Origin of the sequence: Paenibacillus sp. FSL W7-1279 (genome assembly GCF_037969845.1) — a bacterium.
GTDB lineage: Bacteria > Bacillota > Bacilli > Paenibacillales > Paenibacillaceae > Paenibacillus_AQ.
The window spans coordinates 1,501,201-1,558,871 of sequence record NZ_CP150215.1; the positions used below are offsets into that span (position 1 = coordinate 1,501,201).

The following is a 57,671-nucleotide window of genomic DNA, read 5'->3' on the forward strand; positions in this document are numbered from 1 at the left end:
TATATCTTCTTTGCCGTCACCAATTCCTTGCTGGCTTCACTGCGAAGCGTGGAAACGGTAAAAATCGGCTTTGTGGTATCATTATCGACCTTGATAATCAACATCTGCCTGAACTATATCCTCATCTACGGGTATTTGGGTTTCCCTGAACTGGGCGTGGCCGGATCGGCAATCGCTACCCTGACGGCAAGAATCATTGAATGTGTGATCGTCATCGTTTATATTAAGCGGTTCGACCGTAAAATCTTGTTAAAAATGCAGGATTTCCTGCAGTTCGATATGGAGCTCTTCAAACAGTACATTCGCGTTGGCTCCCCGATTCTGATGTCCAACACGATATGGGGGCTTGCCATGGCGGCACAAACCGCCATCCTGGGGCATATGGGAGAATCGGCGATCGCCGCCAACAGCATTGCCACAACGATTTTCCAGATGGTGACAGTCATCGTATACGCTTCGGCCAGCGCAACGGCTGTGCTGATTGGGAAGACCATCGGAGAAGGTTTGATGGACAAAATCATATCCTATGCCAAAACGCTGCAGATTCTGTATATCCTTCTTGGCTTGCTGACGGGCGCCGTGCTGTTTGTGATTAAGGATTTCGTGCTGGGCTTCTACTCCATTTCCGATGAGGCGAAGACACTCGCGCTGCATTTCATGACGGTGTTGTCGATCACCGTCGTCGGAACGGCTTATCAGATGCCGGCATTGACGGGCATTGTGCGAAGCGGGGGAGACACCCGCTTTGTGCTCTACAATGATTTGATTTTTATGTGGCTGATCGTGCTGCCCTCATCGGCATTATGCGCGTTTGTATTCCACTTACCACCGCTTGCCATATTCATTTGCTTGAAGTCCGACCAGATTCTGAAGTGTTTTGTGGCGATCGTGAAGGTCAACCGATTCAAATGGATACGATCCTTCAGTTCATGATGGGTAGACGGCAGTCATAAGATAAGGAAATCCATAGAGTAAAAAAACCTCGGGAATGCGTATCCCGGGGTTGAGTGCAATGAATGAGATGGAATCAGCTGCTGTCCTTTCATCTTTCAAAGACCGTGAAGATCTGTCCCGCGGTTGAAGCGGCAGAGCTGATCGATTGATCGCCAAACAAAGACTCTTTAATAATGGAGGAAGGTTCGAGAAGCATCTCATATGTTGCTTGCTTCATCTAAATAGAAATCAAGTTTTTAAAAGGGCGCCATCAGGCATCCTTTTTTTTGGAGGTATGTTTGTAGGATACCGAGAATTTGAAAATAATGCGTTTTCATCCTGATCCCTGTCGAAAACGTTTGATCAAATGTTGGCAAATTCCGAACATTATCGACATTTGGATAAGGTAATGTTCTGTGATATCCGCAGTTTTCCACCAAATTTTTGCTAAAAAACACATTAAACTACATAAAACGCTAAAATTTTTGTTTTGACATCTGCTTGTCTATACCATAGGATAATAGTATAAAAAGTGCTCACTTAGGAGGATAAGGTCAGGAAATGAAAAAGACATGGTCAATTCTATTAACACTCGTATTATCCGTTGGATTGCTTGCAGGTTGCGGCAATGATGATAAGTCTACTGACAGTGGTGCAGCTAATGGCGGTTCTGAAGGATCTCAAGATAAGAAACGCATTGCACTTGTTCTCCCCGAGAAGATCGGCGTGAATCCTTTCTTTGCATTGATGGACGAAGGATTGCAGAAGGCTGCTGCCGATTTCAATGTCGAAGTGAAGACGATTGAATCGACAGACCCGGCTTCGATTGAGCAAAACCTGCGTACGGCGGTTGCCGAAAAATATGATTTGATTATTACATCCACCTTCCAGATGGAAGATGCACTGAAGAAGGTTGCACCGGAGAATCCGGACGTGCCTTTTGCCATTATCGATACGGTAGTGGATTTGCCGAATGTCCGCAGCGTCGTATTCCGTGAACATGAAGCAGCTTACCTGCTTGGTGCAGCAGCTGGATTGGCTACGAAGACCAACAAGGTTGGCAACGTGGTTGCAGACGACATTCCTATTATGCATAAATATATGACCGGCTTTGCAGAAGGTGCAAAATCGGTAAACCCTAACGTTGAAATTTTCGTTAACTACGTCGGCGGTTTCACAGATCCGGCTAAAGCGAAGGAACTCGCGCTCCTGCAGAACTCCAAAGGTGCCGATTTCGTTGCAGGCCTTTCCGCTGTTGGTGATTTGGGCGTATTCGAAGCCGCGAAAGAGAAAGGCTTCTACGCTTCAGGACAAGACACGGATAACACGGGCACGGATCCCGAGCACGTTGTGCTCGCTCAATTGAAAGGTACAGACGCTGTTGTCTACGAAACGGTTAAAGACTTTGCAGAAGACAAATACTCATTCGATATTCGTGATTACGGACTGAAAGAAGGCGGCGTGGGTCTTACTTACGTTACGCATGAGAGCAAAACACCGCTTAACCCATTCATTGGACAAGACATCGTGGATCAGCTTAAGGTGATTTCCGACGATATTATCGCCGGAAAGATTAAAGTAACCAACGCATTGGAACAAAATTAGTTCTCACCTGGACCGGCTGCACATGAGCAGTCGGTCTTTCATTCAGAAGCGAAAGGAAGGCATGACTCGATGCTACTCCAGATGGACAATATTACGAAAAAGTATGGCGAGTTCAGCGCAAACCGCGGCATTGATTTTTCGCTGCGCGCGGGTGAGGTTCATGCGATTGTCGGGGAGAATGGTGCAGGCAAAACGACGCTGATGCGGATATTGTACGGGATGGAGCAGCCAACCTCGGGTACGATTCGGCTGAATGGCAAGGAAGTTTCGTTTGCAAGCCCGCTTGACGCGATTAAAGGCGGAATCGGCATGGTGCACCAGCACTTCATGCTGTTTCCTACGTTTACGATCGCCGAGAACATCGTGATCGGCAATGAGCCGGGCTCAGGTGCAGGCTTTGACCGCAATCAAGCCGTAAAGATCGTGGAAGGACTCTGCGAAAAATACGGCATGAAAGTGGACCCGCGCGCCACCGTTAGCAGCAGCGCCCCCGGCGTGCAGCAGCGGGTTGAAATACTGAAGGTGCTGTATCAGGGCGCCGAGATCATTATATTGGATGAGCCAACGGGCGTGTTGACGCCGCTTGAGGTTCAGGAGCTTCTGGATGCCATTAAACAGCTCTCCAAACAGGGAAAGAGCTTTATTCTGATCAGCCATAAGCTGAACGAGGTCCTTGATGTGGCCGATCGCATCACGGTGCTCCGTGACGGCTCCGTCACAGGTGTAGTGGAGAAGGGGAATACCGATGCCCATGAGCTTTCCCGTCTCATGGTCGGCCGTGAGCTTATGGAGCTGGATCGTAAGCCGGTCACGCCGGGCGAGAAGGTGCTGGAAGTATCGGATGTTTCAATCCGCGGTACGAAAGGAAAGCCGGTTCTGGACGGCGTCAATATGGACGTCCGTGCGGGGGAGGTTGTCGGGATTGCCGGTATTTCCGGCAACGGGCAGTCCGAACTGCTTCAGGTGATCTCCGGTCTGGCTCAGCCGGACAGCGGGCGAATTGCCGTTTCGGGCAAGGACGTAACCGGCATGTCGACAAGAGAAATACGGGAGCACGGATTAGCTCATATTCCCGAGGATCGGTATGTGTGGGGGGCGAATCGCATTGCAACCGTTATGGATACCGGGCTTATGGGTCACCATCGCCGCTTGCAGAAGGGCGGCTTCCTCAATCTGAAGGACATTCGTAAGCTGGTTTCCGGATGGGTTCAGAAGTTCTCGATCAAGACGGGCTCCCTGGAGACCAGCACGCAGTATTTATCCGGCGGCAATCTGCAGAAGCTGATCGTCGCACGGGAACTGGAGCAGGGAACTCCGTTCCTTATCGCAGCCGAACCGACGCGCGGCGTTGACATCGGGGCCATGGAGACGATTCATAGCGAACTGCTCAAGCGGCGCGAAGAGGGCACGGGAATTTTGCTCGTATCGTCGGAATTAACGGAAATCTTGAAGCTGTCCGACCGCATTCTGGTTATGTTTGAAGGCCGGATCGTGGGCGAGCTGTCGGCGAAGGAAGCGACAGAGGAGAAATTGGGACTGCTGATGGCGGGAGGAACCTTGTAATGAATAAATGGACAAAATTTACGCTTCCGCTGCTCCAGCCGATCGCCGCCATCATTGTGGGGCTGCTCGCCGGTGCCATTGCCATCATGATTGCCGGCGGCGATATCCTGCAGACTTACGCGGAGATGTGGAAGGGTGCCTTCGGCGGCATGTATTTCTTCACGAATACGCTATCCCGGGCGACCCCGATCATTCTGATCGGTCTGGGTGCGGCGTTTGCCTTCCGTGCAGGTTTCTTTAACCTTGGCGCGGAAGGTCAGATGGTGTTTGGCGCACTCGCTGCCGCATTGGTCGGATTGTACATGCCGGGTCCCGGCTGGCTGGTGTGCATCGTTGCGATTCTTGCCGGTGTTATCGCAGGTGGATTATGGTCGGTGATGGCCGGTTATTTTGATGCCCGGTTCCGGGTGAACCTGCTGATCTCCACGCTGCTGCTGAACTATGTGGCGGTATTGTTTGCAGGCTATCTGGTTGCCTATCCGCTGAAAGACCGTTCGGGCTCGGCTGCGATGGCGCAATCCGAAATGCTGGATAACAGCGTGTGGCTGCCAAAGCTGATTTCCGGCATGCCGCTGCATGTAGGATTTGTGCTCGCGGTGCTGGCTGCGTTGATTATATTCGTTCTGCTGAAGCGCTCCGTGATTGGTTACGAGGTGCGGATGCTTGGCGGCAACCCGCTGTTTGCCCTGTTTGGGGGCGTTAAACGCGGTCCCATGATGCTTGGGGCCATGTTCTTCAGCGGCGGCTTGGCCGGACTTGGCGGCGCCGTTGAAATTCTGGGCTCCCAGTATCGTTATATCGATGGTGCATTATCTACGGCCGACTATGCCTGGACGGGCATTATGGCTGCATTGTTGGCAGGATCGCATCCGATCGGCACGCTGATTGCATCGATCTTTTTGGCCGCGCTGCAGACAGGCGGTATGGGCGTGGAACGGAATACGGAAGTGCCGCTTGAGGTAGGAGCGATCATCCAAGCCGTGCTGATTCTCTTTATATCCGCCCGATTCACATACAGCTTCCTGAAGCGCAGAAAGGGGAACAAATCCGATGGAACAGCTGTTTGATCTTGCTTTAATCAACTCGGCCCTCCGCGTGCTCACTCCGATCTTGCTTGCGGCCCTCGGCGGTGCCCTGTGTTCGCGCGTCGGATTGTTGAACGTCGGTCTGGAAGGCTTTATGCTGCTCGGGGCTTTCTCTGCCGTGGTGGGGAACCACTTCTTCGGCAACGTCTTTTATGCGATATTGTTCGCGATTGCAATCGTTTCGATTTTCTCTTTTATATTTGCTTATCTCAGCATCAATCTGCAGGCGAACGTCATTGTGGTCGGTATCGCGATGAATGCGTTGGCGGCGGGATTGACCACGTTTAGTTTACGGGCTATTTTTGATGTTAAAGGTGCATTTTATGATAATACGATGGTCGGGCTGCCGAAATGGAACATTCCGATTATCGAGGATATACCGGTGCTCGGTCCCATTCTGGCCGGCCTGACGCCGCTTGTCTATCTGTCGTTTTTGATTGCGGGCCTCATGTGGTATTATTTCTATCGCACGAAGAACGGCTTCCGGTTCTTGGCTGCCGGCGAAAATCCGCTCGCTGCCAAAAGCGTGGGCATCCGTGTAAGACGGTATCAGTATGGAGCCGTACTGGCGAGCGGCGTGTTATGTGCCCTTGCCGGCGCGCAGCTGTCGCTTGGACAAGTGACGATGTTTACGGAAGGCATGACGGCCGGACGCGGCTTTATCGCGCTCGTTGCCACGATGCTGGGCCAATCGGGTCCGCTTGGGGTAACGGCGGCAAGTCTGCTGTTTGGCTTTATGGATGCACTCAGCATCCGGTTCCAGGGGCTGGCGCTGCCGACGCATTTTACGCAGATGCTGCCGTATGTCGTGACGATTCTGGCGATGTTCTTCTTTAAGGACAAAAGCTTCCAGCAGGATGCGCTGAAGCAGGGATCCAGCTCCAGATAGGCGCGTATGCCGCGCCGCGACGACCTGTGATTGAAGTCATCCAAACGATAAGCGGATGCAACAGCGATCAAGCGTAAAGGAGATGAACTTGGTGCACAAAAAGGCAGAACGATTGAAAAAAATGAAGCCGGTGGCGGTGAGCAACCTGACCGAGGAGCAGCGTGCCAAACTGCCGCCGGGGCAGACGCTGACCGAGAAATTCCCCATTTTGCACGAGGGGGAGGTTCCACATTACGACATGTCGGAGTGGACGCTCAAGGTGTTCGGGGAAGTCGAAGAGGAACGGACGTTTTCTTATGAAGATATATTGGCGATGCCAACGGTGACCGTGAACGCGGACATCCACTGCGTTACCCGCTGGTCCAAGTTCGATACGGTATGGGAGGGAATCCTGTTCCGGGATTTCCTGGCGGGGCTGAAGATCAAGCCGGATGCCAAATACGTCATGTTTCATGCCGATCCCGATTACGATACGAATGTACCCATCGAGGATCTGCTTAAGGACGATGTGCTGCTGGCCTATCGCTTTAACGGCGAGCCGCTGACGGACAAGCATGGATGGCCGCTGCGTACGGTTGTGCCGCATCGCTATTTCTGGAAGAGCGCCAAATGGCTGCGCGGCATCGAGTTTATGAAGGAAGACCGTCCGGGCTTCTGGGAACGCAACGGCTTCCACAATGAAGCCGACCCGTTCAAGGAAGAGCGGTTTAGTGGCGAGGCGCTGGATATACCTGAAGATGAATGGACACATAAGGAGTTTGACTAATATGTTGATGCCTATTTTGCAAGTGAACTCAGAGGATATACCTGAATTTGTGATCGTCTGCGGCGATCCCAAGCGTGCGGAGACCATTTCCCGCAAGCTTACAAACGCGCGCGAGCTCGCGTTCAGCCGCGAGTACCGCACCTTCGTGGGAACGTATGAAGGCGTTGAAATCGCGGTAACCAGCCACGGCGTTGGATGTCCGGGAGCTGCGGTTTGTTTCGAGGAGCTGATCCGCGCGGGGGCGAAGACATTGATTCGCGTCGGCACGGCCGGATCCTATCGGGCGGATACCCCCGCGGGAAGCCTTGTGGTCAGCACGGCTGCGATCCGTACGGATGGCCTGACGAAACAGCTCGTGCCGGACGGCTTTCCAGCGGTTGCAGACAGCCAGGTAGCGGAAGCGCTGTACGAATCCGCGGTTTCAATTGGCGAAGGCGTGGTGCGCAAGGGGATTACTGTAACCCTGGACGTGTTCTTTAACGGCGTTGAAGAAGTACCGCACCAGAAGTATAAAGCAGCGGGAGCGCTCGGTGTTGAGATGGAAATTGCGGCACTGTACGTCGTTGCGGCGATCCGCGGCGTTCGCGCAGGCGCAATTGTCGCTATGGACGGTTTTGCCGACGCAGACCTCGCGGCCGAGTACGACCCGAACACGAATGTGGTTGCCGACGCGGTGGAACGCGAGATTAACACGGCCTTGCAGGCTGTGGTGAAGCTGGCGAAGCAGGGTTAGTAAGGGGGAAGAAAGCCGGGTTTCCTAAAGCGTAAGCTGCAGGAGACCCGGCTTTTTATTTTGCGTGAGATGAATTCGGGGGAGTATCAGGAACTTGCAGCTGAAAATCCAGTCATACCCATCTTTACTGTTTGGGCGGCTGAACCGTGAAGAAGGGAACCTTCTCAATACCCACAGCTCGAACATAAGTGAATAGTTGCCCTTTATGGTGGATTTCGTGGTCGACCATGTTGCTCAGCCACACTTTTCCTGGGGCAACGAACCCGTTAAAGTCCAGCGGCTGCTCCAGCAGGATGTCGGACAATTCATTAAAAACCGCCGTAGACGATTCGGTCGAAGCTTGCACGATATTTCTAATGTCATCGATGGTTTCGAATTCGGTGGAAATAGAGGGTGGAGAGAACGAGCCTTTTACAATGGAACGCAGGAACATGTCTGAGGACGCCGCAATATGAACTGCTAATGCGCCCAAGGTATAGGCATTCTCCCACGGTTTATAATCCAAATGCTCGTTCTGAACGTCCTGCAGCAGATGAAGCAAGACCGTACGGTGTTTATGCCATCGTTCGAATAGCTGTTGACCTTCATGACTCATGATTTGTCCTCCTTGATCGATCACAGAATAAATTTCTTGGATGATGCGGTTTAATTTGCGGTTCATAAAACAGTTCGATAAGAAATAGCGGATTCCTTCCCTACGCGTTAAGCTATAGCCAGATGTTGAATTTAATAATTTTGGAAAAAGCAGTTGCAAAAATAAAGCGTACCGTATATACTTTGTTTAATTAGTGATTGGTCAATCAATAATGGATCGAAATGAATGAAAGGAGGGGGAAGAAATGGCTAGAGCGTCAACCTCTGCGAATCGGCGCAATGACATCGTGGCGGCAGCCATCGAAGTGTTTGCAGAAATCGGGTATTATCGCGCGACCACGGCTCAGGTTGCCGAACGGGCAGCGATATCCCAGCCTTACGTCTATCGGTTCTTTACCAAGGAGTCGCTGCTTGTGGAATCGCTGGCTGTTTCCTGGGAGCGCATTGTGAAGGCATTCCAAGCGGTGATCGAATCCGCTTCTTCAGAGAATCTGGAGTTGGGTTTGATTCAGGCATACGAAGGGATTGTGCAATCGCATCGCAGCGAGATCCTGCTCCAGATGCAGGCGCAGACGATTCAGGAAGCGCCCATCCGCGAAGCGATGCAGCAGGGAATGAATGAGGTGAAGGATCTCGTGGAGAATGCCTTTGTGCGAGCGGGATTTGAGGATGCCGACAAGAAAACCTCCGATTTTCTGGCCCGGGGCATGCTGTGCAATGTAGCTATGGCGATGGATATGCCGAATATGATGCCCATAAGATAGAGTACGCCCAGGCGCGCTCTGAAGTGCCGCACCGCGCACCTCAAGACTGGTGCGCGGTGGGATAAGGGCACTTTTTTATAAATAATTGTGATTGATCAATCAATAATGAATTGCTCAAGTGGTTGACTCTTTAAAGGAGGTGAATCCAATTTGGCTAAACTTCAGCTCAAATTTATGGACGGTTTCTTGGTAGCGGTTATGCTGGTAAGTGTGCTTAGCTGGTGGGACTGAGCCATCAGGGAAGATGAATGATCAGGTTAAATGAAAACAATAAGGAGGAATGAAGTATGAAGGAAGAAATACGTTCGATATGGTTTTCTAGGCACACGGTCTTGCTCGGTGTAACAGCCACTCTGCTGGTGTTGTTCTCCATGTGGGATTAATTATAGGTAAACACGCTGACTGCGTAGACGGTTGGCGTGTTTTTTTATGGGCACGAAAAAAATTTCAAGACTATCCATCAGTTTCTTTTGCCCAAACGTTATATTAACAGAAAAGACAAAACGAAAAGTGAGAGGTTGGCTAATGCAAGTATGTGATCTTTATGAAAACCTGAAGGACGATGTCCAGCGTTATGCCAGATCCATCGCCAAGCATGCTTACGAAGCGGATGATCTGGTCCAGGATGCCTTTATGAAAGCCATCAAGGAGCCGAACCTGGCAGCGCTGCCCCTTCACAAGCAAAAGGCCTGGTTCTTCAGAGTCGTCAAAAATCGCATGATCGATATTAGCCGCCGGGAGAAGCGGCTCGTATCGTGGGAGGATGATCTGGACATCGCCGAGCTCCCCGTTTCAAGCCGCAATATCGAAATGACGGAATGGCTCGCCCGTTTGCCGCAATCGCAGAGCGATATCGTGTTCAAGCGCTTTTGGCTCGGGATGTCCAGCCAGGAAATCGGTGAACAGCTGGGCATGCCGGCAGCCACGGTTCGGTACAAATTGCAAACCGCCATCAAAAAATTGAGAAAACTATGGGAGGAAGATATGAAATGAGCAGAATCATCGAGAATGTAGGGATGTTGGATCTTACGCAGGCAACGGAGGAAACCGTAACAAGCATCGAACGGATCGGAAACGTGGGCCTTGTGATATACCGGGCAGAGACGGCACACCTCCTCACGCTGTTAAAAAACGCAGGCAATATCGGCAAGACGATTGAAATCCCCGAGGGACACCGTTATTACAGCGGCACCCTGCGGCTGGACGAGGAATACTTTCAGCTCTTGGAGCAGCCGGACCGCGTATTCGTTAACGGCACGGTCATCATCGATAAGGGAGTATCCCTTGAAGCATTCCAGAACGGCACGCTGCACCTGGTGGTCAACGGCGAGGTCTATGCTCCCCGGCATCTGGCCGCTGCCGTTACCTCTGCACTCCTCAAAGTGGGAGGCGCCAGCGCGGAGATTCACGCTTACGAATACGAACCAAGGTTCGAGTCCGGGAAAGTGCAGCTGAACAATGCATATCTGGCCTCCGGCAGCGAGCCTATGGAGCTGGTTCTGAACGGCATGGTTCATCTGGATAAGGAGCTCGATATGGAGCAGTTCTCGGCCCGGATTGAAAAGATCCAAGTCAACGGCAAGGCGATTATCCATGAACATCAATCCCCTTATTTCTACGATAAATTGAAAAAGATCAACGGCTTGGTCGAGGTGATCCCGGCAGGATTCGAGCATGTAACCAAACCGCTACGGCTAAACGCAAGAAGCGTACGGCGCTTTAAAAGCCATAAGCTCTACACGAGTAAGCCGCTCATTCTCGAGGCGGACGTGACCCGGGACGCCTTCAGCCAGGCCGTGTCGGAGATACATTCCAGTTCGTTCATCATTTGCGGCGAAGAGATCGAAGATCTGGTCTGGGAGCGCTGTCCCAACCTGAATACGGAAATCGTAAGTTATGAGCGGCTGTTTGTGTTCATCAGCGGCGAGGAGACCTGGTCGAAGGATCAGCTGGCGGCTTTGGGCCAGCCGGCGAGCTTCATTGTTGACGGGACGCTGACCTTTGACGATGACGTCACCGAGGAAGATATTAGGGCTTCGATGTCCTCCCTGGATCTTTTCGGCGAAGTCGTTGTAGGGGAAAAAAGAATTAAAGGCATTTTGTACCCTTACCTTCGGGCAAACAATGGAAGTATTATAGTGAAGGGGACGGAAGAGGAGCTTGCAGGTATTGGTAATGTCGGAATGTTGTCGCTATAAAAGAAAAGAGGAATGAAACATGAATATTAATAATGAAGATATTGCCAAACAGCATGTTCGCGATCTCCGTCAGGAACTGGAACGATGCCGGATGGCAACGAAATTGCGCTCTAAACGCAATGAAGCGGCCCACGCCGCAGCGGCTGTACGTACAGTCGAGGGAAAATGGAAGTCACTGTTAAAAACCATCATGATGATGGGAAGAAGAATGCTTTAATCAGTTGAGCCGGTTAAGCTACAAATCCTAATTATTATGAATCGTCGATGCGATAAGCATCGGCGATTTTTAGTTTTTTGCCTACCGGTAGTTAAAAAATATTGACATCCATCATCCTCCGTCTTAAAATTCTACCTATCGGTAGGTAAAAAAGGAGCGGATGACAGCGTGAAAAAGAAGGATTTAACCTCACAGCAAATCGTCGAGGCTGCCATCGGATTGTTTGCGACACATGGCATCGAGAAGACCAGCCTGGCGATGATTGCCGGCGAAGTGGGCATTACGAAACCGTCGATCTACTATCATTTTGCGTCCAAGGATGAACTGGTGGAGCGGGTCTTTGAATACATGTTCAGCGATTACCATTTCGATCATTATTTCTCCCTGACCGAAATGAACGAGCGTAACTTCGCGGAGAAGCTGTATCAAGGGGGATTGCGCATGTTTCCGGAAGAGGAAGAGGCTTTCGTGCCGGTGATGCGCTTATTGAGCGAGTTCATGCTGACCGCAAGCCGGAGTGCCAATTACGGCCAGCGGGTGGTCGCCATGCAGCAATCGTTCCTGGACGGCTTTCGGGAACTGATGCGGTTAGGCGCAGATTTCGGGATCATTGAGCGGCAACATGCAGATTCCAAGGCGTATGTGCTGGCACTGGTCATCGATAATATCACGAGTTATATCATGATGGATATTCGATTGGATTACCAAGCGATATGGAGGGAAGCGGTGAACAGTGTCCTCAGGAAAGGAGCGGATACTATTGAATAACGGGATGGAATACAGTGAACTCGGATTATCGTGGGCAGACCGAATGCTGGTCTGGGCGGTGCCGCCTTTATTAGGCGCGGTGGTCGGCTGGTTTCTGCCTGCGATTGCGGATTGGGCAACGGGCCTAGCTTGGGTGCCTTTTCAAGGACCGCTGGAATTAATCGCAACCATACAGGGACCTTGGATCGTCATCGTAACCGCTGTTCTGGGCCTGCTTGCGGGTATGGTGCTCTCCCACATTGCAATTAAAGAAAGTCTTGCCGTTCGCCTGTCGGATAAGGAGATTACACTCCGCATTCATGAAGCTGAAAGAACCTTTGCGAGAGAAGAAGTTTCCGCTGCCTTTATGGACGGCAAGCAGCTGGTGCTGCTGGGCAACGAGGGGGAGGAGCTCTATCGCGAGAAACCGGAAGCCAAGCGGGAAACGGTGGCCGAAGCCTTCATGCGTCACGGTTATTCCTGGAGAGACCGCGATCCGTTCGCCGATCATTACGTCAGATGGGTTGCCGACACGCCGGGGCTTACGCCCAGCATGAATGCGTTATTCCTGGCGCGGGAAAAGGCCATCGAGAACGACGATCAAGAGGACGCGGCCGATCTGCGCCGGGAGCTCTCGAAGCTGGGCATCACCGTGCGCGATGACGGAAAAAGACAATATTGGCGTCAGCACGGGCAGAAGCCATAACGCCTGAGCGACTATAGCAGACGAAGCCATCATAGCGACATAATGGCTCACTAAATACCGAATCGCATAATTCCGGCTGAACGACAAGCGGTTCATTCAGATGGCAGTAGTCGCCCAGCAAAACCAGATGATCGCCATTGTCATAAGCTGATGATGCGGTCATCTTCGTTTTTATAGAAGTTTCGCGTCGCTGTGGTTTGCCATAACATTTGTCCCCCTTCTTATCGAACAAAATGGCACCTCTCCCGCTCAGTCGAACCTCCGGCAAACAATATCCCTCTATCGGCAAGACATCCGGCAGTCCTCTCTTCCCATGAGAAGTTTTACAATGAAAGCGATACCTCAGCGAAGGAGATGTCCTATGAATTTTGATCTGAATATCGTACCTTTCAGCCGTAGAGAGTCCTTCTTGGCAATTTCCCTTCTGCCCGCGGCAAAGGACCGCAGACCAGGACTTTACCTGCGAACCGTCCGCGGAGGGGATGACAAGTTTGGCGAGGCGTTTCTGATAGAGCTGCTAAACCGGCAGAACGAGCCGGTTTCCTTTGAACCTGTAGCATCACCCGACAAAATCAGGCTAACGGCCTTCGATTCGGAAGGCCACGCGGACATTTGTTTATCGGACTCCCGGACCGTCCGGTTCCGCGCGGAAGGTTGCGGCATAAGGCTTACCTTTTCCCCCGCAGCGTATGACTACGCCTACGAGACAAATCCGGACAGCTGGGAAGTGAACAGCTTCACGCACGGCTGCCGCTTCATGCTGACCCGGCTTGTTGGCCAGATGAGCATGGAGGTCGAATGGAACGAGATCAAGAGCTCGCGTGTGACCGCCGACTTCTCCGTGGACACTGCAACCGATACGGCTGAATTCGCCGTAGAAGAGTTCATGACCGTCATGACGCCGCGTACCGACTGGGAGTCCTTCGACGATGCGGTTGAAAGCGTTCGCGAGGATTATGCCAATTGGTTGAACAATACCCTGACCGTCTCTGAACGGTGGCAGGAAGCAAGGGAGCTCGCTGCCTATATTACCTGGTCCTGCGTAGTTCCGGCCGAAGGCTGTTTAACCCGCCCAGCCATGTATATGTCCAAGAATTGGATGACCAACATCTGGAGCTGGGACAACTGCTTTAACGCGATGGCCCTCGTGCGGCATCAGCCGGAGCTGGCTTGGGATCAGTTCATGATCTTTTTTGACCGGCAGGATGAGAGCGGCCTGATCCCCGACTTCGTGAACGATAAATACGAGCTTTGGAATTGCAACAAACCGCCGATTCACGGCTGGACGCTGGCCTGGATGATGCGCCGGACGGATTACATCAAGGAGGCCCAGCTGCGCGAGGTCTATGGTCCTCTAGCGAAATGGACACAGTGGTGGTTCACACACCGGGATCATGACGGCGACGGCATTCCCCAATATAACCACGGCAATGACTCGGGCTGGGACAACAGTACGGCGTTCAATAACGGCATCCCCGTTGAGAGCCCTGACCTTGCCGCTTATTTGATTATCCAGATGGAGACGCTGGCTGAAATCGCGGGTTTGCTGGGCCTGACCGAGGAATCGAGTCAATGGAGACGGAGTGCGGATGATACGCTGGATCGCATGCTCCGGCATTTCTGGAGAGACGGTCGATTCACCGCCTGCCGTTCGGGAACGCATGAGGTATCCGAGGGAGACAGCCTGCTGCTGTTCGTTCCGATTCTGCTGGGAAAACGCCTTCCCGAGTTTATCCGCACGGCTCTATTGGAAGGACTTCGAGAGGAAGGCCGATTCTTGACGAGCAACGGCTGGGCGACCGAGAGCGTAAACAGCCGTTACTATAAGGCGGACGGATATTGGCGCGGGCCGATCTGGGCCCCTTCCACGATGCTGCTGGTCGAAGGGGTGGCGGCCGCCGGCGATATGGAGCTGGCGATGGAGATTGCGCAGCGGTACTGCCGGATGGTCAGTCTCAGCGGGATGGCCGAGAATTTTGATGCCCTGACCGGAGCGGGGCTGCGCGACCGGGCGTTCACCTGGACTTCCAGCGTATTTTTGATTCTTGGACATGAATACACGTTATAACTGTCACGGACTAACACTTCTTCCCGGGCTTTTGGCCTTGAGGGGGAGGTGCTTTTTCCGTTTTCTCTCATTTTCCATTTGCCGCCTAATTACAAGCTCTTTGTTCGGGTTTATAATGAAAGCGGTATCACGAACGTGTTCACAGTCCTGCCTCATAGCGAACGAGTGGATGTAAGTTTCACGATACGATACGACAATAGGGAGAGTAACCATGAATCTTCAGGGGATCAAAGATCGAGTGGGCCGGCTGTTCACCGGCACCTATAACAGTATACGAACCAAGCTGCTTACTTGTTTTTTAATCGTCACCCTGATTCCGCTGTTCTCGCTTGGCGGACTTTCTTATGTTCAATCCGCTAAAGTGATTAATTCCCAGTTCGGCAAATACGGCGATAATGCCGTAGCGCAGCTGGAGCAGCAGACCAGTTCGGCATTGGAGCGGATGAAGCAGACGGCGGAGACGATCTATTCCTATTTACTGGATCCGAGCCACTCGGGAATCGGAGCCGGGACGCCATCCACATACGGCGACATTATGGAGAAGAACGACTTCGAATCGTTGTTGAAGTCGCTTCGGACGCAGCTGACAGCAGGAATTTACATCATAACGTCCTCCGGCTATTACTATGGGGAGAACAATCTGGATATGAATAAACTCGGCAATATCCCGCTGTGGAACACGAGGCCGAAGGCATATGCCGGGACTTATTGGCTCGGTTTTTATAAACAGGATCATTCCATCAAGAGCAGCGATAGCGACAATGTGCCCGTCCTTGGATTGGCGGTGCCGATCCATCACCCCGAAAAGGCTCAGGACGGCAGCATCATTCTGATCGAGGAGAACGCCGAGGAGCTGCTGCGCAGTTATGCCAAGTTCGAGGCCGACACGCATGCCCACCTGCTTATTACATCGCCGGACGGCACAATTGTGTATGAGACGGATGCTCCGTATACGCCCCGTGACAACGATGTGACCTGGTCGCGGACGCTTGACGTCAACCAATGGAGCATGGAAGCCAGAATTCCCGCCAAGGCGTTCTATCAATCCTCGGGCATTATCCGGGCGAACACGATGGTTGTTGCCATCGTCTCCTGCTTGCTCGCTTTTGGCATCGCCTATCTGTTCTCCTCCCGGTTCACCTCCCGAATCCGGACCTTGAAGGACTCGATGCAGAAGGTAAGCTTCGGCAAGCTGGATACCCGGACGCCAATCGAGGGCAGGGATGAGCTGGGCAGCCTCGATATGAGTTTTAACCGGATGGTAACGGGCGTGCAGACCCTGATTGGCGAGGTGGAGCAGAGCGAGCGGCTGAAAAAAGAGGCCGAGCTGCGCGCTTTCCATTATCAGATCAATCCTCATCTGCTGTTTAACACACTCAACTCCATCCAGTGGAAAGCCAGGCTGGAAGGCGCGGAAGACATCCGTCAGATGCTGTATCATCTGACGATGGTGCTGGAGGGGAATTTGGATATTTCGCAGGAGCTCGTCACGCTGAACAGGGAGCTGCGCATGATCGGTCACTTTCTGAAAATCCAGGAGATCCGGTACGGCGAGGTGTTCCGTTATGCGCTGGATTGCGATGAGGCGCTGCTGCCTTATTTGATTCCGCGGATGACGCTTCAGCCGCTGTTCGAGAATATTTTTTTCCATGCTTTCACCGATGGTCAGGGAGAGATCCATGTCAAGGTCGAGGAGGATCATGACGAGCTGGTGCTTACGCTTCGCGATAATGGAGCCGGCATCAAGGAGGAGACACTCGCACAGTTATTCTCGCCGGAGATGAAGCGGAAGGGACGCGGCGGGCTTGGCGTGCGGAACGCCGATCAGAAATTCAAGCTGCATTTTGGCCCTCTATACGGACTCAAGGTGCATTCGGTTAAGGGAGAAGGAACAACGATTACCATACGATGGCCGAAAAAGGAGGAGTCTTGCGATGATGAAAGCAGGGAACATTAAGGTGATGATTGCCGACGATGAGAGCATTGTGCGGAAGGGACTCCGCTCCACGGTCCCGTGGGACCGGTTCGGAATGGAGGTTGTGGCAGACAGCCCCAACGGTCAGGCGGCCTGGGAGGCTTTTCTGGAGTTTCGCCCGCAGGTGGTCATTACGGATATTGTCATGCCGGAGATGGATGGGATCGAGCTGTCGCGCAAGGTGAAGGAGGTTGCACCGGAAACCCGGATCATTCTGCTCAGCTGTCACCGGGATTTTGAATATGCCCAAGAGGGGATACGGCTCGGCGCTTCGGGATATCTGCTGAAAACCGCCTTTGAGGACGAAGAGCTCGAAGCGATGCTGGGAAAATTCCAGCGTGAGCTGTCCGATACGCCGGCCCACGGGTACGAGTTGGAAGAACAGGTTTCTGCTCACCTGTTTGCTTGGCTTAACGGGCACAGTGACCGTTTCCCTGGAGAACTCCGAAAGCTTTGCAGCCGCGTCGGGCTTGGAGAGGGCAAGCCCATCTCGCTGTATCTGATCAAAACGGCGGGCTGCAGCAGCAATTGGGAGCACCTGCTGCAGGAGCAGGGCACCGATGAGCCGGGTTTACGCAGCAGCAAGCTGATTCCTTACGGCGCGGACAGCTGTTATTGGGCCGTACCGGAGGAGTTTAAGGGAGCGGCAGATAGCCTGCTGGTGGAGATCAAGAGCCGGTGCGGGAAGCTCACCTGGAATTCGCGGGAATGTCTTCACGGTTTAATGGATGTGCAGGCAGCCTTTCAATCCTTGCACAAGGAAGCCGAGCTGGAACGGGTGTACGGTCTGAGCGGCGAGCATTGGCCGGAGCCGATCTTGCAGGCGGTTCATCTGCTGCACGAACATCCCGCGGACGAGTGGTCGGCAGCGGAGCTGGCCCAGCAGGTAGGGCTGAGCCGCAGCCATTTTTCGATCCTGTTCAAGAAAACGGTTGGCGACAGCTTCATCACATTCCAATATAAGCGCAAGCTCCGTCTCGCCTATGGTCTGCTGCGCGAAACCTCCTTAACGATGCAGGAGATCGCCGAGAAGACCGGGCTTGGCGACAGCAAATATTTCAGCAAATGGTTCAAGCGCTGCACGGGTCAAACGCCAAGCCAATACCGTGCCGAACAAAAAGGGGAATCATTGTAAACAAATGAACACCCGTCTATGCAAGTTCGAACAAAAATACGATCATCTGCGAATCAGCGCACGTTTTGAACCGCTTTCATCCGAGTTATGATGAAAGCGGTTCAATTCATATCAACTCAATACTTTAGGGGAGCTGACAATATGAAAAAGAAAATGTCATGGATCGCGTTGGTTTCGGTGATGACGTTAATGGCATCCTTGCTGGCCGCATGCGGCGGCAGCGGCGGGACTGGAGCATCGAAGCAGCCGGACGGCGATTCATCGGGCGCGGCAACGACGCTTCGCTTCGCGACCTGGGATACGGGAGATGCGCTGAAGATTGAACAAGAGATCGCCAAGAAGTTCGAGGAGTCGCATCCCGGAACCAAGGTACAGGTGGAGGCCTACGCCGACGGATTCGATCAGAAGCTGGCCGCCGGATTTGGCGCAGCCAATCCGCCGGATGTGATGTACATGTGGGATTTTCCGACGTATCACCAGTCCCTGGAGCCGCTGGATTCCTACGCGTCCAAGGATGAGGACTTGAATATCGATGATTTTTACCAAGGATTGTTTAACTACGGCAAGATTGATAATCAGCTGTATGGAATCCCGGCGGGCTTTACGACCCGGGTGGTGTACTACAACAAGAAGATGTTCGACGATGCGGGCATTCCCTACCCGAGCGATGGATGGACATGGACGGAATTCCAGGAACTCGCTCAGAAGCTGACGGATAAATCCAAGAAGCAGTACGGCTTCGGCGTTCGGGCAGAGAATGATACGTATGACCTTCAAGGGTTCGTATGGAGCAACGGCGGTTCCTTTATTTCGGAGGACGGGACAACGATTGAAGGGTACATGAACAGCAAGGAAACGGCGGAAGCCATTCAGATGCTGGGCGATATGCTGAAGAACGGCTCAGCCGTCCTGACCGGAGGCAAAGGGCAGCAGAGCGGTGAGGATATTTTCAAGGCCGGCAAAATTGCCATGTGGGAGAGCGGTATCTGGCCGCTGGAATCCTTCAGGGAAGCCGGAATCGATGTGGGTACGGTGGAGATGCCGGCCTTCGAGGGCAAACCTGTGAAGGGCGTGTTGGCCGAATCCGCGCTATCCATAGCGAAGGATTCCAAGAACAAGGATCTGGCGTGGGAGTTCATTAAGTTCTACGTATCGGATGAAGCGATCAAAATGCGCGTGGCCGATCTGCCGGTCCGGGTCAGCGTGGTCAACGAACTGAAGAAGGACCAGGATCCGCTCTACAAGCCGTATTACACGATGCTGGAGCGTTCGGACAATACGCCGGCCTTCCTGCTGAATCCGAAATGGAACGAAGTCAACCGCCAGCTGTCGGCAGCCGTGGAATCCGTCATGTTCGGCAGCGATGCCCAGGAGGTTCTGAACCAGGCGGTGAAGGATAGCGAACGCTATTTGAAATAAACGAAGAAAGAAGGTTCGCGAAAATGGCCCACACTCATGCACCTTACTCACAACAGCAGACAGCGGCCCCGAAGCGACTTGGACCAAAACGATGGGGTGGGGCCGTGCCCTACCTCTTCATTTTTCCATGGATATTCGGATTCCTGGTTTTTACGCTTGGTCCGCTGCTGTTTTCCCTCGTCATTTCGTTTTTTGATTGGCCGATCGTTGGCCAGGTGACCTTTGTCGGCATCGACAACTATGTGGAGATGTTCTCGAACGATCCGCTGTTCTGGAAATCGCTGCTGGTTACCTTAAAATTCGCGGCTTTGTTCGTGCCGCTGAACATCATCGTGGCTCTGGGACTCGCCATGCTGCTCAATCAGAAGGTAAAAGGGAGCGCGTTCTTCCGCACCGCCTTCTACCTGCCGTCGGTCATTTCCGGCGTAGCCCTCGCCATGATCTGGTCCTGGGTATACAGCGGAGATTACGGGATCCTGAACTATTTCTTATCGCTGGTCGGCATCGAAGGGCCGGATTGGCTGAACGATACGAAGTGGTCCCTGGTCGCCATGGTCATTGCAAGCCTGTGGGGTCAGGGCTCGATGATGCTTATTTTTCTGGCGGGTCTCAAGGGAATTCCGAAGGACCTGTATGAGTCGGCCTCGATGGATGGGGCGGGCAAGATCAGGCAGTTCTTCAATGTGACCATCCCGATGATCACGCCGACCCTGTTGTTCAACCTGATTACGTCCATCATTGCGGCCTTCCAGCAGCTGACGCTGGCGCTTCTGCTTACGGGCGGGGGCCCGCTGAAGTCGACGTTTTTCTATGCGATGTACATGTACGAGAATGCGTTCAAGTACTTTAAGATGGGTTATTCCGCAGCCAACGCCTGGTTCATGTTCCTGATCGTGCTAACGCTGACGTTCCTTGTGTTTAAGTCCTCGGAGGCCTGGGTGTTCTATGAGGGCGAGATGAAGAAGGAGAAGGCGAAGCCGAAGCATGCCAAAGCAGGCGTGCCTGCCGGCAGAGAGGGGCGTTCCGCATGAAAAAAGTAATTACTTACACGCTGCTCATCTTGTGCTCGCTGTTGTTCATTGCTCCGCTCTTCTGGGCTATCACAACAGCGCTGAAGTCGCAGCAGGAGCTGTATCTGTTTCCTCCAAAATGGTTTCCTTCCGTGTGGAGATTCAGCAATTTTGCGGAAGCCTGGAGCATTCAGCCGTTTAACCTGTTTTTGAAAAATACGCTGATCGTGACACTGCTGTCGACGCTCGGGCAGCTCATATCGTGCACGCTGGTGGCGTACGGGTTCGCCCGGTTTCAGTTCAAGGGGCGGGATGCGCTGTTTCTGATCGTGCTTGCCACCATGATGATTCCGTGGGAAGTGACCATGATTCCGCAGTATATGGAATTCAACTACCTGGGCTGGATCAATACGCTCAAACCGCTGATTGTTCCGTCCTGGTTCGGTTCCGCCTACTTTATTTTTCTGCTGCGCCAGTTCATCATGACCTTGCCGAAGGAGCTGGATGAAGCGGCAACGATTGACGGGGCGGGCAAAATGACCGTTCTGCTGCGGATCATCGTGCCGCTAATGGGACCCTCACTCATTCTGGTGGCCGTGTTCCATATGATGAGCTGCTGGAACGATTATCTGGGTCCGCTCATCTTCCTGAATGATCAGACAAAATATACGCTGACGCTGGGGTTATCCCAATTCAAGGGCATGCACGGCGTCGACATGCAATCCATCATGGCAATCACCTGCCTGATCTCGATTCCGCCGCTGGCCGTCTTTTTCTTCGCGCAGCGTTATATCGTTGGCGGCATTGCCACGACGGGGATCAAGGGATAAACGGTGCCGGTTGATAATAGGTATCCACGATCGATGCAGCATGATGCAATATCCGAACATAGTTGTACGTGTTCAAAAAGTCATGGACAGATGACTTTTTGAGCGACCTCTAGAAGCTTAGACCGCTTGGGAAAGGATGGAGAGACATGATGAAAGACCGTCATATAAGCCGCGACTGGGATGACCTGAGCGTGCTGGAACGGAACCGGGCGAAGAGCCGGGCCTATTTCATTCCGTTTGTGGATGAGGACGGAGCGCTCAGTTATGACAGAGGCAGCTCGGCCTGGTACCAATCGCTGAACGGGGTGTGGAAATTCCACTATGCCGAGGAGCCGGAAAGCGCTCCTGAAGCATTTTATCAAGAGGATTACGATGTATCGGCCTGGGATGACCTTCCGGTTCCGGGACACTGGCAGCTGCAGGGCTACGGGCATCCGCATTACACGGACCTGTACTATCCGTTCCCTGTGGATCCGCCGCATGTGCCAAATGCGAATCCGACCGGAAGTTACGTACGCGAGTTCGAGCTTCCGGAACATTGGGACGGCAGAAAGATTTGCGTCAAATTCGACGGGGTGGACAGCGCGTTTCATGTGTGGCTGAACGGGTCGTTTATCGGTTACAGCCAAGGCAGTCGGCTGACCTCGGAATTCGATCTGACGCCTTATTTAAAGCCTGGGGTAAACAGGATGTCCGTCCGGGTATACCAGTGGTCCGATGGAAGCTATCTGGAAGACCAGGACATGTGGTGGATGAGCGGCATTTTCCGGGATGTGTATCTGGTTGCCGAGCCGTCGGGACTTCGCATCAACGACTTCCGCGTAACGACCGAGCTGGATGAGGAGTATCTGAACGCCAAGCTGAACGTGCGTTTGGAACTGGGAGGAAGAGAGCACGGCTCCGCCCAGTTGCGGCTGTTGAATGGAGACGGAGCGGAAGTGGGATCAATCGGGAAAGACGTCGGGCACTCCGCCGTGGAGGACTTTGCCATAGAGGTAGCCGGTCCGGATTTATGGAGTGCCGAGTCACCGGCACTGTACCATCTGGTGATCACCCTACGGGATGCTCAGGGGGAGACGCTGGAGACGTTGGCGCAGCGCGTGGGCTTCCGCACCATCGAAGTAAAGGACGGACAGCTCCTCGTTAACGGCAGGGCGATCCTGCTGAAAGGGGTCAACCGTCATGACCATCATCCGGATACGGGCCGAACCGTCACCTTGTCCACGATGCTGGAGGACATCCGCTTGATGAAGCAGCACAACATCAATGCCGTACGGACGGCGCATTATCCGAATGATCCGAGGTTCTACGAGCTGTGCGACGTGTATGGGCTGTACGTGATGGAAGAGACGGATCTGGAGACCCACGGCTTCGAGCCGCTCGGCAACATTTCCCGCCTGAGCGATGATCCCGAGTGGAAGGAAGCGTACGTGGACCGCGTCCGCCGTATGGTGGAGCGGGACAAAAACCATCCGTCCGTGCTGTTCTGGTCCCTCGGCAACGAATCCGGCTTCGGCTGCAATTTCCGCGCAATGGCCGACTGGTGCCGGGAGAATGATCCCACGAGGCTGATCCATTACGAGGAGGACCGCGAAGCCGAGGTGTGCGACGTGGTGAGCACGATGTATTCCTCCGTCGAGAAGATGGAAGGCTTCGGCAAAATGACCGATCATCCCAAGCCGCATATTCTGTGCGAATTCGCGCACGCGATGGGCAACGGGCCCGGCGGACTGCGCCCCTACTTCGATACCTTTGAAGCGCATCCCCGCCTGGCGGGCGGTTTCGTATGGGAATGGATCGATCACGGGCTGAGCAGAAGGACTCCGGACGGCAAGAAGGATTATGCATACGGCGGCGATTACGGCGATGTGCCGAACAACAGCAATTTTGTCATTGACGGTTTGGTTCGTCCGGACCGGACGCCTTCAACCGGACTTCTGGAATACAAAAAGGTCATTGAACCGGTCCGTATGACGATGGGAAGACACGGTGTGCTTCATATCATGAACCGTTATGATTTCATTTCGCTGGATCATTTGCAGGCCCATTATCGGGTACTGTCCGATGGACAGCTTGCCCACAGCGGAGCGCTGGAGTTTCCCCGCATCGAAGCAGGCACAAGTGCAGAGCTTAGCCTCTCGAAGGTTTTGGAGCAGGCGACAATAGGCGTGAGTCCTTATGCGGAGCTGTGGCTTGAGGTATCCCTCTCGCTGGCTGCGGACTGCCGCTGGGCGGAACGGGGACATGAGGTGGCGTGGTCCCAGCTTCTGCTGCGGGAATCGTCCAAGCCAGAATTCGAGTCAACGGCTGCCCTGCGGCGGGGCCCCTTGCAGATTAGCGAGGAGAAGCATAGCCTTCAAGTGGGGAATGGAAGCTTTCAGTTGTCACTCAGCGCTCTCCGTTCAGGCTTTCAAGGCTTATCCCTGCATGGCAAAAGAATCATGCTTGGCGGTCCCGCGCTGAACTTCTGGCGTCCGCCGATCGATAACGATATGTACGTGCTCCCGGATTGGCGCAAAGCCCATCTGGACCGGCTCTCTGAACGGATCGATCATTTCGAATGGAAACGATTAGACCGGGAATGCGTTGAGGTACGGCGGGTTTCCCGCATTGCCCCGCCGGTATATGATTGGGGCTTCCGCTGCGAAACGACCTATACGGTCACCTCCAGCGGTCTGATAATCATGGATGTGAAGGGTGAGCCAATCGGCACGCCGCCTGCCATGCTGCCGAAAATCGGATTGCAAATGCAAGTCGCGGGCGACATGGAACATGTCCGGTGGTACGGCAGGGGACCTGGGGAAAGCTACCCGGACAGCCTGGAAGCGGGACGGTTCGGGGAATACCGCAGCACCGTGGACGGCTTGTTCACGCCTTATATTTATCCGCAGGAGAACGGGAACCGATCGGATGTCCGCTGGATCTCGCTCGCGGATGGCGCGGGAATGGGGCTTCTCGCCGTTGGCGAGCCCGCCTTGAACTTCAGTGCGAGCCGGTACACCGATCAGGATGTCGAGGCCGCGGCGCATGCCAGCGATCTTGTTCCGCGCAGTTTCATTACGCTGAACCTGGATTACCGGCAGAACGGGCTTGGCAGCAACAGCTGCGGTCCGGCACAGGCTCCCGAGCACTCAATCGAGTCGGAGCCGTTCTCGTTCCGCATGCTGCTGAAGGCTCACGCTGCCGAGGATACCGACCCGGTACGGCTGAGCCGGCGGATGCGCTCGGAAGCGGAATTATACAAGTAACCGACTGATTTCATTTCAGATCGTTTTCGGATTTTCTGGAGAAGGGGAATAACATGTCCTTTTACATCAAAGACCTGCTGCAGCTGTCTACAGGGGTGCGCCGCTTCCTGATAAGTGAGGCCTTCTACGGCATCGGAATCGGTCTCTATACACTTGTCCTGAATCTGCATCTGCTCTTCCGGGGGCTAAGGGAGGACGAGATCGGCGCGTTGGTATCGATGGGCATACTGATCATGGGCGTTCTCGCCATTCCGGTATCCCTGCTCGCTAACCGGACCGGAAGAAAGAAACTGCTGGTTGCCGGCGTATTCTTTATTGCCGCGGGCAATGTGCTGTTTGCCGTCAGCGATGAATTGCTGTGGTTCTATGCCGCTCAAATATTGGTGTCTGCCGGCTTGACGCTGGTGGAGACGACGGAGATCCAGCTTCTCTTCCATTATTGCCGTTCCCGTAAGGAGGAAGCCCGTGCATTTTCCTTGATGTTTGCCGTCTTTACGGCTTTCACGGGTCTCGGAACGCTGGCAGCAGGATATATTTCGAAGGGTTTTGAAGGAAGCAGAGGTTATGAAGTGTCGCTTCTGCTGACCGGGCTGGTGCTTGTGCTTCACGGCGTCATCCGGGCGTTCTGGCTGCCTGCCGAGAACAAGGCTTCGGAGGCGGCAGCTTCACCTTCGAGAGGCATCTCCAGGCTAATGGGACCTCTATCCTCCGGGACCTTGTGGCTGTTTGCCGTGTTTACAGCGCTGCTCGGCGGCTGTATCGCCATGACCGGCTCCTTCCTGAACGTCATCGTGAAGTTCCGCCTGGATTGGATGGACGACCAGGTATCCCTGATTCTGGCCATCGGCGCGATCCTTCTGTTTATATGCTCGTTGATGACGCCGTACGTCATGGAGCGGTTCGGTTATAACACGGCCATTATCTCGGTATTTATCGTTAATATTGTGCTGTTTGCCGCTCTATACATGATTCTCCCCGTATGGCTGTTTGTCGGGCTGTTTCTACTGCGGGGCGGCGGCGTGACCATGCTGTCCAATCTGCTGGACAGTCTGCTGATGTCGGCCTTTAATGAAAAGGAACGGAATCTGTACGCCGGCATGAGGTCGGTATTCCGGAGTTTAGGCTCGTCCGGGGCAACCTTTGTGGCCGGACTGATCCTGGCCCGGCAGGATTATCGGCTTCCCTTTCTGGCCACGGCCGGCGTGCTGCTCCTATGCGGCCTGTATTACGTATGGTGGATTCGCCCTGTCTTATCCAAGAGAATAAACAGCGGTATCGAGCCATGAATGTGAAAGGCCGTCTAAGAGGGGAATCCCCTTTTAGGTGGCCTTTTTGCCGATTGCAGCAGTCTCTTTCAAATTCATCTTACGCTGTCTGCTTCACCACTGCAGGCTGAATCCGTATTTGTTCCAGGGAAAGTCTTTAAACATATTGACATCAAAAATTGGTACATGTTTAAATAGAAGAAGTGTTAGCACTCTGATGTAAAGAGTGCTAAAAAGAAACCTCGTTCAGATTGGAAGGGAGATTTTTTCATGGCGAAAAAACAGTTTAAAGCTGAGTCCAAACGGCTGCTCGAGATGATGATTAACTCCATCTATACGCAGCGCGAAATTTTTCTGCGTGAGCTGATTTCAAATGCCAGCGACGCGATCGACAAGATTTACTATAAAGCGCTGACCGACGACAATTTGACCTTTAATAAAGAAGACTATTACGTTAAGATTACCGCAGATAAAGCAAACCGTACGCTGACCATTACCGATACGGGGATCGGAATGACAAAGGAAGACCTCGAGAACAACCTGGGCATCATCGCCAAGAGCGGTTCCCTTGCATTCAAGAGTGAGAACGAAGCGAAGGACGGCCACAATATCATCGGCCAATTCGGCGTAGGTTTCTATTCCGCCTTCATGGTTGCCGATGTCGTAACCGTGACGAGCCGTGCCCTCGGCAGCGACGAAGCGTTCAAGTGGGAATCCGAAGGCGCGGATGGATATACCATTACACCGGCCGACAAGGATTCCGTCGGAACCGAGATCGTATTGAAGATCAAAGAGAACACGGAAGATGATCAGTATGACGAGTATTTGGAAGAATACCGCTTAAGAGCGATCATCAAGAAGTACTCGGACTTCATCCGCTATCCGATCAAGATGGACGTGAAAACGCAGCGTCCGAAGGCTGATGCCGAGAATGAGTTCGAGGAAGTCCAGGAAGAGCAGACCATCAACAGCATGGTACCGATCTGGCGCAAGAACAAAGGCGAGCTGACGGACGAAGATTACGTGAATTTCTACAACGAGAAACGGTACGGCTTCGATAAACCGCTCAAACACATTCATGTAAAAGCGGACGGTGCCGTTGTATATAACGCGATTCTGTTCATTCCCGAGAATACGCCTTTCGATTATTACACCAAGGAATACGAGAAAGGGCTTGAGCTCTATTCCAACGGCGTCCTGATCATGGACAAATGCGGCGACCTGCTGCCGGACTATTTCAGCTTCGTGAAAGGGATGGTCGATTCCGAGGATCTGTCGCTGAACATCTCACGCGAGATGCTCCAGCATGACCGTCAGCTGACGCTGATTGCCAAGAACATCAAGAGCAAAGTGAAAAGCGCGCTGCAAGGCATGATGAAGGACGAGCGGGAGAATTACGAGAAGTTCTTCGCATCCTTCGGCAGAGGACTGAAATTCGGCGTCTACAACGATTACGGCATGAACAAGGAAGATCTTCAAGATCTGCTGCTGTTCACTTCCTCCAAGGAGAAGAAGCTGGTCTCCCTGGACGAGTACGTATCGAGGATGCCGGAGGATCAGAAGTATATCTATTATGCTTCCGGTGATTCCATCGACCGGATCGAGAAGCTTCCGCAGACGGAAATGGTGCTCGACAAAGGTTATGAAATTCTGTACTTCACCGACGATGTCGATGAGTTTGCGATCAAGATGCTCATGAAATACAAGGAGAAGGAATTCAAGTCGGTATCCAGCGGCGATCTTGGCCTCGATTCCGAGGCGGACAAACAGGAGAATGAAGCTGAAGAGAACGACAATAAGGAGCTCTTTGAAGCTATGGGCAGCCTCTTGGCCGGCAAGGTGAAATCCGTTAAAGCCTCCAAACGACTGAAATCCCATCCGGTATGCCTGTCCACGGAGGGCGATGTCTCGATTGAGATGGAGAAGATCTTGAAGGCGATGCCGAACGGACAGGATATCCAAGCCGACAAGGTGCTGGAGATTAACACGAACCATGAGGTGTTCAAATCCCTGAAGGCACAGCAAGCGGATCAAGATAAGCTGAAGCTCTACACGAATCTCCTATACAATCAAGCGCTGTTGATCGAAGGCTTGCCGATTGCCGATCCGGTGGAATTCACGAACGATATCTGCAAAATCATGGTGTAACCGTCGTAGCTGGCTCCATGCGATGATAATAAACAAACCCGAAACGCTGGTATGGCACCAGGGAATCGGGTTTGTTTTTTTATGCTTATCACCTGAACACGATGCAGCTCCCTACGCCACGTCTCCGGCAAGATCCGATAACAATCCGGTCTCGGGCGCCATGCCCAAGAGGTCATATACCGATATCGGGAACATCGGAAAGCCGACATAGTACGGCGTGATGGCATATAGAGGATAGAAGATGACCAGTGACTTATCTGCCAGATAGAAATCCTGATTCGGCGAAACGGTGACCGGACTGCTCTCCAGCACGGGAATGCCGCGTTCCTTGATCTGACGATTCACTTCGGCGGCCAAAACGGCTTGATAGCTGGAGCCCGGACGGAACAGGTCGGATAAGGCGTAGGATTTACCGGTGGCCGTGGAAAAGGTCAAGCCTTTCGTTACCGTATGTCCATGTGCCATAGGTTCGGAGTAGGTGTAGTTGGTCAGCACGAGGCTAAGGATGCCTCGTTCATTCGTTTTGATCTCAAAAGTGCCCGTCGTTTGCGGGTTGGTGCCGGTCTGAATCTGCTGCTGTTCGCGCTGCATGTCCTGGATTTGATCAATAATCGCCCGGTTGATGGCTTCTTCTGCTCCTGGATTCATGAGGCCGTATACCTGCGGATAATGAATCACGAGACCGGGTGCCGTATGCGTGAGGGTATGGATGCTCACCGGCGGTACATATTGCGCCATGCGTACCATCGCTCCAATCTAACATCAGATACGTTAGCCTATTCGGAAGCGGGCGCGAAGGTTACGAAGTCTGGAGGCTCGGAAGTCCGGAACCACGAAAGTTTGGAACCTCGGAGGCTGGCGGGCTTGGAGGCTTGGAAACTCGGAAACTCGGTCATCTCCGCGGAACGGCTTTCGAGCAGACAGAACGCTCTTATGCGGCGGTTCCGGTCCGTGGCGTGTGTTTGCCGGAAATCGGATAGCCCTCACTCTTTTTCCGCAACGCCAGACGTAAGCAGTCTTCTTACAAAGATCGTGAATATGACCAAGGATACGACAACCGATACTGCCGTAACCGTAAACAAGTATGCATAGCCGATACGCTCGGAAACCAGGCCCAGCAGGATCGCGCCAAGCCCGATGCCGAGATCGAATGCGGTCATGAAGGAGGCGTTGGCTGCGCCTCTCCGATCTTCGGGAGCAATGCGCAGGGTGGCTGCTTGAAGAGCGGGCTGGGCCGAGCCGAAGCCGATGCCGTACAGAATAGCGGCGATAATCAGTCCGGGCAATCCGCTCGACAGGCTTAAGACGATGAGAGCGCCAGCCGTTACGACAAGGGACGGAATGATGACAGCCGCTTCGCCGAAACGGTCCGACAGCTTTCCGGCAAAGGGCCGAATCAACGTAAGAGCGACGGCGTACACCAGGAAAAAGGTTCCCGGATTGACCCGAATGGACTCGGCAAACAGCGGGAGGAAGGTTGTAATTCCCCCATAAGCGACAGCCAGAAAAAAGATGGCGACCGTGACAGGGAGAACGGATTTCTCGACTAGCTGAATCCTGCCTGCCGAAGGTTTGGCTTGATAAGGTGCTCTGGTCATGTAGGCCAGTATGAAGGCAACCAGAGAGAGCCCGGTAGCGACAAGAAACAACGTCTGAAAGGAATATCCACCGACAATATAGGTCCCCAGCATGGGGCCGATGGCCATCGCCACCGTCATCGCCATTCCATACCAGCCCATGCCTTCCCCGCGGCGGGAGGCCGGGATTAAATCCGTAATGACCGTACCGATGGAGGTTGTCGAAAAAGCCCAGCTCGCGCCGTGCAGGATCCGCAGTGCAAGCAGAAGCAGAATGCTGCTGACCCAATCGTAGAGATACATCGAAAGAACAAAGAAGATAAGACCCCAAATGTAAAAAGCTCTCCTGCCGTACCGATCCACCAATCCCCCAACCATTGGGCGAAACACAACCGCCGTCAGCGTGAACGCGCCGGCCGCCAAACCTACCTGAGTCTCGGAGCCGCCTAAATGCTTGATATACAGCGGAAGCGTGGGCAGCAGCAGATAGAAGCCCGTAAATAGAAACAGCATCCCGACCGTCATCTGAATAAACGGTTTCGTCCATAAACGTTCCATCTTCGTATCCCTCCTTATATGCAATGTAAAAAAACGCTAGAACGCTAGTCTTCTTCGGACTTAACGGCCGTTATTTCTTTCTTGACCCACTCGATATTCGTCATTGCCATCTGCTTCCGGTGATCCAGTACCCTCAGCAATTGAAGCCGCTGTTTCTCGGGCTCGGGCTTGTAGAACGTGATCTTCGCCTCAAAATCCGTTACATGCTGCAGGTTAGTCTCGAGATAAATTAAATATTGCTCCAGGCAGTCGAGTCGAACCTTTTTCGGAACATACCGGAAATAGACCATTTTGAAATGGAATGCCTGCTCCGTATCCAAGTTGTATTCTAGGGGTTTCTGCATGAGCTCGAGAAAGTTATTCCGTCCGGAATCGGTAATCCCGTAGATTTTTCGGGGGCGTTTGCCTCCGCCGGATTCGTCAAGACGAAGATGGATCCACCCGTTATCCACCATCCGGGAGAGCAGCGGATACAACGTTCCGGAACTGATCTGACGGTAAGGTCCGCCTGCATTTTTAAGGATCTCTTGGAGCATATATCCGTGCTTATCCCCGGTCATCAATTCACCCAGAACAAAAATTTCATACATATGAGGTGCAACAATTGAAGCCGATCCCAGAAGGATCGGCTGGAAGAATGCGAAGGGGGAAAGAAGCCAACTCAAATTGAGAAATATAGCAGACTTGGATCCGGTTTGCACAGCAGGGAGTAGATGCCTGTGCTTGCACAGGCGAGCCGTGCCCGGCAAGAGCATTAAGGGTTTTGCTTCCTGCTGTTTACAGTCCGCCTGCGTTTTTTCCGTGACTCTCTTTAGGCTGGCCGTTGACCTTCTCGACATAATCCAAATGTTGAAATCCCCAGGTGCACATGTCGGTCAGAACGCTGTCCAAGCTTTTTCCATGCTGCGAGATGGAATACTCCACCTTGGGCGGAATCTCCTGATATACCTTGCGTACGACAAGTCCATCCTGTTCCAGTTCGCGCAGCTGATTCGTGAGCATGCCTTGGGTCACGCCCGGAAGCAGACGCCGGAGCTCCCCGAACCGTTTGGTTCCGTCCTGCAGCAGTATAAACAGAATCAGTGGTTTCCACTTACCGCCGATTAATTGCAGCGTTGTCAGGATGCCGTCGGTGTTAGGCCGTTCATGATCGGTTGTTCTCATGTTCTCATCTCCCATAGGAAGTGTGTTATCGGTCTTTGTTCATTTGATGTTAGTAATGTAGCACAGTATTCGATTTAAACCCAGTACTATTCTTCTTCGTACTTAGTACGTTTTGACGTACTATGCATGGGATGAATAGGTATGCTAAAACCGACTAAGTACATAAAAAGAGCGTACTTTTCAACGGAACGGATTCGAAACATAATGGGGGTGTCAAACAAACCAAATGGGACAGGAGAGACCTGAATATGAAAATCATGGTGATTGTGGTTCATCCGAATTTAGACAACTCGCGTGCGAATCGAGTGCTGATGCAGCACAGCAGGCTCTATGCGAATGGAAATGTAGATATCCGGGATCTTTACAAGGAGTATCCGAATTGGATTATCGATATTGAGCGCGAGCAGCAGCTTCTTCTTCAGTATGATCGAGTAGTGTTCCAGTTCCCGTTGTACTGGTACAGCTGCCCGCCCCTGTTGAAGAAATGGTTCGATGACGTTCTGACCTTCGGTTGGGCGTTCGGACCAGAAGGCAACAATCTGAAGGGCAAGGAATTTATGGTGGCCACGACGGCAGCAGGCTTAGAACAAGGATATCAGGCAGGCGGGGACAATTGGTATACCGTAAGTGAGCTGCTGCGCCCGATTCAAGCTACGTTGAACCGGTGCAAAGTTCGATATTTGCCGGCCTTTGCGACCTATAACGTAGAGAAGGTAAGCGATGAGGAGCTCCAGGCGGAGGCAGGCAGATATGCCGACCAGGTTCTAGCACCTGCAGCCGAAAGCCGATATTGAGGCATGCTTCTCGGCCTGAACCGATAGAAGATTGGCACTTGCCGGCCGGCGCCATAAAAGGCATGATGGAGTCATGTATGACATGACCTGAAGCAGTGCCTCGGGTTTTTGGGCCAGCCCATTTACGGGTTGGGTTGGCTCGAACCGGCTTCATCGCACATGCTTACAAAACTTGTGAGGAGGAGCCTTCATGACAATTGACGAAGCCATTCACTTGGAGTCCTACGACCAGCAGTGGGCCGATCGGTTTAGCGAAGAACTTCAGACGTTAACGAGGGAGATCGGGCCCTATACGGCTGCCATCGAACATTTTGGAAGCACATCGGTACCGGGGATGACAGCCAAACCCATCATCGATGTTCTGGTGGGCGTGGAGAATGCGCTGCATTCGAGTGAAATCATCCCCAGACTGACCGCTATGGGTTATGAGGATCTCGGAGAAGCCGGAATTCCAGGCCGTTTATATCTCCGCAAAAGAGGCAGCTTTGCCTATAACGTTCATATTGTGTTATTTCGTGGCGACATCTGGAATCATAACATCATGATCAGGGATTACCTGCGGGCACATGCCGTCGAAGCCGAGCGTTACAGCGAGATCAAACGACGGATCGTTTCACAAGGGACCCGGACCCTCCTCCAATACTCCGATGAGAAGAATGCGTTCGTTGAGCAGCTGCTTGGCAGGGCGAAAGCATGGAAGAACGGTGTGCAATCCGAATAAGCGCCTGCGAATTTATTCTCCATTCATGGCCTTGCACTGCTTTCGGTAAGCGGAAGGGGTGAGGCCATGAAATTTTTTGAACGTTTTGCTGAAATGGACATAGTCCGAGAAACCGACGCGGTAGGCTGTTTCCTGAGCGGAAAGCTCAGACTCCGCCAGCAATTCCCTCGCTTTTTCCATGCGTACCTGCACCAGGTATTTTACGAAGTTCATATTCGTTTCGCTCTTGAAGGTGCGGCTTAAATACGTGACCGACATCCCTACCGAATCAGCTACCTCCTGCAAGGACAAATCCTCCATCGCGTAATTCTCTTCAATGTAACGTTTGGCTTTCTGAATATTGTGGCGAGACCCTAGATTTCGGGAGCCCTTAATCAGCGCCAGCATTTCCTTGATCTTATCTTGTATTTGACGGCTGCAGGCAATGGGATCGTCCTGTGGCCATTGATCCTCGCCAATCTCCATCGCAAGAAGCAAACCGCGTTCTTTCATCGCTGTCAGCAGATCCTGCATCAGCATATGGGCGTAACGTGACACGCTGACTTCTTCTGGCCCGCTCGTCTCGAAAAGAGCCATGATCTCGCGAATTTGTTCCAGCGCTCCCTGTTCATCGGCAGAATACAGCAGCTCAGCCAGCCTGGCTTTATGGTGCTGCTGCGCAAGCGTCCATTCCGTTTGCCGGGAGAACCGCGCTTTCCGCTCATCCAGCTCCCTGCAGGCACGTTCCAGCGTCGTTTGGAACTGGGCAGGATCGATGGGCTTCAGCAGGAAGTCCGAAACGCCATAGCGCAGGGCCTGACGCGCGAATTCGAAGTTGTCATGGCCCGACAGGATAATGAAAAACATCTGGGGATGGGATTCCCGCACACGGCGGATAAATTCCAGTCCATCCATTTCAGGCATGCAAATATCGGTCACGATGATGTCGGGCCGGCTATCCTCCAGCAATTCCAAGGCCTCAACCCCGTCTTCAGCTTCGCCGGCAACCTCAAACCGAAGACCCGACCTCTCAACAAGCTTTCGCAAACTTAAATGAATGGCGTATTCGTCATCTATCAACATGATCCGGTACATGTTGTCCCTCCTCGCTAGTCTTGTACGGCAGTCTGATTTCAAATATCGTGCCTTCCAAGGGCACGGATTCCACAAGCTGCAGGCCATACTCGTCACCGAAGGTAAGCTGAAGTCTTTGATGCACGTTCAAGAGGCCGATGCCGCTGGTGGTTTCCTCTCCGTCGTTTGGCAGCATGCCTTCACCCGGCTTCTCGCGGGGTTGCAGGATTTGCCTGATTTGCCACAGCGTTTCCGCCGTCATGCCAATCCCCTTGTCCCGGATGATGATGGCAAAATAGCCCGCCTCCGCACGGGAGCTGATCCCGAGGTAGCTTGGTTTCTTTCCCCGGTATCCGTGGATGAACACATTCTCTACGATCGGCTGCAGCGTCAGCCTGACGGCGTTTACGCGATCCAGGTCCCGTTCGTTCAGGTTCATATCGATCCGGAGCCTGCGGAAACGGGCGCTTTGAAGGTCGAGATAGTACTGGACATGCGTCATCTCCTCCCGCAGCGGAACGACGGATCCGGCATGACCGATATTGTAACGAAACATGTGGGCCAGCGCCCTCGTCATGCGGCTGATTTCCATATGATCGTCCGCAATGGCATATGAATTAATAATCTCCAATGAATTGTACAAAAAATGCGGGTTGATGTGGGACTGCATGGAGCGGAGCTCGGATTCCTTCTGCTTGATCATGAGCTCCCGTTCCTTCAGCTGGGAATCCTGGACCTCCCGGATCAGCCGCTTCAGCTCTCCCGTCATGCTGTAGAAGCTATGAAACACGGCGGTCATTTCATTGTTGCGGAACCGGTTCACGTTGGTAGGAAGCACAAAATCCCCCCGCTCAACGCGGGCCATCAGCTTCTGCAGCATGGAGAGCGGTCTTGTTAAAGACAAGGAGAAGCCGCCCACAAGCGCCAATGCAATGATCATGAGAACGGCTGCGGCCGCAAGCGAGTAATTGCGCTGGGTGATTAAACCGCCGATGAGATTGTTCAGCGGCAGATCGGCAACAACCGTCCAGCCGGTGATCTGCGAGCGTTCATGCAGGACCATCTTTTCGGTGCCCGAAACGGTGTCTTGATGCTGGAAGAAGGAGGAGTCCCGGTTTTGAATACGTGTTAACAGCCCCGGTTCGACTGGGGTTCCGACCCGGCTCGGATCCGGGTGGTAGATCATCTGCCCATCCTTGCCCATGATCCAGACGTCAAAGCCCCCCAGCGAATCGTTAGAGCAGATGGCTCCGATTTGCTTCAGATTGAGGTCGACAATCAATAAGCCTTTATAGAGAAAGGACGAATTGTCATACAGCTTCCGGGCTACGGTAAGGGCTGGCGTGTTTCCTACCCGGCTGAGGCCGATGATTTGGAAATCGTTGAATTGATCCAGCTGCGCCTGATAGGATCGGTTGCGTTTGCGGATTTCACTCATGTCGAGCAGTCCCGGCGCGCTTTCGTAATCGGTAATTTGTCTTTTGTTCTCGGCGACGAGCGAGATTCCGATAATGTCGGATCTGCCGTAAATCATCTGGGCAAACAAGTCGTCCTCCACTTTTTTGGCAAGCTGAAAGTAGGCATAGGGAGTAAGCTGGGCAGCCGAGAGAAATTGCTGGATCTGAGGGTTGTGAATAAAGGGATAGGTGGAATTCTCTAGATTGGATATGTACGAATCCAGCGAGACGTTGGTTTGCTCGATGATACGCTTGTTAGCGCCTGCGGCAAACTGTTCAATCGCTTCAGTTGACGACTGGTACCAGAAGCTGCCGAGCAGAAAGAAGGGGAGGCCAATGAATAGGGTGATCAGCACGAACAAACGTTGGTTAATGGTCAGATTACCGGTGGAAACGCCTTGGATGTTCATCGCTCTTCCGCCTTCCTCGCATTGAAGTAGGGAATGTAAGGAACATTGTAGCAAAAAAACACAAGTTGTAAATAAAAAACCATGATGCCGCAGCAAGAAATCACAAGTGGGCTAAGAAAGCACATGGGCGCATTCGGTCGTTATCAACTACAATCGCATTAATCCATTTCAAACAATAGGGGGCGAGGATTGTGAAAAAGAGAAAAGGGTTTTACAGCTGGGTAACGGCCTTATTGCTGATATCCATCATTGTAAGCGGATGCGGAAATGCTGGCGATGGTCAGAGCGGCACCGCATCTTCCGGCACCGGAGGCGGCGAGGAAGATAAGAAGGTAGAAATCCTGCTTGGGTATTATTCCAGCGACAGCTCCGATGCGAAGATGAAGGAGCTGATCGAGCAGTTCGAGAAACAGCACCCGAACATTACGGTCAAAACGCAGAGCGCGCCTTACGGGCAGTTCTACCAGAAGCTGGATACGCAGATCGCGGCCGGCCAGGCGCCGGACGTATGGCTGTCCGACGGCGTCTACGTGATGAAATACGCCCAGCGGGGCGCGGCCAAGGATCTGACCGATTGGATTGCAAGGGATCTGAAAGCCGATGAGTACTACGGCCTCGATTTCAACAAGGACGCGGACGGGCGCTATTGGGGCGTGCCGCAGGGCATACAGGTCGGCGTGCTGTTTTACAACAAAGAGCTGTTTGATAAGGCCGGCGTAGCGTATCCTTCGGATGAATGGACCTGGGAGGATCTGAAATCATCGGCAGCCAAGCTGACGGTGGATGCCGGCGGAAAAACGGCCGAGGACAGCGGGTTCGACGCAGCCAGCGTGAATCAGTTCGGGCTTACGTTCTTCAGCATTACCGAGGGCTGGTTCTCCGTGATGAAATCCTACGGCGGTGGAACCCTTGACGAGAAAGCGGAGAACTCGATCATCAATTCCCCTGAGAACAAGCAGGCGTTCGAATGGATGGTCGACGGCATGCAGCGCGGCATCATTACGGATCCGGTCGATCTGAAGAGCTTCCAGAGCAATACCGCCGTGTTCCCAAGCGGATCGGCCGCCATGCGGATCGGCATTTATGCCCGGGTGCAGGCAGCGAATGAAGCCGGTCTGAATTACGATGTGGCGCTGCTGCCGAAGGGACCTGACGGCAAGCGGGTGTCCCCGGTCATTGCCAACTCGTGGGTGGTTAATCAGAAGTCAAGCGACGAGAAAGCGGAAGCTGCCTGGGAGTGGATTAAATATTGGGCTACGGAAGACGATGTGCAGAAGCAGTGGACCGAGCTTGGCGAAGCCGTGCCCGTGAAAAAATCCGTTGCGGAATCCGAAGTGTTCCTCAAGGCGGGAGAGCAGCCTGCTAATCGCCAAGCTTTCCTGGATAGCCTGGAGTTCGCACAGACGCTCGACAATAACGCGGTCTGGGAAGAATGGGTAGGCAAATTCAACGAGCATGCGGAGCGTGCCTTCCTGGGGGATGCAACCATCGATCAGGCTTTAAGCGAAGCGGACGCAGCCGTTCAGGCGGTCCTCGATGATTTCTATAAAAAATAAAACCAAGGGTGGAAGAAAGGCGGGAGTGAAATGGACAATACGCTAAACGACAATGCAGCACTCAAAGCCGATCCGATGCCGCACGGAAAGCCCGCCCGAAAACGGAAATGGGATCATGAGGGGAGATGGGGGCTGCTCATGGCCTCCCCCTATGTTCTCCACTTTATCATTTTTGTGGCGGGTCCTCTCGCCGCATCCCTGTACTTCAGCTTCTCCGATTATGACATGCTGAATCCGCCCGAGTGGAGCGGATTGGATAATTTCCGGCGCATGGCCGAGGATTCGATGTTCTGGCGTTCCCTGTGGAATACCTTGTATTTTGCGGTTCTGTTCGTGCCGCTCCAGACCTTTCTGGCCTTGGTGCTGGCCGTTGCGCTAAACCAGCGTTTGAAAGGGCTTAAATGGTTCCGGATGGCCCATTTTATCCCGGTGATCTCCTCATGGACCGTCATCCTGTATGTTGCTGACGCCGTATTCAACCCTCGCTTCGGTTTGGCGAATACGCTGCTTGCCAAGCTGGGGCTGGAAGGGCAAGGCTGGCTGCAGGACCCGAAGCTGGCGATTCCGCTGCTCGTGTTCATCGCGGTCTGGAAAGGGATCGGCTATATTATGGTCATTTATCTGGCGGGACTTCAGAGCGTTCCCGGAGATTTGTATGAAGCTGCGGAGATTGACGGTGCTGGAGCCCTGCGAAAATTCCGGTATATTACCGTTCCATTGATCTCGCCGACGACCTTCCTGGTTGTCATCATGAGCACCATCTCTACCTTCCAGGCATTCGAACAGATCTATGTGCTGACCGGCAGGGGCGACATCAGCTCGGCGGGAGGTCCGAATAACTCCAGCCTAGTCATGATGCTGTATTTATATCGCGAAGGGTTCACCTTTATGAGGATGGGGTATGCTTCCGCCATTGCCTGGGTGCTGTTCATGATCCTGTTCCTGCTGACGCTGATACAGCTTCGGGCCCAAAAGAAGTGGGTGCATTATGACTGATCAAGCGATCAAGATGGAACCGGGGATTTGGAACCGCATCGGAGGAAGGAGTGGCCTCAAATGAGAAGAAAGCTGCTGGGAAAAAGTATCGGATACGTGCTGATTGGGATCAGCTCGCTCATCATGATCGTGCCGTTTCTGTCGGCACTTATGAATTCATTGAAAACCTACAAGGAATATACCACGGTTCCGCCCCGCTGGATCCCTGAAGTATTCCAATGGTCCAATTACGCCCAGGTGTTCCAGCTTGGGAATATTGGCGGCTACACGCTCAACAGCGTCTTCGTAGCCGCATTGTCCGTCATCGGCGCCCTGATCTCCTGCTCGATGGTCGGTTATGCGTTCGCAAGACTGCGCTTTCCGCTGAAAAGTGTGCTGTTCGTGATGGTGCTGGGTACGATGATGATTCCGGCGGTGGTCATCATCATCCCGCATTTTATCATTTTTAATAAGCTGAACATGCTGGATACGCTCACGCCGCTGTGGATTATCGAATGGCTGGCTCAGCCGTTTGGGATTTTCCTCATGCGACAGGCTTTTATGAATATACCTAAGGAGTACGAGGAGGCGGCCAAGATGGAGGGCTGCAATCCGTTCCAGATTTACCTGCGGATTTTTATTCCGATGGCCAGGCCTACCCTGGCGACGCTGGCGATCTTTACGTTCATGGGCAAGTGGAACGAGATTCTGACGCCTGTCATTTATTTGACCTCGAATGAGAAGTATACGCTGCCCATCGGCATTCTCTCCTTGTCAGGCCAGTGGACCGGCAATGAACAGCTTATGATCGCAGCCGCACTGGTCAGTCTGGTTCCGATCCTGCTGGTATTCCTGTTTGCCGAGAAATATTTTGTGCAGAACCACAATATGGCCGGGATTAAATAATGAACGTTACTAACGTTACTATCGGCTCCGGAAGGGGCCATGTCTGTGATGGAAAGGATGAAAGAGAAGATGAAAATAGCGGCATTCAGCGGATCGTTAATCGATTACAGCATCCATGAAGCGATGTCGATCGCGGCCAGGCTCGGTTTTAACGGAATCGAAATTGCCTGCCGCGAGCCGCACTTAAGTCCGGAAGCTTCGCTGCCGCGGGTACGCGAAATGAAGGCTGTTGCGGAAGGCCATGGCTTGGAGATTCCTGCATTGGCTGGTTATATGGGACATTTCTCGACAAGCGGAGATGCGGAATGCGCTGAGGCTTACGATCAGTTTATGGGCCTGCTTGAACGCGCGGTCATGTTGGAGGCGGGGATGATACGGATCTTTCAAGGAGGGCCGAATGCCTTCCTGGCGGAGGATTATCATTATGACAAGGCGGCTTTCTGGATTCGGAAATGCGCGGAGGAAGCCCGCGCTGCGGGAAAACGGATCGTGCTGGAGATTCACAACCAGAGCCTGGTAGAGACGACAGATAGCGCTCTACGTCTGCTGGATTTGATCGGCGATGACCAGGTTGGTCTGATTCATGACGCAGGGAATATGTACATCACGGACACGGAATTTGGGGAAGAGTCGGTCCGGCAGCTCGGAAGCCGTTTGTTCCATGTGCACATCAAGGATGAACGGCGGATCGCGCAGGGGGGCGCACCGGGAACGTTCAAGAATTTGACCCGTCACGGGGAAGAGTTCTTCCTGCAGTGCCGCCTTGGTGAAGGAGAAGTGGATCACGACGGGCTGCTCAGAGGACTTCGGGAATACCGGTACGAGGGTTGGCTTACGCTGGAATGCGCAGCTCCCCATCCGCCGAAGGAACGGCTTGCTTATGATCTGTCGGTCATCAAGGAGTGGCTGCAGGCTGTGGAGGTGTCGATCGGATGACGGGGAACGCGCGGAAATTTGGAATTATCGGCTGCCAGCATGCCCACATCGGCATGTTCATCGAGGAGATGCTGGCACTGGGCTACGAATGCGCAGGCGTATACGAACCGGATAATAAGCCGCTAGCCCGTACTTTTGCCGACCGGTACGGTCTGGAACTGACAGGGGATCAGGAATCGCTGCTGAGCGACGAAGGCGTGAGCGTTATCGGCTGCGCGGCTATCAACCATGAGAAGCTGGATGTCATTGAGCTGTGCGAGCTGCACGGCAAGCCCGTCATGATCGACAAGCCTGCTGTGACGGATCGGGCGGGGCTTACCAGGCTGCGCGGCGTTCTGGAGCGGGGAAGAATCGAGGTAGGGATGATGCTGACCGAGCGCTTCCGCCCTTCGCTGCATACCATTCATCGGATGATCCGGGCGGGAGAGTTAGGGGACATCGTCCACATCTCGATGCGTAAGCCGCATCGGCTGAATCCGGAATCGAGGCCAGCCTGGCATTTTGACAAGTCCCAATCCGGAGGCATCATTAACGATCTCTTCGTGCACGATTTTGACCTGTTACGATGGCTGACGGGCCGGGAGGTGGAGGCTGCATCCGGTTATCTGGCGAAGCATATGCTGCCTGAATACCCGACCTTCTATGATGCAGCCGGCGTGCAGGTATTCATGGATGGCGGGATCACGGCACAGCTGTACGCCGACTGGCACACACCCGCTGGCAGCTGGACTTGGGGAGACGGCCGGATATTCATTACGGGGACGCACGGCATTGCGGAAATTCGGCTGGAAGGCGATCCCTTATTATCGAGTGATGAGGTTGCGCTTGTCATCACCGAACAGGAGCTGCGTTCTTTGCCTTTGGCACCGCCGCCCCTCTCCCTTGCTCAGGATTTCCTGAACCGGGTGGAGGGGGAAGAGGGGGTCATCACGCATGAAGATATTTACAAAGCCTCGGAGGCTACGGTGATGGCCGATGAGGGAGCACGGGTCCTGATCCGGGAATAGGGAATGTATACGGCTTTCATCGAAAACAGAGCGTATGGAGGAGGCGTAGGGAACATGACAAAGGAAAGGCTGCCCGTCCGATTCGGTATGATCGGCTGCGGGATTATTGCGGATATTCATGCGAAGGGCATCTTGAATACGGAGGAGGCTGAGCTTGCCGCCGTATTCGATACGAAACGGGAATCAGCCGCCAAGCTTACCGAAACGTACGGAGGAGATATCTGCAACACCTTGGAAGAACTGCTGGCACGCGAGGATGTGGAGGTCGTCTGTATCTGCACGCCAAGCGGCATGCATGCAGAACAGACGGCGATGGTTGCCCGGGCGGGCAAGCATGTGCTGGTGGAGAAACCGATGGCGATCCGGCTCGACGATGTCGAGCGCATGATTGAGGTATGTGCCGAGAACGACGTGCTTCTCGCAACGGTCTTTCCGAGGCGCATGTCCCCGCAGGCCGGGTACGCCCGGCAGGTCATTCAAGAAGGACGGCTTGGGAAGCTGAGTTTATGCTCGGCGTATGTCATGCTGTACCGTGATCAAGCCTATTATGACAGTGCGGGCTGGCGCGGGACCTGGGCCATGGATGGCGGCGGGGCGATGATGAATCAGGGAATCCATACGGTGGATATGCTGCAATGGCTCGTAGGCCCTGTTGCGTCCTTGACTGCAAAGGCCAAGGCCGTTCTGCGCAATATCGAAGTCGAAGATACCGTTATCGCTGCGCTTGAATTTGCGAGCGGGGCGCTCGGCGTGCTGGAGATCACGACGACGGCCTGCGACGGCAAAGGACAGCGGCTGGTCATCCATGGGGATAAGGGCGTGCTCGTCATTGAAGAGGATACAATCGTATCCCTTGAGATCGATGGCCAGCAGATTCAGCTGCCTGAGTTCGAGCCATTTAAAGTCATACCGGACGGTCATCGCCTGCAAATTCGAGATATGGCGCTTGCCGTTCGCGAAGGCCGACAGCCTGTTATCACCGGGAAGGACGGCAGGCATTCGCTGGAGATTATTCTCGGCACCTACGAGGCTTCCCGCCAGCGCAAGGAAATCGAACTGCAGACCGGAACACCGGTGTTGTAGGGATGGAGGTGACTTTATGATGTCTCAGCGCAGCGTAAAGCCTGTGCTTGAAAAAGTTCAGGATCAACTGAAGGTCCGCATTTATGACCAGCGCGAGGCGATGGGGAAGGCGGCCGCCGCCGATATTCGTGTTGCCATGCAGCGCCTGCTGGCCGAGAAAGAGCGCATTCGCATCGTCTTTGCAGCCGCCCCGTCCCAGAATGAGTGCCTGGCGGCGCTGGTGCAATCGGACGGATTGGACTGGAGCCGAGTCACGGCTTTTCATATGGACGAATACATCGGCCTTCCCAAGTCGGCCCCGCAGCGGTTCGGGAACTTTTTATCCCGGCGGCTGTTTGATCTCGTATCTCCAGGAGAGGTGCATCTGATCGACGGCATGAATGATCCTGAGGGGGAGTGCGACAGGTACAGCGGATTGATTACCGCTGCGCCGATCGATATGGTGGTCCTCGGCATTGGCGAGAACGGGCATATTGCTTTCAACGATCCGCCCGTTGCCGATTTTGCGGATCCGTTATGGGTAAAGCGGGTGAAGCTGGACGAGGATTGTCGCCGACAGCAGGTGAATGACGGCTGTTTCGCGAGCTTGGAGGAGGTTCCGAAATACGCGCTTACGCTTACCATTCCGGCCTTAATGTCGGCTGCCCATCTGTTCTGCGTCGTTCCCGGCGCAAGCAAGCGAGCGGCGGTACAAAGGACGCTGTACGGCGATATAAGCGAGGCCTGCCCTGCCAGCATTCTTCGGCAGCATTCGGATTGCACGCTGTACGTGGACCGGGAGTCGTACGGGGAAATCCGGAATGGATAGCCATGAACTTGTTCGTATGGGCCGTCATTACGCAACAGGGGAGCAAATAAGGCTAGAATGGGACTCTGGCGGCGGGATAGAACGGATACTTCCTCACGATGGTGAAGAGGAGACGTGGATCGCTCCCGGATTGATCGATCTTCAGATTAACGGCGGTTACGGACATGATTTCAATTCGCTGCCGCTCACAACGGATACGATCATTCAGGCAACCCGGCGCTTATGGGAGAAAGGCGTAACGCTGTACTACCCCACCGTCATTACCAACGGAGACGAAGAGATCGAGCAATTGCTGCGGGTTATCGACGCGGCTTGCCTGGAGGATGAAGCGGTCGGTTCAACCATAGGCGGGATTCATTTGGAGGGACCTTTCCTTTCTCCGGAGGAAGGCCCAAGGGGAGCGCATGATTCCCGGTATATCAAGGAGCCGGACTGGGCATTGTTTGCGAGATGGCAGGCGGCATCGGGGAACCGGATTCGGATCGTCACCCTATCGCCGGAGTGGCCCGATGCCCCGAGTTTTATCCGGTTGTGCGTCGAATCGGGAATCGTCGTATCGATCGGGCACACCGCTGCGACGCCTGCGCAAATTCGGGAAGCCGTGGAAGCAGGAGCCACGATGTCCACCCATCTGGGTAATGGCGCACATCTGACGCTGCCGCGGCATCCGAATTATATATGGGAGCAGCTTGCGCAAGATCAGCTGTGGGCAGGAATCATTGCGGACGGGAACCATCTGCCGGATTCGGTGATCAAGGTGATGCTCCGCGCCAAGTCGTCCAAAGCGCTGCTCGTCAGCGATGCCGTCTATTTAAGCGGGATGCCGCCAGGAGAATACGAGACCCATATCGGTGGAAATGTTGTCTTAACGCCTGAGGGTCGATTGCATCTCGCCCGCAAGCCCGAGCTGTTGGCAGGCTCGGCCATGATGCTTGCCGATGCGGTTTGGCGGCTGGCTCAGTCGGGGCAGTGCACGTTTCCTGAAGCTTGGGACATGGCTTCCATCCGGCCCGCCGAGGCGATGGGGCAAGCGGAACCCTATGGCCTGAAGAGAGGAGCACAGGCCGACTTCGTGCTTCTGGAGAAGCGCAAGGGGTGCCTCCGCATTGTGGAGACCGTCAAGGGAGGCCGTTCAGTTTACCAAGGGGATTGTTAGGTGTCCTTTTTAGGATATCTAATACGGGGTCCATAGGTTGTAATGAACAGCTGCAGATTTCTTCGCTTTTTCATTTTTATGTGAAAGACCACGTAAAAAATATCCCTTCTTGAATTCAAGAAGGGATATTTGCATCCGTTTTTTTCTAACGTTTTAAACGTATGGCTTTATTTCTTTTTGATAAAAGTCATATAATTGATTTACAGAAGAACTTGACAAGATCTGACCGGCTCGTTCAACTTTCTCGCGTTCCCAATCGAACCATCGCATTTCCTTTAACTTCTCAATTTCTCCATCCGTAAAGCGTTTCTTCATCTCTTTAGCAGGGTTGCCGCCTACGATCGTATAGGGTGGGACATCTTTTGCAACAACCGAACCAGCCGCCACAATGGCACCTTCGCCAATGGTCACACCTGGCATAATCATGGCATTCATTCCAATCCAGGCATCACTTTCGATGATGGTATCGCCTTTTGGTGCGTAAGAAGTTTCAATCTGATCGACAAACGGGTACACAGTTATCCATTCAGGATGATGATTGTGATTTCCACCCATTAGTATAATAACACCACTTGCTATACATACGTAATTGCCAATAATCAATTTATCTATATGCCAACCATGTTCTTCGATGGGATTAAACAACCTTCGGGATTTCTCATCCCCCCATAGGTATCTAACGCAACCATCTTCAAAATCATGATGATCGTAATAACCGGAATAGTAAGAGTATTCTCCTACTGTAATCATTGGGTTAGTGACAATATCCTTTAAATACTTAATTTCGGACCAGTGTTCGAACCGATGTTGTTTCATTCTTATACCTCGCTTCTAAGTAGAGTTGGTCATTACTTAGAAGCTTAATGCAGTAGCGACATTCTTAAACCTTATCAAGCGACGAACCATCGTTCTCATCCTTTTCCTCAGTATTGGTGAGATTGTAACAAAAGGTTGATCTTTTCGTCAAACGCATGCTTTACAAGCCATGTTGGGTACCTTTAATCGTATTTCGCCATAACCTTCTTCAGAATCCCCTTCATGCAATCCACCAGCTCCTGCGGCTCCTTCACCGTGGCTTCATTCCCTAAGCCGAGAAAAAATTTAGCAAAATACAAAATTTCGCTGACAGGAACGCTCTGATCGAGCCGTCCGCTTCCATCCGGTTGCATGTCAACATGGGGAACAGGACACAATTCGGATTCGCAGCGCTGAACGCCTTCCCGGCTCAGATCAACGACCATCCGGGTATAGACTGATTTCTCTGCCCCGTATTCCCTCCAATTGCCCAGATGGATATGGCGGTGATCCCGCGGCTCGATTCCGGTTGTATCATATACCACGGTCTGCATGCGGTCACAACGGAACAGACGGAAATCCTCCCGCAGAAAACAATAAGCGGGACAATACCAGAAGCCGTTGCTTGCATAGATGCCCACCGGCTGAAGGCTCCGCTCCGTATAGCCTTCTTTGGTCTCGTATTCCACCGTAACGACTCGCTGATCAACAGCGGCATCCAGCAGAACGCCGAGAGATTCGGCCTTCTGCCGTCTGGTATGCGTCAGAAAATCCACACGGTTCTTCATCTGGTCAATCCGGTCACGAACATCACCCGGCATGTAATAATAAAATTTTTGAAGCGCGGTAGAGGACTCGGCTTCAAAGGGAAGAAATAGATAGTGACGCAGGGCGTGGCTGGCAAAAAACATCGCAACGGCTTCTTCCTCGCTGAAGGCGATCGGGGGGAGAATCCGTTCTTTGAGCACCTGGTATCCGCCGTGCGGTCCTACCTCGGAATAGAGGGGAACGCCCAGCTCGCTCAGCTCCTGCAGGTCCCGCAAGATCGTGCGAGAGGACACGTCGAATTGATCGGCCAATTCCCTTACCGTGAATTTCCGCATCCGGTTCACGGTCATCATCAGCTCCATGAGACGTTTGGATTTGGACATAAGATCAGCTCCATATCTGTTTGATGACTATGACAATAGTTGTCACCATTATACGCTATACTGGCTGTAGAACCCAGAGACCCCTTATAACTAAAAAATGGAGTGATGAAACGTGAATCAATTGCATGAAATGAAGCAGCTGTTGTTCGAGGAACTGGAGCTTATCGTTAGGACCAGTTCGAATCTGATCGGCAAAATTTCACCGGAGCATTGGGATTACAGGCCTGCCCATAATATGAGATCGCTTCAGGAGCTCGTGCATCATCTGGTGTCAGTGCCTGCAACGGATCTGTTAATTTTGCAAGAGAAGAGCGAAGCGGAGATCCGGGAGCTGGAAGCTAGCATCGTCGCTGACGGCGTGGACAAGGACAAGCTGATCTCCTGTATGACGAAGGGACTTGCGGATGTGAAGTCTTACATGGGCGGACTGACAGATGAAGAATTTATGCAGAAGAAAACGAAACCCTTCTACTTGGAGCATGGTTCAACCCAAGCCAAGTGGCTGATTGAAATCGTCACGCATGCCCAGCATCATCGGGCGCAAATGTTCAATTATCTGAAAGCCCAGGGCTATGAAGTGAGTATGTTCGATTTATATTAAACGTCAGGAGTGCTGATTAAGAACAGGAGGGAGAAGGATGCCGCGACAAATACCGGGAAAATCGCCGAAGCTGCCGTTAACCGGCAAAGAGCGAGCAAAGCTGCGGTCAAACAAAATGAAGCTCAGCGATATTGCGCATATGGATATCGAGTTATTGTCCGGCGTGCTAGGTGTTTCGGATAGCCGCGCCCAATATATCCGGGGAATGGCGCAGTTTCAGACGGTTCCTTCGATCGGACCGAAAGTGGCTGAACGCGTAGTCCAGTTGGGGTATTACGCATTGGAAGATATCAAGGATGAAGACGCTGCCGCTTTAACGGACCGGATGGAAGCGAGCAGCGGTTTCTGGATGGATCCTTGCGTGGAGGATGCGTTTCGCTGCATCGTATATCATGCCAATCATCCGGGGAGCGGGAAGAGCTGGCATGACTTTACCGAAGTGCGTAAGCAATTCAGGGAGCAGCACGGATATCCTCCAACCCGTCCAACATTATCGTGGTACGACAACAAAGATGGACAACCATAGGATCCATAACTTGACCAACATACAGCTCGATGAAGAAACGCCTGATGCGACATGTCATGCTGCAATCCGGTAGCGGACATCGGTCCATTGCCGTTCCGCTCGGGACAGGAAGGAGAGCAACCGGAAGACGGAAGGACGCTCCGGTGACGGGCAGCATGAGGTGAAGCTCAAAACCCCCTCGGGGAATATCTCGATAAAATAACATGCTAGAAAATAAGAAAAAGAAGCATCCCCGTACTGGTCCGCTCCAGAGTTCACAGTTTATGTGCTCTAAGAAGCAGACGATCAGGGGATGCTTGGCATGTTAACCTATTAAACTCTTATATGATTAAGAAAAAATGATAGCACCTTATTCTTCGGCAGGCACTGAAGCCTTGGATGAAGCGGAAGATCTCATATATTGAGGCGGGTTCACATCATCGATCAGCAGAATACCGTCGTATTGGTCACGGGCGATTAAGCTCTCTGGAATCATGCCCCAGCTATAGGCAAAACGCGGCTCGAACATCCAGGAATTACCTGTCTCACGCTTTTGGTACCGCAGATCAACGAAGGTATACGGCGAGCCTGCGGCCGACAGGATCGATTCGATGGATCCCGGCTCTGCCGGCAGAACGTCATGCACATTCCCCATGTTATCTGCGGTTTGTCCGCTGGCTGGATACAGGCCAAGCACGTAACTGTATTTTTTCATTTCATCCGAGAGTTTTTCTCCCATTAAAGTCACCGGATATGGCGAACCCATCACTTCCGTTTGGGCTTTGCGGATGTGGTCGTTATGTCCCCAAACGATGAATTTCTCCGTCGGGTATACTTCGGTTGCCAGCCACATGAGATTGTCATGCATCGCCTGATCCCGCCATTCCATCGATTCCATGAACGGTTCATAATCCCCGCTTTCCATGCCGAGGGTTGACTTGATGGAGAGCTCCACATATTCCTGAGCTACCCGAATCCGGTCGTTCAAGCTTCTTTCAAGCAGCATGGACAGTTTGGGGTTATCTGGATATAGCCGCTTCAGATGAGACTCGTTTGCCTCCGTCTTTAAGGATTTTAGGGCATCTTTGTATACTTGAATCAGCTGATTTTTCTCTTTGCGGTATGCGGCAAGATCCGTACCAAGAGCGTAGTCTGACAATTTCTTCTCAGCTTCCGTTAGACGCTTAGCCATGGCCTGATCCTGCAGCCATTGCCCATCCAACAGCGGATGCTGCAGCTGCATGTCAAAACCGGTCAGCACGAGCGGCTGCTTGCTCTTTTGTGCTGTTTGTATGTATTCGAACAACGGCAATATCTCCTTGGACCACCAGACGCCAAAGATGGAATCTTTCATCGTTTGTTCCGCGCTCTGCTGTCCGGCCCGGCCGTAAGCCAAGGAGCTATTGCCAAGACCACTTTCAAAGGCCAGAACGTTGTACCCCATCTCCTGATGCAGGAATTGAATTAAACGGGTCTTAGCCAGATTGAACTCGCCAACCCCGTGGGAGCTTTCCCCCAGAAACACGAAACGTTTATCTTGCAGCAATGGTTTTAGCATAGCCAGATCCTTATATTGGTTTGGACCGCCCGCCGTCTCGGCGGGTTGAATCGTATCCAGTCGGTACGCGTGGTCTTTGGCCCAGTCCTCCCACTCGGCAATCTTTTCATCCGAAGTTCGGGCTGTTTTAACTTCTGTAACCTGGCCTTGGATGGAATCGGCGGTAGCAGCATATGCATCTCCGTGAGGGATTAGGGAAGTTCCTACGATAGAAGCGGTGAGCAGAAACACGGTGAATGCTTTTCTAGCGTTATGTAGTGGCACAGAGGATCACTCCTTATAAGATGTCGTATGATTTTTAAATTGTATGAACGGACGTGTAAAGATGCCCGCCACTAAGTGCTTTCTGCCTTGAATGTGGGAATCACCTCCTTAACATAGCCGAGATTACGGCTCGTTGGTTCAACGCCGCCATGAGCTGGCCGCTTAATCCTCTTCCCAGAACAGATCGTTCAAAGTACGCGATAATGCCTTGCATATGGCCACGCACAGGCTGAGGGACGGATTATATTTCCCCAGCTCGATCAGGCCGATGGTCTGCCTGGAGACACCGACGATCTGGGCCAGTTCTTCCTGCGATAAATCCTTCTCGATGCGGGCCATCTTCAATTTGATGTTTTTCATCCGTCAGTCCCCCTGATATCCCTTTCTATGAGTCGAATGGATCGTTCTGTGACATTTTCTGGCTTACCTTGTTGGCGCCGTAGTGGATCAACCAATTCCCTCCGACAAAGAGCGGGATGTAGATGATCAGTGAGACCAAGAAAACGCTGAAGAAATATTTGAGCTCGGTCGCACTGTTGTCATTGCCAAACAGGATCGCGCTGCGGATACCGAAAAAAAGAGCAAGTGCAACACCGATAATGAGCCCCCATATCGCCGTACGCATGCTGAACGAAATTTTGCTCCGCTGGTCATGGACCTCCACTTCATCCGAGTAAATCCCCAGCGCCACGCTGCGTATCCCAAAATATAAGCTTCCTCCCAGTATGATCAGCATTTCCAGCCAGAGGGACTCCGTTCGCGGGAGTGCAAAAGATTTGATGATAACGGAAATGCTGCATATGATCATGATCAAGGTATACACCTCTTTATATAACTTGTTCTTTAGATTGACGATACGCTCATCTTCAGCCGTGCTCTTCTTAAACCAATTCAAGCTCATCATTCCTTCCTTTGGTTAGAGATAGGTTTTGAGATTTTCCGGATACATGCATTGTAATAGTATTTACGTCTTTTTGCAATATATATATGTCATTTTGAATTTAATATTTGTCTTTTTAAGTGAGCAGGTGGATAGAGCTTCAAGCACTCATCATAGTCCATAGGGGGAGCTAATTCTTGATATTTTTTGCTGAACCGGATGCTTGCGCCGGAGGTTTACATTCTGTGCTCGCGTGTTAAAATTGGAATAGGGCATCTCTCTTGCCCGAATTGATGTCAGGAGCGTGTTTTTTCGTGATCCATTTCATTCGTTTACGTTAATGTGAGGTACAGATCAAAGTAGGCTCGGCCCATTTTTTTTGACAACTGCGGCCGGAGTTTATTTTTCTGTGCCTTTTTCATTGCGATCAATCGAATGAAAGGGTGATTTTGCTGTGTCCAACAATGAAAAATTGATAAAAAAAGCACGAAAATTTTCGATACACGAGAAGATGTTTCAATGCCCGATTTGCGGCGGTGCCATGAAGGTAGAACGGATGGCCAGCCTGGAATGCGAGAACGGGCACTGCTATGATATATCCAGACAGGGATACGTAAACCTGTTGAACCATTCATCCAAAACCAAATACGATAAAGCCTTGTTTGAGGCTCGAAGAACGATCAGCGGCAGCGGCTTTTTCGGCCCCATAGTAGAAGCGGTAACGACTCGCCTGATCCAGGAACTGAAGTCCCAGGAATCCGTGAAGCCCGTAAGACTGCTTGATGCAGGCTGCGGGGAGGGCTCCCATCTATCCGCCATTTTACGTAAGCTTCGGGAGCAGCGAATGGTGCCGGACGTTCTCGGTGTGGGTATGGATATTGCCAAAGAGGGAGTTGTAACGGCTGCCAAGACATTTCCGGACCCTATGTGGTGCGTGGCCGACCTGTCTCAGAGCCCGTTTGCCGACCAACAGTTTGATTACATTTTGAATATTCTGTCCCCGGCTAATTATTCGGAGTTCAGGCGGCTGCTAATGAGTGACGGAATGTTGGTGAAGGTAATTCCGGGGAGCATGTATTTGCAGGAGCTTCGCGCTTTGCTTTATACAGGTACAGGTAAAGAGACGTATTCCAATGACGGCACGATGGAGCTGTTCATCCGTCACTTTGGACGGATCGAATTCGAAGAGCTTCGGTATCGCGTCATTCTGGATTCCGAGCAGCTGAAGCAACTGATTCACATGACGCCGTTATCCTGGGGCATTTCAGATGAGCTTATTGAACGGATACCGGATGGAGAGATGGAGGTAACCGCCGACTTCACACTTCTGTATGGATGGATATGAGGTAAGTATGTTCCCGTCTTAGAGTTGCGTCATATTTTGCTAAAGTGATCCTGTTGGGAGATAATAGGAGTTATCTACTTCAATATGAAAATAAAAGGTGGTTAACGATCCATGACACTTCGATTGAATCCGTATCTCATTATGGATGGGAATGCTAAGGAAGCTATTCAATTCTATGAAAAAGCGTTGGATGCCCAGGTCGTTATGGTTCAGACCTTCGGCGAAATGCCGGCGAACCCTGATTTTCCGCTGCCGGAGAGCGCGAGGGATCGCGTTTCCCACGCTTTGCTGAAGGTAGGAGAGACGGATCTGATGTTTTCGGATACATTTCCCGGTCAACCGGTTGAATCCAGCAATCAGGTTCAGATCTGCATCATGACCGATGCACCCGAACACGCGAAGCGGTTCTACGAAGCACTGCTTGAAGGTGGTCAGGTGGTTATGCCGCTGCAAGAGACGTTCTGGAGCCCGGCCTACGGGATCGTTGCGGACAAATACGGCGTATACTGGAATATTTCAACCGAAGTTGAAGCGCAGAAGTAGATTCTACTCCTGCAGTTATAATAAAAGGGCCCTGACGATTTGCCGTCAGGGCCCTTATTCGGTTCAAAAGGCATAATCTACGACTCGAATTGTATAAGCGTATTTTTCGACCGGTCAAGCGTCTGAAAGCGCTTCGGGTCGAAGATGGGCTGTTATAACTAGCTAACTTGATACTTAGTGACTACAGGACTAAGGAAGTGTATATATCCCCCACTTTGAAAAATGGAATCGCGAAAAAAAGGCATGTTTTTCGCGAAGGTGCTAGGGAATGAAGTACGATGTACCATGAAATAATCGAGCTCGGAGCAAGCAGGTTATAGTCTAAAAGTTAGGGGTTCGGAATTCCTATTGGAAGACAACATGCCATTAGGTAAAATATCCCTTATTGACTATCTATAAAAGAGGGGCGAAATTCGATGAGATTGGTGCGAAAATCGGTATTGACCATCTGCAGCCTTTTGCTTGCAGTCTCGGTCCTATTTCCGCAAACAACGGTTCACGCAGCGGATCAGAAATGGATGAATCAAGTATGGAGCGAGTATAAATCCTATAACAAGAAGACGGTAGATGCGTATAACAATTACCAGAAACAAGTAGACAAGAAATATAAGGTGTTTTATGATGCAAGCCATGCGTCCCTGGATCAGCTGGAGAAAAAAGTGCTGGAGGATCAAAAGCAGTGGGACGAGAAGCTTCAAGCAGATCTGGATCAGCTGAAGCTGAAGTATGAAGGGAACCGTGATTTAAAGGATAAGCTGACACAATATGAACGGTTGATCAATCCAAGCTATTTAAACAGTCCGATGTGGAAGTATGCAAAAGCCGCAGACCGGGATTATTTGAACAGCACCCTCTGGAAGCTAAGCAAAGAAATGAACGAGGGTTATTTGAACAGCTTGATGTGGACATACAAGAAGACGATCACCCCGAGCTATTTGAACAGTTCCGCATGGAAATTCAGCAAAATGGTCAGTGAAAGCTATTTAAACAGCCCGATGTGGAAGCTTCGTAACGGATCGAGTACGTCGTATCTGAACAGTCCGATGTGGAAGTACAAACAGGGGAAAATCAGCAAGGCAACAGCTAAGAGCCAATACAGCAAGCTGTTTAAGGAACAGACAACCGCGATCTCCAAGGGCAATGCCGCAAGAAAATCCGAAATAACGAAAATGGCAAGCGTTACGCAGAAGAAGATAGGTGAGCTATACAAGGAAACGGTAATCACACTTGAGACACGCCGCGAGGAGGCATTGAAGAGCATCTCCGACCTCCGGACAGAAATCACCGGGGAAGGCTTGCAGTGGGAAGCGCTGCTCGTGGAGAAACCATAATATATCGTAATATTATCTCTTACAAGAGAGGAGCTGTCCTGCTGGTCTGAACATGACCAGAGGACAGCTTTTGTTTTTGTAAAAATGAAAACAAGAAAATGCAGGATATTCTTTGACTTTGACTGCTTTTTCAAATAATATTATGTCTGTAACCTAACAAAAACTAACATAAATAACACGGGAAATGTACGACAAATTCGCACTTAAGTAGGTAGATAACGATGAAAACGAAAGTGACGATTCAGGAAATTGCCGATTTCACGGGCGTATCTAAATTCGCGGTATCCCGTGCTTTGTCGGGAAAGTCGGGCGTCAGCCCGCAGACCAGGGACATGATTTTGAAGGCAGCGGGGCAACTGGGGTACTTTAAGGATCAGCCGAACCAAGCCGCGGGGAAAAACCAGCAGCTTCAAGATCCGGAGAACAGGAAATGGGCGGGGGCGGTGCTTGTTCTATTCCCGAATGTCCGTTATCAAAATCGGGAATCCCTCTATTGGGGACCGGTGTTTGACGGCATATCTACTCGCCTGAATCAGAAGGGGCTGGACATTCTCACGCTGACGGAGCCATCGAATGACCATATGTTCACTCTGCTAAATCCCCAGGGCATTCTCGGGATTGTGACGGTGGGCTCGGTATCCACCCAAAATTTAATGGATATCAAGAAGCTGAACATTCCCGTGGTCATGGTGGACCACATGGACCCGGCTTTTCAATCGGACACGGTATTCACCGACAATATGCACAGCATGAAACAAATCATGACCAAGCTGATCAGCAGAGGGTATAAAAAGTATCAGTTCATCGGCAATATCGAAGATGCCCAGAGCTTTTACGAGCGCTGGATCGGCTTCTCGTCCGCGCTGGCCGATTACAAAATCGAACATCGTCAGCTGCCATCCCTGATCAGCCCGGAGATTGAGAATATACACGCAGCGTTAGAAAAGGTCCTTGCCGGAAGCGAACTTCCGGAAGTGTTTGTTTGCGCCAACGATATCACCGCCATGTTCGCAATGGAGGCGCTCAGGAAACAGGGCATCGACGTACCGGGCCGCGTACAGGTGACTGGATTTGATAATATGTACGATAACCTGCCGATTATGGCAACCGTCAACATCGATAAGGAACTGCTTGGGATGCGTGCCGTCGATCAATTGCTGTGGCGGATATTGAACCCGGATTCCAATTACGAGCGGCTTTTAATTCAAGCGGACGTCATTGTTAGGGATTTGAATAACGCAACACGCGATACGGATGAAATGTAAGCTGCATTGTCATATTCTCACGTTAGCCCCGGTGTCTCCATGACATTGGGGTTTTTTTATATATTCATAACAGAAAAATAACGAATATTATGGTCGTATAAAGGTCAACTTCGCTGCATTCATTGAAATATATCATTGATATATAAGGGAATGTATCGAAAAAAGCCGAGTTGTGCAGAAATAATTTGTAATCGCTGTCACTAAATATTTATGTTATTTTTAATAATTAATTAGGTTTATTGTTATTATTATCATAAAATATATTGACGAGATTACAATCGAAGTGATATATTTTTTGGCAAACAGGGATAACGGATTGGGGGCGAGGATAGCAGCAGGGAAAACTGTGAATCAATCCATTCAATATCATCTTGGGGGGTACATGCAGATTTTAAGGCGTTTAACAAATAGGGAGGTTTTTAGCGTGAGAAAAATGAAAGGGCTTTCTTTATTGCTTGTCTGTTTATTATTTTTGATTACGGCCTGCAGTGGGGGAGGCGCTAAACAAGCGGAGACACCGCCTGCGACTCCGGCTCCTAGCACGGACAAGGCAGCTGAGACTCCAAAAGAAGAACCCGCTGAACCTGAAGCAGAACCTGTAGATCTAGGCGGCCGCGTGATTAAGGTTGCTTCTTGGTGGGACCTGAAGCCGGCAGGCACAACAGCCGGAGAGAAAGCCCGCCTGGAGAAGATTGCCGAAATCGAGAAGAAATACAATTGCACAATCGAGTTTGTTAACGTTCCCTTTGAGGAGTACATGAATAAATTTACGACAAGCGTGCTGGCAGGCGAGCCGTTTGCCGATATCGTGCAGCTGGAGTACAAATCGGCACTGCCGGCTATTATGAAAGGGCAGATCCTGCCGATCAGCGAGTTTACGACGGATCAGAACAATATCAATAACGAAGCCGATCTGCAGGCGAAATATCCTGCCATTGGCGGAGGAGAATACGGCTTCGATAATCCGACCTCCATCGGACTTGGACTTCATTACAATCGCGATTTGTTTAAGAAGAACGGCCTCCCGGATCTTCAGGAGCTGTATGCCAAGGGAGAATGGAACTGGGATAAACTCATGGAGATTGCCAAGCAGGCAACCAAGGATACGAATAACGACGGGAAAACCGACGTATGGGGCTTCTCCGGTTGGGCAATTGATGCCGTTAAACATTTCACCGCCGCTAACGGGGGCAAAATCGTTGATGATTCCAATGGCAAAGAAGGTTTGTCCGATCCGAAAACATTGGAAGCTGCCGAATTTGTGAACCGCCTCTACAACGTGGAGAAAGTGGTTAAAGTCAAGAGCGGCAACAAAACGAACTGGGAAGAAACAAACACCTTTAAAGACGGTGATGTAGCCATGTTTACGGCAGCGGAATGGATGCTCGGCGACATTACGTTCGAGGTCGGGGTGGTTCCGATTCCTAGCGGTCCGCAAGGCTCGCCGGAAACAACGTATGCCAATACCGCCGCATCCGCGAAGTTCATTCCAAAGGGCGTGAAAGATCCGGCCATCGTCTATCAAATTTATGAAGAGACGTTCGATATACCGCCAACAGAGGAATATCCGGGTCAGGATTACCTGGAGAGCATCTATACCAATCAGGAAGACATCGACATGATTCGCGAGCATATTGCCGGAACCGGTGTCATCACGGTCGACGAAGCTTACACGGATTACCCTACTGGGGCTTTCATTGAGGATATTATCGTGAACAATCAATCGGTAACCGCTACGGCCGAGAAATATAAACAACAGGCGCAGGCTGCTGTCGATAAAATGGGCAAATAAGATGGACGGGGGCGTTAAAGCTTAAAGTCGCGCCCCCTTCTCCTGAACAGGGGGATGAACATTGACACTTCATGTGCAGCTAAAAAAATGGATGAATCGACTATTGATTCTTTTGGCGGTCATGGCCGCTTTGATTCTGTTTTTTAATAGAGGGGGAAGTGAACCCGGATCCGGCATCAAGGCGGAAGACAGCCGGACAGAGCTTTCATTGGAACGTCCCGCATCGCTGGTCAAACTCAGCACGCAGCAGGGAAAAAGCATTTCGTATGCCCAGTATTTGTCGGATCATGACGGAAAGAGTCGACCTGATCGTGTAATCACGATTCCTGCGGCGGAATACAGTCGTGCCGACGGCGGGGAATTCCGCAGACTGGAAGCCTATGAGGGTCATCCTGGAACCTCGCTTTTTACGGGGGAGAAGGGGGAGGTGGAATGGAAGGTTCATGTAGAGGAAGAGGGAATGTACAATCTGTCTCTGCTCTATTATCCAGTGGAAGGAAAGAGCTCCTCTATTGAGCGCTCCATCCGCATCGACGGGAAGCTTCCCTTCCAAGAGGCTGGCTATTTGCAATTCGATCGGATCTGGGATAACGCCAAGGACGGCATCGATCAGGATAACCAGGGCAATGACCTGAGACCGAAGCAAATCGAACGTCCGGTCTGGGTCGAGGCAGTGCTGAAGGATGCGGACGGATATATCACGGAGCCGTTTCTTTTTTACTTTGAAAAAGGAGAGCATACCGTGTCTCTTACAGCAGCAAGGGAGCCGATGGTGATCGGGGAGCTGAAGCTTTTCAAGCAGGAGCGCCCGCTGACGTACGCCGAGCTGCATCAACAGTATGAGGCTGAAGGTGCTCGAATAACCGAAGGAACTTTACTTACGATTCAGGGTGAAGACGCAGTCGCCAAATCATCACCGACCTTGTATCCGCTAAGCGAGCGTTCGAGTCCGAGCGTCAGTCCCTACAGCGCCTCAAAGATCCGAATCAATACCATTGGCGGTTTGAACTGGCGGCTTCCCGGGCAGTGGATCGAATGGGAGCTGGATGTACCCGAGAGCGGGCTCTACAAGATTGCATTTAAATCGCAGCAAAATTTTGTGCGGGGCATGTACACGACGAGAAGGCTGACGATCGACGGGAAGGTTCCGTTTGAAGAAATGAACCACGTTCCGTTCCAATTTAAGAACGGATATCGCATGGACGTGCTTGGAGGCGATGAACCCTATCTGTTCCGGTTGGAGCAAGGTAAGCATGTGTTACGCCTCGAGGCGAGTCTTGGTGAATTCGCTCCGCTCATTCAAGAGGTGGAGGACAGTCTGCTGAACCTGAATGCCATGTACCGCAAAATTTTGATGATCACTGGCACGAGTCCGGATGAATTCCGCGATTACCGCGTGGAGCAGCGGATACCGGAGCTGCTGGAAATCTTCCGATTCGAAAGCGACAGACTGAAAGTCATCGCGGCCAGATTGGTTGAACTGTCGGGACAATCCGGCGATCAGGAGGCGCTGCTAAAGACCATGGCGCTTCAGCTGGATGAGATGATCGCGAAGCCGGATACGATTCCGCGCAGGCTGGAG

Annotated in this window: 52 protein-coding genes (2 of these 52 only partly in view); 40 read left to right on the forward strand and 12 right to left on the reverse strand. The window is 52.2% G+C overall.

What is annotated here, in order from left to right; genetic code table 11:
• From MKY82_RS06355 to MKY82_RS06385, 7 genes are all read left to right on the forward strand, one after another.
• Positions 1 to 933: the 3' portion of an MATE family efflux transporter gene (locus MKY82_RS06355; RefSeq protein WP_194541229.1), read on the forward strand. Its footprint begins 420 nt before the window's first position; only the last 933 of its 1,353 coding nucleotides appear in the window; its start codon lies off the left edge, out of view; it ends in the stop codon at positions 931 to 933.
• 561 nt (positions 934 to 1,494) lie between these two features.
• The gene (locus tag MKY82_RS06360; RefSeq protein ID WP_194541230.1) at positions 1,495 to 2,538 is read left to right on the forward strand and encodes a BMP family protein; all 1,044 of its coding nucleotides are present in this window, start codon (positions 1,495 to 1,497) and stop codon (positions 2,536 to 2,538) included.
• Between the two features lie 69 nt (positions 2,539 to 2,607).
• On the forward strand, positions 2,608 to 4,101 hold the full coding sequence (locus MKY82_RS06365) for an ABC transporter ATP-binding protein (RefSeq protein WP_220686343.1): 1,494 nt from the start codon (positions 2,608 to 2,610) through the stop codon (positions 4,099 to 4,101).
• The gene (locus tag MKY82_RS06370; RefSeq protein ID WP_071221266.1) at positions 4,101 to 5,168 is read left to right on the forward strand and encodes an ABC transporter permease; all 1,068 of its coding nucleotides are present in this window, start codon (positions 4,101 to 4,103) and stop codon (positions 5,166 to 5,168) included. The genes MKY82_RS06365 and MKY82_RS06370 overlap by 1 nt, the downstream gene beginning before the upstream one ends.
• Positions 5,152 to 6,075, forward strand: a complete 924-nt coding sequence (locus tag MKY82_RS06375) for an ABC transporter permease (protein ID WP_339295759.1) — start codon at positions 5,152 to 5,154, stop codon at positions 6,073 to 6,075. Before MKY82_RS06370 ends, MKY82_RS06375 begins: the two co-directional genes overlap by 17 nt.
• A 91-nt stretch (positions 6,076 to 6,166) precedes the next feature.
• Entirely contained in the window at positions 6,167 to 6,841 is a 675-nt protein-coding gene (locus MKY82_RS06380) for a sulfite oxidase-like oxidoreductase (protein WP_194541232.1), read from the forward strand.
• Position 6,842: 1 nt separating this feature from the next.
• Positions 6,843 to 7,574, forward strand: a complete 732-nt coding sequence (locus MKY82_RS06385) for a nucleoside phosphorylase (RefSeq protein WP_339295760.1) — start codon at positions 6,843 to 6,845, stop codon at positions 7,572 to 7,574.
• Between the two features lie 124 nt (positions 7,575 to 7,698).
• On the opposite strand, the gene MKY82_RS06390 is transcribed toward MKY82_RS06385, so the two are convergent.
• Positions 7,699 to 8,169, reverse strand: coding sequence for a DinB family protein (locus MKY82_RS06390; protein WP_194545070.1), 471 nt, complete (start codon positions 8,167 to 8,169; stop codon positions 7,699 to 7,701).
• Positions 8,170 to 8,413: 244 nt separating this feature from the next.
• Between MKY82_RS06390 and MKY82_RS06395 the strand changes: the two genes are divergently transcribed.
• From MKY82_RS06395 to htpG, 15 genes are all read left to right on the forward strand, one after another.
• A complete protein-coding gene (locus MKY82_RS06395; RefSeq protein ID WP_071221261.1) occupies positions 8,414 to 8,932 on the forward strand; it encodes a TetR/AcrR family transcriptional regulator in 519 nt (172 codons plus the stop codon).
• A 525-nt stretch (positions 8,933 to 9,457) separates the two neighbouring features.
• A complete protein-coding gene (locus MKY82_RS06400; RefSeq protein WP_194541234.1) occupies positions 9,458 to 9,925 on the forward strand; it encodes an RNA polymerase sigma factor in 468 nt (155 codons plus the stop codon).
• Complete coding sequence (locus MKY82_RS06405; protein ID WP_220686341.1) at positions 9,922 to 11,130, forward strand: hypothetical protein; 1,209 nt, start codon at positions 9,922 to 9,924, stop codon at positions 11,128 to 11,130. Before MKY82_RS06400 ends, MKY82_RS06405 begins: the two co-directional genes overlap by 4 nt.
• Positions 11,131 to 11,149: 19 nt before the next feature.
• On the forward strand, positions 11,150 to 11,347 hold the full coding sequence (locus MKY82_RS06410; protein WP_194541236.1) for a hypothetical protein: 198 nt from the start codon (positions 11,150 to 11,152) through the stop codon (positions 11,345 to 11,347).
• Between the two features lie 168 nt (positions 11,348 to 11,515).
• Positions 11,516 to 12,115, forward strand: coding sequence for a TetR/AcrR family transcriptional regulator (locus MKY82_RS06415; protein ID WP_339295761.1), 600 nt, complete (start codon positions 11,516 to 11,518; stop codon positions 12,113 to 12,115).
• On the forward strand, positions 12,108 to 12,800 hold the full coding sequence (locus MKY82_RS06420) for a DUF308 domain-containing protein (protein ID WP_339295762.1): 693 nt from the start codon (positions 12,108 to 12,110) through the stop codon (positions 12,798 to 12,800). Before MKY82_RS06415 ends, MKY82_RS06420 begins: the two co-directional genes overlap by 8 nt.
• A gap of 361 nt (positions 12,801 to 13,161) precedes the next feature.
• Positions 13,162 to 14,868, forward strand: a complete 1,707-nt coding sequence (locus MKY82_RS06425; RefSeq protein ID WP_339295763.1) for a trehalase family glycosidase — start codon at positions 13,162 to 13,164, stop codon at positions 14,866 to 14,868.
• 211 nt (positions 14,869 to 15,079) lie between these two features.
• On the forward strand, positions 15,080 to 16,825 hold the full coding sequence (locus MKY82_RS06430; RefSeq protein WP_339295764.1) for a sensor histidine kinase: 1,746 nt from the start codon (positions 15,080 to 15,082) through the stop codon (positions 16,823 to 16,825).
• Positions 16,803 to 17,978: a response regulator gene (locus tag MKY82_RS06435; RefSeq protein WP_339295765.1), complete on the forward strand. Its 1,176-nt coding sequence runs from the start codon at positions 16,803 to 16,805 to the stop codon at positions 17,976 to 17,978. The genes MKY82_RS06430 and MKY82_RS06435 overlap by 23 nt, the downstream gene beginning before the upstream one ends.
• Before the next feature lie 141 nt (positions 17,979 to 18,119).
• Entirely contained in the window at positions 18,120 to 19,397 is a 1,278-nt protein-coding gene (locus tag MKY82_RS06440) for a sugar ABC transporter substrate-binding protein (RefSeq protein ID WP_194541242.1), read from the forward strand.
• Positions 19,398 to 19,420: 23 nt separating this feature from the next.
• Positions 19,421 to 20,428, forward strand: a complete 1,008-nt coding sequence (locus MKY82_RS06445; RefSeq protein ID WP_194541243.1) for a sugar ABC transporter permease — start codon at positions 19,421 to 19,423, stop codon at positions 20,426 to 20,428.
• Positions 20,425 to 21,237, forward strand: coding sequence for a carbohydrate ABC transporter permease (locus MKY82_RS06450; RefSeq protein ID WP_071221250.1), 813 nt, complete (start codon positions 20,425 to 20,427; stop codon positions 21,235 to 21,237). Before MKY82_RS06445 ends, MKY82_RS06450 begins: the two co-directional genes overlap by 4 nt.
• Positions 21,238 to 21,386: 149 nt before the next feature.
• The gene (locus tag MKY82_RS06455; RefSeq protein WP_339296642.1) at positions 21,387 to 24,485 is read left to right on the forward strand and encodes a glycoside hydrolase family 2 TIM barrel-domain containing protein; all 3,099 of its coding nucleotides are present in this window, start codon (positions 21,387 to 21,389) and stop codon (positions 24,483 to 24,485) included.
• Between the two features lie 53 nt (positions 24,486 to 24,538).
• Entirely contained in the window at positions 24,539 to 25,771 is a 1,233-nt protein-coding gene (locus MKY82_RS06460; RefSeq protein ID WP_339295766.1) for an MFS transporter, read from the forward strand.
• Between the two features lie 249 nt (positions 25,772 to 26,020).
• Entirely contained in the window at positions 26,021 to 27,898 is a 1,878-nt protein-coding gene (gene htpG, locus MKY82_RS06465) for a molecular chaperone HtpG (protein ID WP_339295767.1), read from the forward strand.
• 111 nt (positions 27,899 to 28,009) lie between these two features.
• On the opposite strand, the gene MKY82_RS06470 is transcribed toward htpG, so the two are convergent.
• From MKY82_RS06470 to MKY82_RS06485, 4 genes are all read right to left on the reverse strand, one after another.
• Positions 28,010 to 28,636 (reverse strand): DUF3298 domain-containing protein, encoded by a 627-nt coding sequence (locus tag MKY82_RS06470; protein WP_339295768.1) that lies wholly within the window; start codon positions 28,634 to 28,636, stop codon positions 28,010 to 28,012.
• Between the two features lie 245 nt (positions 28,637 to 28,881).
• A complete protein-coding gene (locus MKY82_RS06475; RefSeq protein ID WP_339295769.1) occupies positions 28,882 to 30,033 on the reverse strand; it encodes an MFS transporter in 1,152 nt (383 codons plus the stop codon).
• Between the two features lie 44 nt (positions 30,034 to 30,077).
• A complete protein-coding gene (locus MKY82_RS06480) occupies positions 30,078 to 30,623 on the reverse strand; it encodes a PadR family transcriptional regulator (RefSeq protein ID WP_339295770.1) in 546 nt (181 codons plus the stop codon).
• 187 nt (positions 30,624 to 30,810) lie between these two features.
• Positions 30,811 to 31,197 (reverse strand): helix-turn-helix domain-containing protein, encoded by a 387-nt coding sequence (locus MKY82_RS06485; protein ID WP_194541249.1) that lies wholly within the window; start codon positions 31,195 to 31,197, stop codon positions 30,811 to 30,813.
• Between the two features lie 248 nt (positions 31,198 to 31,445).
• On the opposite strand from MKY82_RS06485, the gene MKY82_RS06490 reads away from it, so the two are divergent.
• Both MKY82_RS06490 and MKY82_RS06495 read left to right on the forward strand, forming a co-directional pair.
• Positions 31,446 to 31,991 (forward strand): NAD(P)H-dependent oxidoreductase, encoded by a 546-nt coding sequence (locus MKY82_RS06490; RefSeq protein ID WP_194541250.1) that lies wholly within the window; start codon positions 31,446 to 31,448, stop codon positions 31,989 to 31,991.
• Positions 31,992 to 32,181: 190 nt separating this feature from the next.
• On the forward strand, positions 32,182 to 32,712 hold the full coding sequence (locus tag MKY82_RS06495; protein WP_339295771.1) for a GrpB family protein: 531 nt from the start codon (positions 32,182 to 32,184) through the stop codon (positions 32,710 to 32,712).
• A 12-nt stretch (positions 32,713 to 32,724) separates the two neighbouring features.
• Here the strand turns inward: MKY82_RS06495 and MKY82_RS06500 are convergent, their stop codons facing one another.
• Together MKY82_RS06500 and MKY82_RS06505 are read right to left on the reverse strand one after the other, a co-directional pair.
• Positions 32,725 to 33,786: a response regulator gene (locus MKY82_RS06500; protein WP_339295772.1), complete on the reverse strand. Its 1,062-nt coding sequence runs from the start codon at positions 33,784 to 33,786 to the stop codon at positions 32,725 to 32,727.
• A complete protein-coding gene (locus tag MKY82_RS06505; RefSeq protein WP_339295773.1) occupies positions 33,761 to 35,632 on the reverse strand; it encodes a histidine kinase in 1,872 nt (623 codons plus the stop codon). Before MKY82_RS06505 ends, MKY82_RS06500 begins: the two co-directional genes overlap by 26 nt.
• Positions 35,633 to 35,823: 191 nt before the next feature.
• Here MKY82_RS06505 and MKY82_RS06510 point away from each other — a divergent pair, with 191 nt between their 5' ends.
• From MKY82_RS06510 to MKY82_RS06545, 8 genes are all read left to right on the forward strand, one after another.
• Entirely contained in the window at positions 35,824 to 37,188 is a 1,365-nt protein-coding gene (locus MKY82_RS06510) for a sugar ABC transporter substrate-binding protein (protein ID WP_194541254.1), read from the forward strand.
• Between the two features lie 30 nt (positions 37,189 to 37,218).
• Positions 37,219 to 38,184: a sugar ABC transporter permease gene (locus MKY82_RS06515; RefSeq protein WP_194541255.1), complete on the forward strand. Its 966-nt coding sequence runs from the start codon at positions 37,219 to 37,221 to the stop codon at positions 38,182 to 38,184.
• A 60-nt stretch (positions 38,185 to 38,244) separates the two neighbouring features.
• On the forward strand, positions 38,245 to 39,069 hold the full coding sequence (locus MKY82_RS06520; RefSeq protein WP_220686323.1) for a carbohydrate ABC transporter permease: 825 nt from the start codon (positions 38,245 to 38,247) through the stop codon (positions 39,067 to 39,069).
• Positions 39,070 to 39,138: 69 nt separating this feature from the next.
• Positions 39,139 to 40,005 (forward strand): sugar phosphate isomerase/epimerase family protein, encoded by an 867-nt coding sequence (locus MKY82_RS06525; RefSeq protein ID WP_220687504.1) that lies wholly within the window; start codon positions 39,139 to 39,141, stop codon positions 40,003 to 40,005.
• A complete protein-coding gene (locus MKY82_RS06530; protein ID WP_194541257.1) occupies positions 40,002 to 41,012 on the forward strand; it encodes a Gfo/Idh/MocA family oxidoreductase in 1,011 nt (336 codons plus the stop codon). The genes MKY82_RS06525 and MKY82_RS06530 overlap by 4 nt, the downstream gene beginning before the upstream one ends.
• A 54-nt stretch (positions 41,013 to 41,066) precedes the next feature.
• On the forward strand, positions 41,067 to 42,095 hold the full coding sequence (locus tag MKY82_RS06535; RefSeq protein WP_194541258.1) for a Gfo/Idh/MocA family oxidoreductase: 1,029 nt from the start codon (positions 41,067 to 41,069) through the stop codon (positions 42,093 to 42,095).
• A gap of 16 nt (positions 42,096 to 42,111) precedes the next feature.
• Positions 42,112 to 42,903, forward strand: coding sequence for a glucosamine-6-phosphate deaminase (locus MKY82_RS06540; RefSeq protein ID WP_194541259.1), 792 nt, complete (start codon positions 42,112 to 42,114; stop codon positions 42,901 to 42,903).
• Positions 42,896 to 44,059, forward strand: a complete 1,164-nt coding sequence (locus MKY82_RS06545) for an amidohydrolase family protein (RefSeq protein WP_339295774.1) — start codon at positions 42,896 to 42,898, stop codon at positions 44,057 to 44,059. The genes MKY82_RS06540 and MKY82_RS06545 overlap by 8 nt, the downstream gene beginning before the upstream one ends.
• A 153-nt stretch (positions 44,060 to 44,212) precedes the next feature.
• Here MKY82_RS06545 and MKY82_RS06550 read toward each other — a convergent pair whose 3' ends face one another.
• Both MKY82_RS06550 and MKY82_RS06555 read right to left on the reverse strand, forming a co-directional pair.
• On the reverse strand, positions 44,213 to 44,875 hold the full coding sequence (locus MKY82_RS06550) for a CatB-related O-acetyltransferase (protein WP_220686321.1): 663 nt from the start codon (positions 44,873 to 44,875) through the stop codon (positions 44,213 to 44,215).
• A 182-nt stretch (positions 44,876 to 45,057) separates the two neighbouring features.
• Positions 45,058 to 46,005, reverse strand: a complete 948-nt coding sequence (locus MKY82_RS06555; protein WP_220686320.1) for a YafY family protein — start codon at positions 46,003 to 46,005, stop codon at positions 45,058 to 45,060.
• A gap of 112 nt (positions 46,006 to 46,117) precedes the next feature.
• Here MKY82_RS06555 and MKY82_RS06560 point away from each other — a divergent pair, with 112 nt between their 5' ends.
• Positions 46,118 to 46,606: a DinB family protein gene (locus MKY82_RS06560; protein WP_194541262.1), complete on the forward strand. Its 489-nt coding sequence runs from the start codon at positions 46,118 to 46,120 to the stop codon at positions 46,604 to 46,606.
• Positions 46,607 to 46,643: 37 nt separating this feature from the next.
• Complete coding sequence (locus MKY82_RS06565; protein WP_220686318.1) at positions 46,644 to 47,132, forward strand: helix-hairpin-helix domain-containing protein; 489 nt, start codon at positions 46,644 to 46,646, stop codon at positions 47,130 to 47,132.
• A 349-nt stretch (positions 47,133 to 47,481) separates the two neighbouring features.
• Here the strand turns inward: MKY82_RS06565 and MKY82_RS06570 are convergent, their stop codons facing one another.
• The 3 genes from MKY82_RS06570 to MKY82_RS06580 all read right to left on the reverse strand — a co-directional run bounded on the left by MKY82_RS06570 (position 47,482) and on the right by MKY82_RS06580 (position 49,834).
• The gene (locus tag MKY82_RS06570) at positions 47,482 to 48,933 is read right to left on the reverse strand and encodes an erythromycin esterase family protein (protein WP_220686317.1); all 1,452 of its coding nucleotides are present in this window, start codon (positions 48,931 to 48,933) and stop codon (positions 47,482 to 47,484) included.
• A gap of 162 nt (positions 48,934 to 49,095) precedes the next feature.
• On the reverse strand, positions 49,096 to 49,293 hold the full coding sequence (locus tag MKY82_RS06575; protein WP_339295775.1) for a helix-turn-helix transcriptional regulator: 198 nt from the start codon (positions 49,291 to 49,293) through the stop codon (positions 49,096 to 49,098).
• 25 nt (positions 49,294 to 49,318) lie between these two features.
• Positions 49,319 to 49,834 (reverse strand): DUF6773 family protein, encoded by a 516-nt coding sequence (locus tag MKY82_RS06580; protein WP_339296643.1) that lies wholly within the window; start codon positions 49,832 to 49,834, stop codon positions 49,319 to 49,321.
• A gap of 433 nt (positions 49,835 to 50,267) precedes the next feature.
• Between MKY82_RS06580 and MKY82_RS06585 the strand changes: the two genes are divergently transcribed.
• From MKY82_RS06585 to MKY82_RS06610, 6 genes are all read left to right on the forward strand, one after another.
• Positions 50,268 to 51,158, forward strand: coding sequence for a putative RNA methyltransferase (locus MKY82_RS06585; protein WP_339295776.1), 891 nt, complete (start codon positions 50,268 to 50,270; stop codon positions 51,156 to 51,158).
• 111 nt (positions 51,159 to 51,269) lie between these two features.
• Positions 51,270 to 51,701, forward strand: coding sequence for a VOC family protein (locus MKY82_RS06590; RefSeq protein ID WP_220686315.1), 432 nt, complete (start codon positions 51,270 to 51,272; stop codon positions 51,699 to 51,701).
• A gap of 416 nt (positions 51,702 to 52,117) precedes the next feature.
• Positions 52,118 to 53,032: a hypothetical protein gene (locus tag MKY82_RS06595; protein ID WP_194541267.1), complete on the forward strand. Its 915-nt coding sequence runs from the start codon at positions 52,118 to 52,120 to the stop codon at positions 53,030 to 53,032.
• A gap of 221 nt (positions 53,033 to 53,253) precedes the next feature.
• The gene (locus tag MKY82_RS06600; protein WP_194541268.1) at positions 53,254 to 54,297 is read left to right on the forward strand and encodes a LacI family DNA-binding transcriptional regulator; all 1,044 of its coding nucleotides are present in this window, start codon (positions 53,254 to 53,256) and stop codon (positions 54,295 to 54,297) included.
• A 424-nt stretch (positions 54,298 to 54,721) separates the two neighbouring features.
• Positions 54,722 to 56,089, forward strand: a complete 1,368-nt coding sequence (locus tag MKY82_RS06605; protein WP_339295777.1) for an extracellular solute-binding protein — start codon at positions 54,722 to 54,724, stop codon at positions 56,087 to 56,089.
• A gap of 61 nt (positions 56,090 to 56,150) precedes the next feature.
• Positions 56,151 to 57,671, forward strand: partial view of an extracellular solute-binding protein gene (locus MKY82_RS06610; protein ID WP_339295778.1) — the 5' portion only. 1,437 nt of this gene lie beyond the right edge of the window; the window shows 1,521 of its 2,958 coding nt (coding positions 1-1,521); the start codon lies at positions 56,151 to 56,153; its stop codon lies off the right edge, out of view.

Coding starts and splice junctions, on each gene's coding strand:
- MKY82_RS06545 (WP_339295774.1), top strand. CDS start 42,896: ATGGATAGCCATGAACTTGTTCGTATGGGCCGTCATTACGCAACAGGG.
- MKY82_RS06590 (WP_220686315.1), top strand. CDS start 51,270: ATGACACTTCGATTGAATCCGTATCTCATTATGGATGGGAATGCTAAG.
- MKY82_RS06525 (WP_220687504.1), top strand. CDS start 39,139: ATGAAAATAGCGGCATTCAGCGGATCGTTAATCGATTACAGCATCCAT.
- MKY82_RS06385 (WP_339295760.1), top strand. CDS start 6,843: ATGTTGATGCCTATTTTGCAAGTGAACTCAGAGGATATACCTGAATTT.
- MKY82_RS06400 (WP_194541234.1), top strand. CDS start 9,458: ATGCAAGTATGTGATCTTTATGAAAACCTGAAGGACGATGTCCAGCGT.
- MKY82_RS06445 (WP_194541243.1), top strand. CDS start 19,421: ATGGCCCACACTCATGCACCTTACTCACAACAGCAGACAGCGGCCCCG.
- htpG (WP_339295767.1), top strand. CDS start 26,021: ATGGCGAAAAAACAGTTTAAAGCTGAGTCCAAACGGCTGCTCGAGATG.
- MKY82_RS06535 (WP_194541258.1), top strand. CDS start 41,067: ATGACAAAGGAAAGGCTGCCCGTCCGATTCGGTATGATCGGCTGCGGG.
- MKY82_RS06405 (WP_220686341.1), top strand. CDS start 9,922: ATGAGCAGAATCATCGAGAATGTAGGGATGTTGGATCTTACGCAGGCA.
- MKY82_RS06430 (WP_339295764.1), top strand. CDS start 15,080: ATGAATCTTCAGGGGATCAAAGATCGAGTGGGCCGGCTGTTCACCGGC.
- MKY82_RS06540 (WP_194541259.1), top strand. CDS start 42,112: ATGATGTCTCAGCGCAGCGTAAAGCCTGTGCTTGAAAAAGTTCAGGAT.
- MKY82_RS06555 (WP_220686320.1), bottom strand. CDS start 46,005: ATGTCCAAATCCAAACGTCTCATGGAGCTGATGATGACCGTGAACCGG.
- MKY82_RS06470 (WP_339295768.1), bottom strand. CDS start 28,636: ATGGCGCAATATGTACCGCCGGTGAGCATCCATACCCTCACGCATACG.
- MKY82_RS06370 (WP_071221266.1), top strand. CDS start 4,101: ATGAATAAATGGACAAAATTTACGCTTCCGCTGCTCCAGCCGATCGCC.
- MKY82_RS06495 (WP_339295771.1), top strand. CDS start 32,182: ATGACAATTGACGAAGCCATTCACTTGGAGTCCTACGACCAGCAGTGG.
- MKY82_RS06460 (WP_339295766.1), top strand. CDS start 24,539: ATGTCCTTTTACATCAAAGACCTGCTGCAGCTGTCTACAGGGGTGCGC.
- MKY82_RS06360 (WP_194541230.1), top strand. CDS start 1,495: ATGAAAAAGACATGGTCAATTCTATTAACACTCGTATTATCCGTTGGA.
- MKY82_RS06440 (WP_194541242.1), top strand. CDS start 18,120: ATGAAAAAGAAAATGTCATGGATCGCGTTGGTTTCGGTGATGACGTTA.
- MKY82_RS06575 (WP_339295775.1), bottom strand. CDS start 49,293: ATGAAAAACATCAAATTGAAGATGGCCCGCATCGAGAAGGATTTATCG.
- MKY82_RS06485 (WP_194541249.1), bottom strand. CDS start 31,197: ATGAGAACAACCGATCATGAACGGCCTAACACCGACGGCATCCTGACA.
- MKY82_RS06490 (WP_194541250.1), top strand. CDS start 31,446: ATGAAAATCATGGTGATTGTGGTTCATCCGAATTTAGACAACTCGCGT.
- MKY82_RS06600 (WP_194541268.1), top strand. CDS start 53,254: ATGAAAACGAAAGTGACGATTCAGGAAATTGCCGATTTCACGGGCGTA.
- MKY82_RS06595 (WP_194541267.1), top strand. CDS start 52,118: ATGAGATTGGTGCGAAAATCGGTATTGACCATCTGCAGCCTTTTGCTT.
- MKY82_RS06435 (WP_339295765.1), top strand. CDS start 16,803: ATGATGAAAGCAGGGAACATTAAGGTGATGATTGCCGACGATGAGAGC.
- MKY82_RS06450 (WP_071221250.1), top strand. CDS start 20,425: ATGAAAAAAGTAATTACTTACACGCTGCTCATCTTGTGCTCGCTGTTG.
- MKY82_RS06395 (WP_071221261.1), top strand. CDS start 8,414: ATGGCTAGAGCGTCAACCTCTGCGAATCGGCGCAATGACATCGTGGCG.
- MKY82_RS06515 (WP_194541255.1), top strand. CDS start 37,219: ATGGACAATACGCTAAACGACAATGCAGCACTCAAAGCCGATCCGATG.
- MKY82_RS06410 (WP_194541236.1), top strand. CDS start 11,150: ATGAATATTAATAATGAAGATATTGCCAAACAGCATGTTCGCGATCTC.
- MKY82_RS06580 (WP_339296643.1), bottom strand. CDS start 49,834: ATGAGCTTGAATTGGTTTAAGAAGAGCACGGCTGAAGATGAGCGTATC.
- MKY82_RS06455 (WP_339296642.1), top strand. CDS start 21,387: ATGAAAGACCGTCATATAAGCCGCGACTGGGATGACCTGAGCGTGCTG.
- MKY82_RS06520 (WP_220686323.1), top strand. CDS start 38,245: ATGAGAAGAAAGCTGCTGGGAAAAAGTATCGGATACGTGCTGATTGGG.
- MKY82_RS06475 (WP_339295769.1), bottom strand. CDS start 30,033: ATGGAACGTTTATGGACGAAACCGTTTATTCAGATGACGGTCGGGATG.
- MKY82_RS06565 (WP_220686318.1), top strand. CDS start 46,644: ATGCCGCGACAAATACCGGGAAAATCGCCGAAGCTGCCGTTAACCGGC.
- MKY82_RS06425 (WP_339295763.1), top strand. CDS start 13,162: ATGAATTTTGATCTGAATATCGTACCTTTCAGCCGTAGAGAGTCCTTC.
- MKY82_RS06375 (WP_339295759.1), top strand. CDS start 5,152: ATGGAACAGCTGTTTGATCTTGCTTTAATCAACTCGGCCCTCCGCGTG.
- MKY82_RS06480 (WP_339295770.1), bottom strand. CDS start 30,623: ATGTATGAAATTTTTGTTCTGGGTGAATTGATGACCGGGGATAAGCAC.
- MKY82_RS06505 (WP_339295773.1), bottom strand. CDS start 35,632: ATGAACATCCAAGGCGTTTCCACCGGTAATCTGACCATTAACCAACGT.
- MKY82_RS06390 (WP_194545070.1), bottom strand. CDS start 8,169: ATGAGTCATGAAGGTCAACAGCTATTCGAACGATGGCATAAACACCGT.
- MKY82_RS06500 (WP_339295772.1), bottom strand. CDS start 33,786: ATGTACCGGATCATGTTGATAGATGACGAATACGCCATTCATTTAAGT.
- MKY82_RS06365 (WP_220686343.1), top strand. CDS start 2,608: ATGCTACTCCAGATGGACAATATTACGAAAAAGTATGGCGAGTTCAGC.
- MKY82_RS06550 (WP_220686321.1), bottom strand. CDS start 44,875: ATGAAACAACATCGGTTCGAACACTGGTCCGAAATTAAGTATTTAAAG.
- MKY82_RS06530 (WP_194541257.1), top strand. CDS start 40,002: ATGACGGGGAACGCGCGGAAATTTGGAATTATCGGCTGCCAGCATGCC.